The sequence below is a fragment of the Streptococcus oralis genome (assembly GCF_002386345.1).
GTDB classification, from domain to species: Bacteria; Bacillota; Bacilli; order Lactobacillales; family Streptococcaceae; genus Streptococcus; species Streptococcus oralis_S.
This window is the reverse complement of record NZ_CP023507.1, coordinates 1,267,861-1,325,531: the sequence shown is the minus strand read 5'-3', so window position 1 is coordinate 1,325,531 and position 57,671 is coordinate 1,267,861. Positions and strand designations below refer to the sequence as shown.

50 protein-coding genes, 1 tRNA gene, 1 pseudogene and 3 riboswitches (2 of these 55 only partly in view) are annotated in these 57,671 nt (G+C 39.1%); of the genes and pseudogenes, 43 read left to right on the top strand and 9 right to left on the bottom strand.

Annotation, left to right across the window (positions count from 1 at the left end):
* The 4 genes from CO686_RS06595 to CO686_RS06580 all read left to right on the top strand — a co-directional run.
* Positions 1–6,048: the 3' portion of a S8 family peptidase gene (locus CO686_RS06595; protein WP_096753636.1), read on the top strand. The gene continues 387 nt to the left of window position 1, outside the view; 6,048 of the gene's 6,435 nt are visible here — the last part of the coding sequence; its start codon lies beyond the left edge, outside the window; the stop codon is at positions 6,046–6,048.
* 223 nt (positions 6,049–6,271) lie between these two features.
* Positions 6,272–6,344 (top strand) — tRNA-Thr (locus CO686_RS06590).
* Between the two features lie 295 nt (positions 6,345–6,639).
* Positions 6,640–7,524, top strand: a complete 885-nt coding sequence (locus CO686_RS06585; RefSeq protein ID WP_096753635.1) for a DUF6287 domain-containing protein — start codon at positions 6,640–6,642, stop codon at positions 7,522–7,524.
* Between the two features lie 225 nt (positions 7,525–7,749).
* On the top strand, positions 7,750–8,067 hold the full coding sequence (locus CO686_RS06580; RefSeq protein ID WP_096753634.1) for a LiaF transmembrane domain-containing protein: 318 nt from the start codon (positions 7,750–7,752) through the stop codon (positions 8,065–8,067).
* Positions 8,068–8,094: 27 nt separating this feature from the next.
* On the opposite strand, the pseudogene CO686_RS06575 reads toward CO686_RS06580, so the two are convergent.
* Together CO686_RS06575 and CO686_RS06570 are read right to left on the bottom strand one after the other, a co-directional pair.
* A pseudogene (locus CO686_RS06575) lies at positions 8,095–9,894 on the bottom strand (N-acetylmuramoyl-L-alanine amidase).
* A 44-nt stretch (positions 9,895–9,938) separates the two neighbouring features.
* Entirely contained in the window at positions 9,939–10,847 is a 909-nt protein-coding gene (locus CO686_RS06570; protein WP_001222584.1) for a LysR family transcriptional regulator, read from the bottom strand.
* A 102-nt stretch (positions 10,848–10,949) separates the two neighbouring features.
* Between CO686_RS06570 and CO686_RS06565 the strand changes: the two genes are divergently transcribed.
* The 3 genes from CO686_RS06565 to CO686_RS06555 all read left to right on the top strand — a co-directional run bounded on the left by CO686_RS06565 (position 10,950) and on the right by CO686_RS06555 (position 11,879).
* On the top strand, positions 10,950–11,183 hold the full coding sequence (locus CO686_RS06565) for a YqgQ family protein (RefSeq protein ID WP_044135604.1): 234 nt from the start codon (positions 10,950–10,952) through the stop codon (positions 11,181–11,183).
* A complete protein-coding gene (locus tag CO686_RS06560) occupies positions 11,180–11,560 on the top strand; it encodes a rhodanese-like domain-containing protein (protein WP_000158124.1) in 381 nt (126 codons plus the stop codon). The genes CO686_RS06565 and CO686_RS06560 overlap by 4 nt, the downstream gene beginning before the upstream one ends.
* A gap of 85 nt (positions 11,561–11,645) precedes the next feature.
* A complete protein-coding gene (locus CO686_RS06555) occupies positions 11,646–11,879 on the top strand; it encodes a hypothetical protein (protein WP_001088138.1) in 234 nt (77 codons plus the stop codon).
* Between the two features lie 40 nt (positions 11,880–11,919).
* Here CO686_RS06555 and CO686_RS06550 read toward each other — a convergent pair whose 3' ends face one another.
* Complete coding sequence (locus CO686_RS06550) at positions 11,920–12,645, bottom strand: 16S rRNA pseudouridine(516) synthase (RefSeq protein ID WP_001235082.1); 726 nt, start codon at positions 12,643–12,645, stop codon at positions 11,920–11,922.
* 159 nt (positions 12,646–12,804) lie between these two features.
* Here CO686_RS06550 and typA point away from each other — a divergent pair, with 159 nt between their 5' ends.
* The 23 genes from typA to thiE all read left to right on the top strand — a co-directional run bounded on the left by typA (position 12,805) and on the right by thiE (position 38,550).
* Positions 12,805–14,646, top strand: a complete 1,842-nt coding sequence (gene typA, locus CO686_RS06545) for a translational GTPase TypA (protein ID WP_000164119.1) — start codon at positions 12,805–12,807, stop codon at positions 14,644–14,646.
* Between the two features lie 19 nt (positions 14,647–14,665).
* Positions 14,666–14,920, top strand: coding sequence for a DUF3165 family protein (locus CO686_RS06540; protein WP_000639708.1), 255 nt, complete (start codon positions 14,666–14,668; stop codon positions 14,918–14,920).
* Positions 14,921–15,037: 117 nt separating this feature from the next.
* Entirely contained in the window at positions 15,038–16,390 is a 1,353-nt protein-coding gene (gene murD / locus CO686_RS06535; RefSeq protein WP_096753633.1) for a UDP-N-acetylmuramoyl-L-alanine--D-glutamate ligase, read from the top strand.
* 1 nt (position 16,391) lies between these two features.
* Positions 16,392–17,450 carry a UDP-N-acetylglucosamine--N-acetylmuramyl-(pentapeptide) pyrophosphoryl-undecaprenol N-acetylglucosamine transferase gene (locus CO686_RS06530; RefSeq protein ID WP_000724804.1) on the top strand — a complete coding sequence of 353 codons (1,059 nt, stop codon included), beginning with the start codon at positions 16,392–16,394 and terminating at the stop codon, positions 17,448–17,450.
* Between the two features lie 9 nt (positions 17,451–17,459).
* Positions 17,460–18,611 carry a cell division protein FtsQ/DivIB gene (locus CO686_RS06525; protein WP_096753632.1) on the top strand — a complete coding sequence of 384 codons (1,152 nt, stop codon included), beginning with the start codon at positions 17,460–17,462 and terminating at the stop codon, positions 18,609–18,611.
* A 245-nt stretch (positions 18,612–18,856) separates the two neighbouring features.
* Positions 18,857–19,558, top strand: a complete 702-nt coding sequence (pyrF, locus tag CO686_RS06520) for an orotidine-5'-phosphate decarboxylase (RefSeq protein WP_084860157.1) — start codon at positions 18,857–18,859, stop codon at positions 19,556–19,558.
* A gap of 33 nt (positions 19,559–19,591) precedes the next feature.
* The gene (pyrE, locus tag CO686_RS06515) at positions 19,592–20,221 is read left to right on the top strand and encodes an orotate phosphoribosyltransferase (RefSeq protein ID WP_084860156.1); all 630 of its coding nucleotides are present in this window, start codon (positions 19,592–19,594) and stop codon (positions 20,219–20,221) included.
* Between the two features lie 109 nt (positions 20,222–20,330).
* Positions 20,331–23,597, top strand: a complete 3,267-nt coding sequence (locus CO686_RS06510; RefSeq protein ID WP_049489839.1) for a helicase-related protein — start codon at positions 20,331–20,333, stop codon at positions 23,595–23,597.
* Entirely contained in the window at positions 23,581–24,255 is a 675-nt protein-coding gene (locus CO686_RS06505) for a DUF4391 domain-containing protein (protein ID WP_049489840.1), read from the top strand. Before CO686_RS06510 ends, CO686_RS06505 begins: the two co-directional genes overlap by 17 nt.
* Before the next feature lie 56 nt (positions 24,256–24,311).
* The gene (locus tag CO686_RS10495; protein ID WP_253665842.1) at positions 24,312–24,545 is read left to right on the top strand and encodes a hypothetical protein; all 234 of its coding nucleotides are present in this window, start codon (positions 24,312–24,314) and stop codon (positions 24,543–24,545) included.
* Positions 24,546–24,557: 12 nt separating this feature from the next.
* A complete protein-coding gene (locus CO686_RS06500; RefSeq protein ID WP_253665854.1) occupies positions 24,558–26,216 on the top strand; it encodes a site-specific DNA-methyltransferase in 1,659 nt (552 codons plus the stop codon).
* A gap of 3 nt (positions 26,217–26,219) precedes the next feature.
* The gene (locus CO686_RS06495; protein ID WP_084860154.1) at positions 26,220–26,612 is read left to right on the top strand and encodes a hypothetical protein; all 393 of its coding nucleotides are present in this window, start codon (positions 26,220–26,222) and stop codon (positions 26,610–26,612) included.
* An 11-nt stretch (positions 26,613–26,623) separates the two neighbouring features.
* The gene (locus tag CO686_RS06490) at positions 26,624–27,124 is read left to right on the top strand and encodes a TIR domain-containing protein (protein ID WP_227945877.1); all 501 of its coding nucleotides are present in this window, start codon (positions 26,624–26,626) and stop codon (positions 27,122–27,124) included.
* 138 nt (positions 27,125–27,262) lie between these two features.
* Positions 27,263–30,337, top strand: coding sequence for a type III restriction-modification system endonuclease (locus tag CO686_RS06485; protein ID WP_096753631.1), 3,075 nt, complete (start codon positions 27,263–27,265; stop codon positions 30,335–30,337).
* 326 nt (positions 30,338–30,663) lie between these two features.
* Positions 30,664–31,800 (top strand): L-lactate oxidase, encoded by a 1,137-nt coding sequence (lctO, locus tag CO686_RS06480; RefSeq protein WP_000120742.1) that lies wholly within the window; start codon positions 30,664–30,666, stop codon positions 31,798–31,800.
* A gap of 148 nt (positions 31,801–31,948) precedes the next feature.
* A riboswitch (TPP riboswitch) is annotated at positions 31,949–32,037 on the top strand.
* 216 nt (positions 32,038–32,253) lie between these two features.
* A complete protein-coding gene (locus tag CO686_RS06475) occupies positions 32,254–32,922 on the top strand; it encodes a TenA family protein (protein ID WP_096753630.1) in 669 nt (222 codons plus the stop codon).
* A 123-nt stretch (positions 32,923–33,045) separates the two neighbouring features.
* Positions 33,046–33,134, top strand: a riboswitch (TPP riboswitch).
* Positions 33,135–33,292: 158 nt separating this feature from the next.
* On the top strand, positions 33,293–33,853 hold the full coding sequence (locus CO686_RS06470; protein WP_000915272.1) for an ECF transporter S component: 561 nt from the start codon (positions 33,293–33,295) through the stop codon (positions 33,851–33,853).
* The gene (locus CO686_RS06465) at positions 33,854–35,239 is read left to right on the top strand and encodes an ATP-binding cassette domain-containing protein (protein ID WP_000522143.1); all 1,386 of its coding nucleotides are present in this window, start codon (positions 33,854–33,856) and stop codon (positions 35,237–35,239) included.
* Between the two features lies 1 nt (position 35,240).
* A complete protein-coding gene (locus tag CO686_RS06460) occupies positions 35,241–35,891 on the top strand; it encodes an energy-coupling factor transporter transmembrane component T (RefSeq protein ID WP_049549807.1) in 651 nt (216 codons plus the stop codon).
* Between the two features lie 10 nt (positions 35,892–35,901).
* Positions 35,902–36,594 carry a thiaminase II gene (gene tenA / locus CO686_RS06455; RefSeq protein WP_000397196.1) on the top strand — a complete coding sequence of 231 codons (693 nt, stop codon included), beginning with the start codon at positions 35,902–35,904 and terminating at the stop codon, positions 36,592–36,594.
* Between the two features lie 3 nt (positions 36,595–36,597).
* A complete protein-coding gene (gene thiW, locus CO686_RS06450; protein ID WP_001244058.1) occupies positions 36,598–37,122 on the top strand; it encodes an energy coupling factor transporter S component ThiW in 525 nt (174 codons plus the stop codon).
* Positions 37,122–37,925 carry a hydroxyethylthiazole kinase gene (thiM, locus tag CO686_RS06445; RefSeq protein ID WP_001155204.1) on the top strand — a complete coding sequence of 268 codons (804 nt, stop codon included), beginning with the start codon at positions 37,122–37,124 and terminating at the stop codon, positions 37,923–37,925. The genes thiW and thiM overlap by 1 nt, the downstream gene beginning before the upstream one ends.
* Positions 37,918–38,550, top strand: coding sequence for a thiamine phosphate synthase (gene thiE, locus CO686_RS06440; RefSeq protein ID WP_001078196.1), 633 nt, complete (start codon positions 37,918–37,920; stop codon positions 38,548–38,550). Before thiM ends, thiE begins: the two co-directional genes overlap by 8 nt.
* Positions 38,551–38,596: 46 nt before the next feature.
* Here thiE and thiD read toward each other — a convergent pair whose 3' ends face one another.
* Complete coding sequence (gene thiD / locus CO686_RS06435; protein ID WP_000221725.1) at positions 38,597–39,388, bottom strand: bifunctional hydroxymethylpyrimidine kinase/phosphomethylpyrimidine kinase; 792 nt, start codon at positions 39,386–39,388, stop codon at positions 38,597–38,599.
* 84 nt (positions 39,389–39,472) lie between these two features.
* Positions 39,473–39,571: riboswitch (TPP riboswitch) on the bottom strand.
* Between the two features lie 183 nt (positions 39,572–39,754).
* Between thiD and CO686_RS06430 the strand changes: the two genes are divergently transcribed.
* The 5 genes from CO686_RS06430 (at position 39,755) to CO686_RS06410 (ending at position 45,179) form a co-directional block, all read left to right on the top strand.
* The gene (locus CO686_RS06430; protein WP_001167197.1) at positions 39,755–40,150 is read left to right on the top strand and encodes a CopY/TcrY family copper transport repressor; all 396 of its coding nucleotides are present in this window, start codon (positions 39,755–39,757) and stop codon (positions 40,148–40,150) included.
* 10 nt (positions 40,151–40,160) lie between these two features.
* Positions 40,161–40,532 (top strand): cupredoxin domain-containing protein, encoded by a 372-nt coding sequence (locus CO686_RS06425; protein WP_000935069.1) that lies wholly within the window; start codon positions 40,161–40,163, stop codon positions 40,530–40,532.
* A 9-nt stretch (positions 40,533–40,541) separates the two neighbouring features.
* On the top strand, positions 40,542–42,785 hold the full coding sequence (locus tag CO686_RS06420) for a heavy metal translocating P-type ATPase (RefSeq protein ID WP_049549808.1): 2,244 nt from the start codon (positions 40,542–40,544) through the stop codon (positions 42,783–42,785).
* A 212-nt stretch (positions 42,786–42,997) separates the two neighbouring features.
* Positions 42,998–44,773 (top strand): pyruvate oxidase, encoded by a 1,776-nt coding sequence (spxB, locus tag CO686_RS06415; protein WP_000191817.1) that lies wholly within the window; start codon positions 42,998–43,000, stop codon positions 44,771–44,773.
* 58 nt (positions 44,774–44,831) lie between these two features.
* Positions 44,832–45,179 (top strand): VOC family protein, encoded by a 348-nt coding sequence (locus CO686_RS06410; RefSeq protein ID WP_001052638.1) that lies wholly within the window; start codon positions 44,832–44,834, stop codon positions 45,177–45,179.
* A 165-nt stretch (positions 45,180–45,344) separates the two neighbouring features.
* On the opposite strand, the gene CO686_RS06405 is transcribed toward CO686_RS06410, so the two are convergent.
* A complete protein-coding gene (locus CO686_RS06405) occupies positions 45,345–45,689 on the bottom strand; it encodes a lipopolysaccharide assembly protein LapA domain-containing protein (RefSeq protein ID WP_000913393.1) in 345 nt (114 codons plus the stop codon).
* Between the two features lie 325 nt (positions 45,690–46,014).
* Here CO686_RS06405 and CO686_RS06400 point away from each other — a divergent pair, with 325 nt between their 5' ends.
* The 4 genes from CO686_RS06400 (at position 46,015) to manA (ending at position 50,675) form a co-directional block, all read left to right on the top strand.
* Positions 46,015–46,275, top strand: a complete 261-nt coding sequence (locus CO686_RS06400; protein WP_001291475.1) for a SemiSWEET family transporter — start codon at positions 46,015–46,017, stop codon at positions 46,273–46,275.
* A gap of 479 nt (positions 46,276–46,754) precedes the next feature.
* Positions 46,755–47,663, top strand: a complete 909-nt coding sequence (locus CO686_RS10490; protein WP_253665841.1) for a hypothetical protein — start codon at positions 46,755–46,757, stop codon at positions 47,661–47,663.
* 119 nt (positions 47,664–47,782) lie between these two features.
* Positions 47,783–49,375 carry an AAA family ATPase gene (locus tag CO686_RS10485; RefSeq protein ID WP_253665840.1) on the top strand — a complete coding sequence of 531 codons (1,593 nt, stop codon included), beginning with the start codon at positions 47,783–47,785 and terminating at the stop codon, positions 49,373–49,375.
* Between the two features lie 355 nt (positions 49,376–49,730).
* Complete coding sequence (gene manA, locus CO686_RS06385) at positions 49,731–50,675, top strand: mannose-6-phosphate isomerase, class I (protein WP_001294270.1); 945 nt, start codon at positions 49,731–49,733, stop codon at positions 50,673–50,675.
* A 39-nt stretch (positions 50,676–50,714) separates the two neighbouring features.
* Here the strand turns inward: manA and CO686_RS06380 are convergent, their stop codons facing one another.
* Positions 50,715–52,055, bottom strand: coding sequence for a sodium-dependent transporter (locus CO686_RS06380; RefSeq protein WP_002881319.1), 1,341 nt, complete (start codon positions 52,053–52,055; stop codon positions 50,715–50,717).
* A gap of 366 nt (positions 52,056–52,421) precedes the next feature.
* Here CO686_RS06380 and CO686_RS06375 point away from each other — a divergent pair, with 366 nt between their 5' ends.
* Positions 52,422–53,162, top strand: coding sequence for a MerR family transcriptional regulator (locus CO686_RS06375; protein WP_096753629.1), 741 nt, complete (start codon positions 52,422–52,424; stop codon positions 53,160–53,162).
* Positions 53,163–53,206: 44 nt separating this feature from the next.
* On the opposite strand, the gene CO686_RS06370 is transcribed toward CO686_RS06375, so the two are convergent.
* Genes CO686_RS06370 through CO686_RS06360 form a run of 3 tightly spaced genes read right to left on the bottom strand, consistent with a single transcriptional unit; the run spans position 53,207 to position 55,826 of the window.
* Complete coding sequence (locus CO686_RS06370; RefSeq protein ID WP_000400046.1) at positions 53,207–53,728, bottom strand: DUF1697 domain-containing protein; 522 nt, start codon at positions 53,726–53,728, stop codon at positions 53,207–53,209.
* 13 nt (positions 53,729–53,741) lie between these two features.
* Positions 53,742–54,923, bottom strand: a complete 1,182-nt coding sequence (gene aao, locus CO686_RS06365) for an aminoacetone oxidase (protein ID WP_000680070.1) — start codon at positions 54,921–54,923, stop codon at positions 53,742–53,744.
* Between the two features lie 57 nt (positions 54,924–54,980).
* Complete coding sequence (locus CO686_RS06360) at positions 54,981–55,826, bottom strand: DegV family protein (RefSeq protein ID WP_000219943.1); 846 nt, start codon at positions 55,824–55,826, stop codon at positions 54,981–54,983.
* Positions 55,827–55,950: 124 nt separating this feature from the next.
* Here CO686_RS06360 and CO686_RS06355 point away from each other — a divergent pair, with 124 nt between their 5' ends.
* The 3 genes from CO686_RS06355 to upp all read left to right on the top strand — a co-directional run.
* Complete coding sequence (locus CO686_RS06355; RefSeq protein WP_000003896.1) at positions 55,951–56,508, top strand: TetR/AcrR family transcriptional regulator; 558 nt, start codon at positions 55,951–55,953, stop codon at positions 56,506–56,508.
* 18 nt (positions 56,509–56,526) lie between these two features.
* Complete coding sequence (locus CO686_RS06350; protein WP_071851366.1) at positions 56,527–56,994, top strand: deoxycytidylate deaminase; 468 nt, start codon at positions 56,527–56,529, stop codon at positions 56,992–56,994.
* Positions 56,995–57,082: 88 nt separating this feature from the next.
* Positions 57,083–57,671, top strand: partial view of a uracil phosphoribosyltransferase gene (gene upp / locus CO686_RS06345; RefSeq protein WP_000515974.1) — the 5' portion only. 41 nt of this gene lie beyond the right edge of the window; the window shows 589 of its 630 coding nt (coding positions 1–589); its start codon is at positions 57,083–57,085; the stop codon falls past the right edge of the window.

The following is a 57,671-nucleotide window of genomic DNA, read 5'->3' as shown; positions in this document are numbered from 1 at the left end:
GTTGTCTATATTGCTGAATTTAAAGATAAAGAATCTGGAGAAAAAGTAATTAAGGAACTATCCAATCTGAAGGATACAAAAGTTTTATATACCTATAATACGATTTTTAATGGCACCGCCATTGAAACAACTCCAGATAATTTGGACAAAATTAAACAAATAGAAGGTGTTTCGTCGGTTGAAAGGTCACAAAAAGTCCAACCAATGATGAATCATGCCAGAAAGGAAATTGGAGTTGAGGAAGCTATTGATTACCTAAAGTCTATCAATGCTCCATTTGGGAAAAATTTTGATGGTAGAGGTATGGTCATTTCAAATATCGATACTGGAACAGATTATAGGCATAAGGCTATGAGGATCGATGATGATGCCAAAGACTCGATGAAATTTAAAAAAGATGACTTAAAAGGTACTGATAAAAATTATTGGTTGAGTGATAAAATCCCTCATGCGTTCAATTATTATAATGGTGGTAAAATCACTGTAGAAAAATATGATGATGGAAGGGATTATTTTGACCCACATGGGATGCATATTGCAGGGATTCTTGCTGGAAATGATACTGAAAAAGACATCAAGAACTTTAATGGCATAGATGGAATTGCGCCTAATGCACAAATTTTCTCTTATAAAATGTACTCTGACGCAGGATCTGGGTTTGCGGGTGATGAAACAATGTTTCATGCTATTGAAGATTCGATCAAACACAATGTCGATGTTGTTTCGGTATCATCTGGTTTTACAGGAACCGGTCTTGCAGGTGAAAAATATTGGGAGGCTATTAGAGCATTAAGAAAAGCTGGAATCCCAATGGTTGTTGCTACAGGTAATTTTGCGACTTCTGCTTCAAGTTCTTCTTGGGATTTAGTAGCCAATAATAATCTGAAAATGACAGATACTGGAAATGTAACACGAACTGCCGCACATGAAGATGCAATAGCGGTCGCTTCTGCTAAAAATCAAACCATTGAGTTTGATAAAGTTAACATAGGTGGACAAAGTTTTAAATACAGAAATATAGGGGCTTTTTTCGATAAAAATAAAATCCTAACAAATGAGGATGGCTCAAAAACTCCAAATAAATTAAAATTTGTATATATAGGCAAAGGTCAAGACCAAGATTTGATAGGCTTGGATCTTAAGGGCAAAATTGCAGTAATGGATAGAATTTATACCAAGGATTTAAAAGATGCTTTTAAAAGAGCAACGGATAAAGGTGCACGTGCTATTATGGTTGTAAATACTGTAAATTACTACAATAGAGATAATTGGACAGACCTTCCAGCTATGGGATATGAAGCGGATGAAGGGACTAAAAGTCAAGTATTTTCAATTTCAGGAGATGATGGTGTAAAATTATGGAACATGATTAACCCTGATAAAAAAACTGAAGTCAAAAGAAATAATAAGGAAGATTTTAAAGATAACTTAGAACAATACTATCCAATTGATATGGAAAGCTATAATTCTAATAAACCGAATGTAGGTGATGAAAAAGAAATTGACTTTAAATTTGCAGCTGACACAGACAAAGAACTTTATAAAGAAGATATTATAGTCCCAGCAGGGTCTACATCTTGGGGGCCAAGAACAGACTTGCTTTTAAAACCGGATGTTTCAGCACCTGGTAAAAATATTAAATCCACTCTAAATGTTATCAATGGTAAATCCACTTATGGTTATATGTCAGGAACTAGTATGGCAACTCCAATCGTAGCAGCTTCTACTGTTTTGATTCGACCAAAATTAAAGGAATTGCTTGAAAGACCTGTCTTGAAAAATCTTAAGGGAGATGACAAAATAGACCTTACAAGTCTTACAAAAATAGCTCTACAAAATACTGCAAGACCTATGATGGATGCAACCTCTTGGAAAGAAAAGAGTCAATACTATGCATCGCCTAGACAGCAGGGAGCGGGACTAATTAATGTTGCCAACGCTTTGAGAAATGAAGTTGTAGCAACTTTCAAAAATACTGATTCTAAAGGTTTGGTAAATTCATATGGTTCCATTTCTCTTAAAGAAATAAAAGGTGATAAAAAATACTTTACAATTAAGCTTCACAATACATCAAATAGACCTTTAACCTTTAAAGTTTCTGCATCAACTGTAACTACAGATGCTCTAACTGATAGGCTAAAACTCGATGAAACATATAAAGATGAAAAATCTCCGGACGGGAAGCAAATTGTTCCAGAAATTCACCCAGAAAAAGTCAAAGGAGCAAATATCACATTTGAGCATGATACTTTCACTATAGGCCCAAATTCTAGCTTTGATTTAAATGCGGTTATAAATGTTGGAGAGGCAAAAAATAAAAATAAATTTGTAGAATCATTTATTCATTTTGAGTCAGTGGAAGAAATGGAAGCTCTAAACTCCAACGGTAAGAAAAGAAACTTCCAACCTTCTTTATCGATGCCTCTAATGGGATTTGCTGGGAATTGGAACCACGAACCAATCCTTGATAAATGGGCTTGGGAAGAAGGGTCAAAATCAAAAGCAATGGAAGGTTATGATGATGATGGTAAACCAAAAATTCCAGGTACCTTAAATAAGGGGATTGGTGGAGAACATGGTATAGATAAATTTAATCCAGCAGGAGTTATACAAAACAGAAAAGATAAAAATACAACATCCCTAGATCAAAATCCAGAATTATTTGCTTTCAATAACGAAGGAATCAACGCACCATCAACGAGTGGTTCTAATATTGCTAAAATTTATCCTTTAGATTCAAATGGAAATCCTCAAGATGCTCAACTTGAGAGAGGATTAACGCCTTCTCCACTTGTATTAAGAAGTGCAGAAGAAGGAGTGATTTCAATAGTAAATACAAATAAAGAAGGAGAAAATCAAAGAGACTTAAAAGTCATTTCGAGAGAACACTTTATTAAAGGAATTTTAAACTCTAAAAGAAATGATGCAAAGGGCATTAAATCATCTAAACTAAAAGTTTGGGGTGACTTGAAATGGGATGGACTTATTTATAACCCTAGAGGTAGAGAAGAAAATGCCCCAGAAAGTAATGACAAAAAAGATCCTGCTACTAAGATACGAGGACAATTTGAACCGATTGCGGAAGGCCAATATTTCTATAAATTTAAATATAGGTTAACCAAGGATTACCCATGGCAGGTTTCCTATATTCCTGTAAAAATTGATAACACCCCTCCAAAGATTGTTTCAATTGATTTTTCAAACCCTGAAAAAATTAAGTTGATTACAAAGGATACTTATCACAAGGTCAAAGAGCAATACAAGAATGAAACGCTATTTGCGAGAGATCAAAAAGAACATCCTGAAAAATTTGACGAAATTGCCAACGAAGTTTGGTATGCTGGCGCCGCTCTTGTTAATGAAGATGGAGAGGTTGAGAAAAATCTTGAAGTCACTTATGCAGGTGAGGGTCAAGGAAGAAATAGAAAACTTGACAAAGACGGAAATACCATTTATGAAATCAAAGGTGCAGGAGATTTAAGAGGCAAAATCATTGAAGTGATTGCATTAGACGGTTCTAGCAATTTCACAAAGATTCATAGAATTAAATTTGCTGATCATGCTGATGAAAATGGGATGATTTCCTATTATCTAGTAGATCCTGATCAAGATTCATCTAAATACCAAAAGCTTGGCGAGATTTCCGAATCTAAATTTAAAAATTTAGAAAATAGAAAAGAGGATAGTCTTAAAAAAGATACAACTGAAGTAGAACATCATCAAGAAAATGAAGAGGCTACCGAAGAAAAATCTAGCTTGACTATTCATAAAACAATTTCAACAATTAGAGACTTTGAAAGCAAAGATTTAAAGAAACTCATTAAAAAGAAATTTAGAGAAGTTGATGACTTTACAAGTGAAACTGGTAAGAGAATAGAGGAATACGATTATAAATACGATGATAAGGGAAATATCATTGCTTATGACGATGGTAGTGCCTTACAATATGAAACTGAAAAACTTGATGAAATCAAATCAAAAATTTATGGTGTTTTAAGCCCGTCTAAAGATGGACACTTTGAAATTCTTGGAAAGATCAGTAATGTTTCTAAAAATGCCAAGGTGTATTATGGAAATAACTATAAATCTTTAGAAATCAAAACGACCAAGTATGATTCCCACTCAAAAACGATGACATTTGATTTATACGCTAATATTAATGATATTGTGGATGGATTAGCTTTTGCAGGCGATATGAGGTTTTTTGTCAAAGATGATGATCAGATAAAAGCTGAAACTAAAATTAGAATGCCTGAAAAAAATAAGGAAACTAAAGCAGAATATCCGTATGCATCAAGTTATGGGAATGTAATAGAATTAGGAGAAGGAGATCTTTCAAAAAATAAACCAAACAATTTAACGGACATGGAATCTGGTAAAATCTATTCTGATTCAGAAAAACAACAATATCTATTAAAGGATAACATCATTCTAAGAAAAGGCTATGCACTAAAAGTGACTACCTATAATCCTGGAAAAACGGATATGTTAGAAGGGAATGGAGTCTATAGCAAGGAAGATATAGCAAAAATCCAAAAGGCCAATCCTAATCTAAGAGTATTATCAGAAACAACAATTTATGCTGATAGTAGAAATGTTGAAGATGGAAGAAGTACTCAATCAGTATTAATGTCGGCTTTGGACGGCTTTAACATTGTAAGGTATCAAGTGTTTACCTTTAAAATGAATGATAAAGGGGAAGCTATCGATAAAGATGGAAATCTTGTGACAGATTCTTCTAAACTGGTATTATTTGGTAAGGATGGTAAAGAGTACACTGGAGAAGATAAGTCCAATGTAGAAGCTATAAAAGAAGATGGCTCTACGTTATTTATTGATGCAAAACCAGTAAATCTTTCAATGGACAAGAACTACTTTAATCCATCCAAATCTAATAAAATTTATGTACGAAATCCAGAATTTTATTTAAGAGGTAAGATTTCTGATAAGGGTGGTTTTAACTGGGAGTTGAGAGTTAATGAATCGGTTGTAGACAATTATTTAATCTACGGAGATTTACACATTGATAACACTAGAGATTTTAACATTAAGCTTAATGTTAAAGACGGTGACATCATGGACTGGGGGATGAAAGACTATAAAGCAAATGGATTCCCAGATAAGGTAACAGATATGGATGGAAATGTTTATCTTCAAACTGGCTATAGCGATTTGAATGCGAAAGCGGTTGGAGTACACTATCAATTTTTATATGATAATGTAAAACCTGAAGTAAGCATTGATCCTAAGGGAAATACTAGTATCGAATATGCTAACGGAAAATCTGTAGTCTTTAACATCAATGATAAAAGAAATAATGGATTCGATGGTGAGATTCAAGAACAACATATTTATGTAAATGGAAAAGAATACAAATCATTTGATGATATTAAACAACTAACAGATAAGACACTAAACATTAAGATTGTTGTAAAAGATTTTGCAAGAAATACAACTGTAAAAGAATTCATTTTAAATAAAGATACGGGAGAGGTAAGTGAATTAAAACCTCATAGGGTAACCGTGACCATTCAAAATGGAGAAGAAATGATTTCAATGATAGTGTCGGAAGAAGATTTTATGTTACCTGTCTATAAGGGTGAATTAGAAAAAGGATACCAATTTGATGGTTGGGAAATTTCTGGTTTCGAAGGGAAAAAAGACGCCGGCTATGTTCTTAATCTATCAAAAGATACCTTTATAAAACCTGTATTCAAGAAAATAGAGGAGAAAAAGGAGGAGGAAAATAAACCTACTTTTGATGTATCGAAAAAGAAAGAAAAAACACAATCTAATCCAACTAATGATGTCAACAGTATTGTTTCTGATGAGAATGATAAAAACTTTGAAATTAACAAGAACGTTTATCTAAATGAACAAGTGAACTTAACTAATAAAAATACCAACATCAATAGTAAATCAACTATTAACAATCCTAATCAGTTGCCAAAAACCGGAACAGCAAGCGGAGCCCAGACACTATTAGCTACCGGAATAATGTTTATAGTAGGAGCTTTTCTAGTATTGAAGAGAAAAAATAAAGATTAAGACAAAAGCTATAGAAAAAATGGTTTATGTACTGAGATTAGATTGTGAGGTGATGACATAGTTTTGTGAAAATTTTGATTTATAAATATATTATTTAGATTTCTATGAAAATAGGAGATTTTAAAGAGATATATGTAAAAGCCTCGTCTCAGGACAGGCTTTTTTAATCGTGATGAAAATTTCTTGACATCTATTCTCAGAGTGCTATACTAAAAGGGTAATCGCCGATTTAGCTCAGTTGGTAGAGCAACGCACTCGTAACGCGTAGGTCACAGGTTCAAGCCCTGCAATCGGCAGAATCAAGAAGTCCAAGCGGGCTTCTTTTTTTTGTAAATATAGGAAAGGTGGAACGTTTGAGATAGGATCTATTTAACGTCTGAAAATCCTGCTTATAAATAAAAACTAAAATTTATATTTTGTGGTATAATATATTTTAATAAGCACTTGTTTTCGTTCCGTTTTAGAGGACTATAGGCTGTTAATCATTCTAGAATTTTTTGCATAGGTTTTCTAAAAATTATAAAAATCCGTGGATAATAACGAATGAAGTCTCGCAAGCTTGGCTGAATATAAATCAAAAAGGAGAAAATTATGAATAAGAAAGAACGGGAAAAACAATTTGAAGAGGTCAATGGACGTAAGCGGTCTGAATCAAAGTCGGCTCCGAATAAAAATATAAAAATCTATATTGGCCTAGCACTCGCTGCTTCAGTCACTCTCATCTTGGTAAGTATTTTCTCGCATTCTTTGATTGGAAAGAAAGAGTCAAATCAAGCATCGTCTGCCGTTTCAACTACAGAGTCAACAAGTCAATCGTCTACAAGTCAAGCGTCTACAAGTCAAGGAAAAACGGATGAGACTGATAAGGATAAACAAGAGGAAATTCAAAAACTCAAGAATCAACTGACTGCTTTAGATACCAAAATTACGGAAGCAGAAGCACTTGTTAGCAAGCTAAAGAAAGAAACTGCTGTTCCAAAACTAGATATTGAAGCAATCAAGAACAATGATCTGTCTAGTTTAGAAGGTACTTGGCGTAGTCAATCTGGCAATGAATACATTATTAAGAATTCTGGAGAAGTAGATGCGACTTGGTTTACAAATGATCAAAAGTACGAATCTGTAGTTGGATTAAAGGTATCAAAAGGTCAAGATAGTCGTAACCCTGAGACAGCTTCTCTCAGTGCGTGGGTGAAAGATTCTGTTTCTGGAGGATTTGTAGTAGTTGCTGTTCCAAGTGGGGTTGTTATGCAACCTGGTGATGATGGAAAGATTACGGATAAAAGCAATCATGCTGAAGAAAGACTACTTTCGGGTCAAGATTACGGGTCTATGTTAATGAAACCAGAAGATGTTTATTACCGTGTGAAACCAGATACCAGTAAACTTGAAGAAGAAGAAAAGAATTTAGCTCAACTGCAAGCTGATCGAGAAACAATCAAATCTTCTCTAGAATCTAAGGAAAAGAAAAACTAGATGGTATTCGTTCAAAAATACTGTTACAATCGGCAGAATCAAGAAGCCCATTAGGGCTTCTTTTTCTTTTGTTACAAATACTCAACCACTTAGACAGAGATATTGACCAGATAGGCAAAAGGGCTTGTTCTTGAAAAATTCCTCTGCTATAATGGTTCATGTAAGGGACGTGAGGGGTCAGTATCAGACAACTCAAGTCAATAAAAAAGAAAATGGAGACAAAAAATGAAAAAATTATTGGGACTTGTATTTTTAGTAGCAGCAGCGCTAGTATTGTATTTCGGATCTGTTGGATGGCCAAGTTTGGATGTCAACCTCTGGTCACTCATTCCAGTAGGATTGTTCCTCTATTTCACACTAGAAAACTTTTTGAAAAAAGACTACAAGGCTAGTCTGATGTGCTTGATCATTGCCTTTATCATTGCAAATGCAATCTTTGATATTTTGCCAATTTCAAGTGGTTTGGTGATTGGTGCAGGAGTGCTAGCTTGTGTAGGACTTGGCTATCTCTTTCCTGATAAGGATAAAAAAGAAGGCAAATAAAAAGTCTCGAGATTTCTCGAGACTTTTTTACTGACCAGCGTAATATTTTTGGATCCCTTTCACGATGCCTGCGACCAGTTTATCTTGGTAGTGGCTATCTCTGATTTGTTGGTTTTCGGAGAAATTATCCATATAACCAAGCTCTAGGAGAACGGCTGGTTTGGCTGTTTCGCGTAGTACGGCATAGCTGCTTTCCAATAAGCCAGCATCCTTGGCCCCTGTTTCTGCTAAGAGAGAGGAGTGGATAGCAGCAGCGAGGCGCTTACTTTCACTAATGCGATCAGGATGGTTGTGCCAGTATTGATTAATCTTACTTGGATAATCAGGTTCATCGCTATAGGAGTATGTTTGAATACCGCTTGCTTTTGAGTAGGTATTACCAGTAGCATTGAAGTGGATACTGATAAAAATATCCGAGTTGGTTTTGTTGACCATACGGGAACGTTCTGTAATGAAATCTACATCAATATCACTATCACGTGAGGTGAGAACCTTGTAGCCTAGTTCTTCTAACTTAGTACGAAGCTTACGGTAAATCTGCATGTTGAGATCTTTTTCAGCGACATTGTAGTAAAAGGCGCCAGAATCTCGTCCGCCATGTCCGGGATCGAGGAAGATGGTCTTACTGTATTGGCCTTTTACAAATCCACCCTCAGTTGAAACTTCTGAAATCCATTGGCCGTATTTTTGGAACAGGTGTTCCTTACCGTCTATCTTGTAAGTTCCTGAAACATAATGTCCATTATCATCTAGGTAGTAGCGTGCTTTGTCAGAGTTATCGTAAATCCATTCGCTCTTTGCCATGTAACCGCCTGACTTGAGGTAGTATGCTCCAATCCACTCCTGATTTGCATAACGACCATCCGCTTTTAGTTAGAACCAGCTCTTGTAGGCTTTATCGAAGATCCACTCATTCTCCGCCATGGCTCCACTGGTTTTAAGGTAGTAGCTTTCTTTCCATTTGTCTGCTAGCATTCCACCATTCTGGTCAAATGAGTACCAGGAACCCTGAATCTTTTGCCAGTTTTGTTGGACATATCTACCTGACCCGTTCGCATAGAACCAAGTATCCTTGATTTTGACCCAGTTGTTTTCTGCCATAGCTCCGCTCTGGTTAAAGAGGTAGCCCTTGAAGGTTGTCGCACTCAGCATTCCACCGTCTTTGTCAAAGTAATACCAAGAACCGTTGATTTTCTCCCATTTGTCCTGCAAAATTTTTCCGGAAGGAGCGACATAGTACCAAATTTGGTCTAATTTAGTCCAACCCTTTTCTGCCATAGCTCCGCTTTTTGTGAGAAGATAGCCGTCAACGGAGGTGTTGCTGAGCATGCTTCCAGTTTGGTCAAAATAGTACCAGGAGCCGTTAATTTTTTTCCAGGTGTTCTGAGCTAGTCGTCCAGAAGAATCAGCATAATACCATTGGTTGTCCAATTTGGTCCAGCTATTTTCTATCATGACACCATCTTGGTCAAAGGCATAGCCTTTGTAGACAGTAGAATGAAGACGATTACCATCTTGATCGAAGTAGTACCATTTGCCTTGGATTTGTTTCCAGTTCAAAGCAGGTTTATCATCTTGGTAAAAACGCCAGTGGTGATTTTCTTGGTACCATCCTTCTTTTTTGGGCTTGTCTTCTTGCACATTTACTTTCGGAAGAACTTCTGATTTAGAGTTTTCCTCAACACTCGATTCCTTCTTTTCTTCTTTGGCAATTGCTTCCTTGACAGCAGGTGTGGATTGAGTAGTGTTTTCTTCTCCTAAGACGGATGCGGGTGCTAATCCTGCGATTGAAAGGATTAAAGCACTGGTCAGTAGTATCTTTTTCACTTTTTATTTCCTAACTTTTTCTTTTCTCTTTTTCATTTTTCCTATTAATTATCGAATTGAACTTCTTCTAGTAAGTATTCGATAAAGCGTTCGCCCATCTTAGACAGGCTGGTTTTTTCATGCTGGATATAGACTAGTTCAATCGGGTCGTCAATGTCCAGTGGAATGGAAACGATATTGTCTCCGTTGAGGTTGCTGTTCAATATCCCTGTTGCAATGGTGTAACCATCCAAACCAATCAAAAGATTAAAGAGGGTGGCACGGTCACTGACTACGATGGATTTCTTGTGGTGCTCTTGTGAAAGAATCTCCTCTGAAAAGTAGAAGGAGTTGTGCGTCCCCTGATCGTAACTGAGGTAAGGAAAATCTTCTAAATCAGCCAGTTTGACCTTGTCTTTTTTAGCTAGAGGATTGGTCTTGCTAACAAAGATATGGGGTTGAGCGGTAAAGAGGTGGTGGGCTAAGAGGTGATTGTCATCGAGCATTTTCGTTAAAACATCGCGGTTGTAGCTGTTTAAAAAGAGGACACCGACCTCGCTACGGAAGTTCTTGACGTCATCGATAATCTCCCAAGTCCGAGTTTCACGAAGGAAGAGCTCGTATTTCTCCATATCACTTTTTTTGAGCAGAGAGACAAAGGCATTGACTACAAAGGCATAGTGCTGAGAGGAAACGCTGAAAAGTTCGCGGTGGGCGACAGGATTTTTATAGCGTTCCTCCAGAAGCTGCGTTTGCTCGACAACTTGGCGAGCGTAGGAGAGAAACTCCATCCCATCACGGGTTAAGGTAATGCCCTTGGGATTGCGGATAAAGATTTCAATGCCCATTTCATTTTCCAAGTCTCGAACAGCATTAGAGAGACTGGGTTGGGTGATAAAGAGCTGCTTAGCTGCCTCATTCATAGAGCCAGTTTCGACGATTTTGATAATATAGTGTAGTTGTTGAATTCTCATGTTTTTATTGTACCATACTTGCGGAAGAATGGGCAATGAAGACGAAGAAAATAGGGGGAAAGAGCTGGTCCAGTATTGAAAAAAAGTCTAGAATCTGCTAAAATGGAAGCTATGAAAACATTCTATGATGTGCAGCAATTTCTCAAACAATTTGGCATTATTGTTTACATGGGGAAGCGTTTGTATGATATTGAACTGATGAAGCTCGAACTCTCTCGGATCTATGATGCAGGTCTGATGGACAAGCTAGACTATCTAGAGGCGGAAGCTGTTCTTCGTAGAGAGCACAAGATAGAATTAGACTACATAGAGAAAAATGGAGATAAGAACTTATGACAATTTGGATTGTTTGGGGAATCGTATTAGCGATGGTGGCATGGATGGGGTATAACTACCTTCGTATTCGTCGTGCGGCTAAGATTGTGGATAATGCGGAATTTGAAGACTTGATTCGGAAAGGGCAATTGATTGACGTCCGTGAACCAGCAGAATTTCACAGAAAACATATCCTCGGAGCTCGCAATATTCCTTCAAATCAGTTGAAGTCAAGCCTTGCAGCCCTTCGTAAGGATAAACCTGTCCTTCTCTACGAAAACCAACGCGGACAACGAGTGACCAATGCCGCACTTTATTTGAAAAAACAAGGTTTTTCTGAGATTTATATCCTTTCTTATGGATTGGATTCTTGGAAAGGGAAGATCAAGACAAGCTAACATTCTGTAAAAACTGTCGAATGAGTGATAAAGCTAGCATTTTATGGTATCATCATTTATATTAAATTTAAGGAGATTTTGTAATATGAATTCACAACAAAAGAAAAAACCTTCACTTATTTTAGGTATCTTATCTATCGTCCTTGGTTTGCTATCTCCAATAGTGGGTCTGATTTTGGGGATTATAGGATTGGTCTTGGCTTTTTCATACCAAAAAGAATCTGGACTGGACTATAAAACAGAAAAAATTCTCAATATCGTAGGACTTGTAGTTTCTGTTCTTAACTGGATTCTAGCAATCGCAATAGTTTTTAGATAAGCAAAAAAGAAAAAAGCTTTAAACATAAAGCTTTTTTCTTTTATCCACTTTTTTCTAAATAGTTTTTAATGATTTCCAATTCCTCTGGATTCAAGGGACGGTATTGCCCTTCTGCTAGTTCTGGGTTTAATGTAAAGTCACCGAATTGGACGCGTTTTAGGGCAGTCACCTTGACACCAACTGAGAGGAACATTTTTTTAACCTGATGAAATTTTCCTTCTGAGATGGTGATGGAGGCCCGGCTCTCTGTTGGGCTTGAGGACAGAATTTCGAGCTGAGCAGGTTTACAAGTGGTCCCGTCTAAAAAGACAATCCCATCTTTGAATTTTTGGATATGTTCTGGTGTGAGCAGTCCGTTGACCACCACTTGATAGGATTTATCGACATGGTACTGGGGATGAAGGAGCTGAAAACCAAGAGGTCCATTGTCTGTCAGAAGGAGCAGTCCCGTCGTGTCACGGTCTAATCTGCCGACAGCATAGAGCTGGTCAGACTGGATGTCAGGTGGAAGGAGGTCCATGACGGTTGGTAGGTCCTTATCCTGACTGGCTGTCACCACTCTACCTGGTTTATGAAGCATGAGGTAGGTGTGCTTGTATCCTTGGATTTGTCGTCCTTGAAAAACTAGTTTCTGCAATCCAGTATCGACATTTTGAGCGAGGGAGTTGGCTGGACAATCATCTACTAGGATTTCTTTTTTCAGGAGTGCCTGTTTCATAGCCTTGCGACTGATCATTTCTTGGGCTAATAATCTATCTAAACGCATACCAGCTTATCTTATCATAAGTCTCTGACTTTGAAAAGAGTTGCCTTGACTAGAAAAGTAGAGTGAAAACATTTACACTTAGCTGAACTGTGATTTTTGAATGAGACTGTGGTATAATTGTTCAGTTAGAAATAAAAATTTAAAATATTAGAGGAAATCATGACAAAATTAAGAGAAGATATCCGTAACATTGCGATTATCGCCCACGTTGACCACGGTAAAACAACCCTCGTTGACGAATTATTGAAACAATCTGAAACTCTTGATGCACGTACTGAATTGGCAGAGCGTGCTATGGACTCAAACGATATCGAAAAAGAGCGTGGAATTACCATCCTTGCTAAGAATACAGCCGTTGCTTACAATGGAACTCGTATCAATATCATGGACACACCAGGACACGCGGACTTCGGTGGAGAAGTTGAGCGTATCATGAAAATGGTTGACGGTGTTGTCTTGGTCGTAGATGCCTACGAAGGAACCATGCCACAGACTCGTTTCGTATTGAAAAAAGCCTTGGAACAAGACCTTGTTCCAATCGTGGTTGTCAACAAAATCGACAAACCTTCAGCTCGTCCAGCAGAAGTAGTGGACGAAGTCTTGGAACTCTTCATCGAGCTTGGTGCAGATGATGACCAGCTTGATTTCCCAGTTGTTTATGCTTCAGCGATTAACGGAACATCTTCCTTGTCAGATGATCCAGCTGATCAAGAAAAAACAATGGCGCCAATCTTTGACACCATTATCGATCATATCCCAGCTCCAGTAGACAACTCAGATGAGCCTTTGCAGTTCCAAGTGTCACTTTTGGACTACAATGACTTCGTAGGTCGTATCGGTATCGGTCGTGTCTTCCGTGGTAGTGTGAAAGTTGGGGACCAAGTTACCCTTTCTAAACTAGATGGTACAACGAAGAACTTCCGTGTTACAAAACTCTTTGGTTTCTTTGGTTTGGAACGTCGTGAAATCCAAGAAGCAAAAGCAGGTGACTTGATTGCCGTTTCAGGTATGGAAGATATCTTTGTTGGTGAGACGATTACACCGACAGATGCAGTTGAGCCTCTTCCAATCCTACACATCGATGAGCCAACTCTTCAAATGACCTTCTTGGTCAACAACTCACCATTTGCTGGTAAAGAAGGTAAATGGGTGACTTCTCGTAAGGTGGAAGAACGCTTGCAAGCAGAATTGCAAACAGACGTTTCCCTTCGTGTTGACCCAACGGACTCACCAGATAAATGGACTGTTTCAGGACGTGGAGAATTGCACTTGTCAATCCTGATCGAAACCATGCGTCGTGAGGGTTATGAGCTTCAAGTATCTCGTCCAGAAGTTATCGTAAAAGAAATCGACGGTGTTAAATGTGAGCCATTTGAACGTGTTCAAATCGATACTCCAGAAGAATACCAAGGTTCTGTTATCCAAAGCCTTTCTGAACGTAAGGGTGAAATGTTGGATATGATTTCAACCGGTAATGGTCAAACTCGTTTGGTCTTCCTTGTTCCAGCGCGTGGTTTGATTGGATACTCAACTGAGTTCTTGTCAATGACTCGTGGTTACGGTATCATGAACCATACCTTTGACCAATACTTGCCATTGATTCCAGGTGAAATTGGGGGACGTCATCGTGGTGCCCTTGTTTCCATCGATGCTGGTAAGGCAACAACCTATTCAATCATGTCTATCGAAGAACGTGGAACCATCTTTGTCAACCCAGGTACTGAGGTTTACGAAGGAATGATCATCGGTGAAAACTCTCGTGAGAACGACTTGACAGTTAACATCACTAAGGCCAAACAAATGACCAACGTTCGTTCTGCAACCAAGGACCAAACAGCTGTTATCAAGACACCACGTATCTTGACACTTGAAGAGTCTCTTGAGTTCTTGAATGACGATGAGTACATGGAAGTAACGCCTGAGTCTATCCGTTTGCGTAAACAAATCCTTAACAAGGCAGAGCGTGAGAAAGCCAACAAGAAGAAAAAATCAGCTGAATAAGAGCTAGAAAGAGATAAAGATGATCTATTTAATCATAGGGATACTCTTATTACTACTCTATGTATTTGCGACACCTCAAAGTATTAAAGGAACAGTCAACATCGTTATCTTGGTCTTTGTAGTTGTTGCACTCTTGATTTTGCTGATGTTGTCCATCTTGCAAATCTTCCAATTACCGACAGAATTCTTTGTCACAATCGCCATGCTGGCCCTAGCCTACTTTAGCTTGAGAGACATTACGCTCATGTCTGTAAAAAAGAGCAGAAGAAGATAAATAGAAAGAGAGCTATGGCTCTCTTTTTCTATGCTAGAATGAAGGCTAGAGCATTTTCGTTTAGTATTATTTCCATAAAAATGGTAAAATAGTAGGAGTAGAAATGGAGTTTGAGACATGAAAGTAATCGATCAATTTAAAAATAAGAAAGTTCTTGTTTTAGGTTTGGCTAAGTCTGGTGAGTCTGCGGCCCGTTTGTTGGACAAGCTAGGAGCTATTGTGACAGTAAATGACGGCAAGCCTTTTGAGGAAAATCCAGCTGCACAAAGCCTACTGGAAGATGGAATCAAGGTTGTCACTGGTGGGCATCCTTTGGAGCTCTTGGATGAAGATTTCGCTCTGATGGTGAAAAATCCAGGTATCCCGTATAGCAATCCCATGATTGAAAAGGCATTGGCAAAGGGGATTCCAGTCTTGACTGAGGTGGAATTGGCTTATTTGATTTCGGAAGCACCAATTATCGGTATCACTGGTTCAAATGGGAAAACCACTACAACGACGATGATTGGGGAAGTTTTGACTGCTGCTGGTCAACGCGGTCTCTTGTCAGGGAACATCGGCTATCCTGCTAGTCAAGTGGCTCAAACTGCAACAGCCAAGGACACGCTCGTCATGGAACTTTCTTCTTTCCAACTGATGGGTGTCCAAGAATTCCATCCTGAGATTGCGGTTATTACCAACCTCATGCCAACTCATATCGACTATCATGGTTCTTTTGAAGAGTATGTGGCAGCTAAGTGGAATATCCAGAACAAGATGACAGCGGATGATTTCCTTGTATTGAACTTTAACCAAGACTTGGCAAAAGAATTGGCTACTAAAACACAAGCCACTGTTGTTCCATTTTCAACACTTAAAAAGGTTGATGGAGCCTATCTTGCAGATGGTCAACTCTATTTCCGTGGCGAAGTGGTCATGGCAACTAGTGAAATCGGTGTTCCAGGTAGCCACAATGTAGAAAATGCCCTTGCGACTATTGCTGTAGCCAAGCTCCGTGGCGTGGACAATCAAACCATCAAGGAAACTCTATCAGCCTTTGGAGGTGTCAAACACCGTCTCCAATTTGTGGATGAAATTCAGGGTGTCAAATTCTATAACGATAGCAAGTCAACCAATATCTTGGCTACTCAAAAAGCCTTGTCAGGATTTGACAATAGTAAGGTTATCTTAATCGCAGGTGGTTTGGACCGCGGCAATGAGTTTGACGAATTGGTGCCAGATATTACTGGGCTCAAGAAGATGGTTATCCTCGGTCAATCTGCAGAACGTGTCAAACTGGCAGCGGATAAGGCTGGTGTGGCTTATGTAGATGCGACAGATATTGCTGATGCGACCCGCAAGGCTTATGAGCTCGCGACTCAAGGAGATGTGGTTCTCCTCAGTCCTGCCAATGCTAGCTGGGATATGTATGCTAACTTTGAAGTACGTGGCGACCTCTTTATCAACACAGTAGCGGAGTTAAAGGAATAATATGAAAAAAATTGTCTTTACAGGTGGGGGGACGGTTGGACACGTCACCCTCAACCTTTTGTTAATGCCTAAGTTCATCGAAGACGGCTGGGAAGTCCACTATATCGGGGATAAACACGGAATCGAACACCAAGAAATTCTCAAGTCAGGCTTGAATGTGACCTTTCACTCCATTGCGACTGGGAAGTTGCGTCGTTATTTCTCTTGGCAAAATATGCTGGACGTGTTTAAAGTTGGTTGGGGAATTGTCCAATCCCTCTTTATCATGTTACGACTGCGTCCACAGGCTCTTTTTTCAAAAGGAGGATTTGTCTCTGTACCGCCGGTTATCGCAGCGCGAGTGTCAGGAGTGCCTGTCTTTATTCACGAATCGGACCTGTCTATGGGCTTGGCCAATAAAATTGCCTATAAATTCGCAACTAAGATGTACTCAACCTTTGAGCAGCCTGTTAGTCTTGCAAAAGTTGAGCATGTGGGAGCAGTGACCAAGGTAACAGGCCAAGAGGCGCCAGAACCAGACGAATTGGTGAATATCCAAACCCACTTTAATCCTAAATTGCCAACGGTATTGTTTGTTGGTGGTTCTGCAGGAGCTCGTGTATTTAACCAATTGGTGACTGATCATAAGCAAGAACTGACAGAGCGCTACAATATTATCAATCTCACTGGAGATTCTAGCCTCAATGAGTTGAGTCAAAATCTCTTTCGTGTTGATTATGTGACGGATCTCTATCAACCCTTGATGGAGATGGCAGATGTGGTGGTGACGCGTGGCGGTGCCAATACGATTTTCGAACTCTTGGCCATGGCGAAACTCCATCTCATCGTACCATTGGGTCGTGAAGCAAGTCGAGGAGACCAGATTGAAAATGCAGCTTACTTTGTTAAGAAAGGCTATGCAGAAGAACTTCAAGAAAGTGACTTGACCTTGGAAAGCTTGGAGGAGAAACTCAGTCACTTGCTTAGTCATAAGGACCAATACCAAGCTAGCATGAAAGCTTCGACTGAGTTGAAATCTCTTGCAGATTTTTACGATCTACTAAGAAAAGACCTAGCATAAGGAATATCAATGTCAAAGGATAAGAAAAAAGAATCAAACCCCAAGCAAGAATTGTCTGAATGGCAGAAACGAAACCAGGAATACCTGAAGAAGAAGGCTGAGGAAGAAGCTGCCCTAGCTGAAGAGAAGGAAAAGGAAAAACAAGCTCGTAAGGAAGCCAACTCGAAACTATTGGAGGAATCCAAGAAATCATCGAGTGAATCAGATAAGGAAGCCTCAAGTCCAAGCAAGGAACCTTCCGAAAAAAAAGAGAAATCTAAAAAGGATGATCCTAAAGTCAAAGAAGAAAAGAAGAAGAAAAAAGAAAAACCAGAGAAACCAGCCAAACCTAAAATTGCACCTGTTCATATTTGGCGAGCTGTGAGTATCTTGGTACCCAGTGTCCTGGTCCTCCTTCTTTCAGTCTATCTATTGACTCCGCTTTCGACCATCAAAAATATCGAGGTTAAGGGAAATAGTAACACGCATGCGGATGACATCAAACAGGCTTCTGGAATTCAAGATAGCGACTATACTTTAGCCCTATTGTTGGATAAGGAAACATACGCTGAGCGAATCAAGTCCAATCATTGGATAGAATCAGCGAAGATTAACTATCAATTTCCGACTAACTTTACGATTGAGGTTAAGGAATTTGATATTGTTGGTTATTATGTGTCTGGTGAAGAACATTATCCTATTCTGTCTAGTGGTACAGTAGAGTCAACTCCTGTTGATCGCTTAAACTTGCCTGAGACTTATCTAACAGTTACCTTTAACGATGAGCAGCAGGTGAAAGAGCTGATAACGGGATTGTCTACTATCAGTGAGGATATCAAGAGTCAAATCCAGAAAATCGAATTAGCACCGAGCAAGGCAACAGCAGATCTTTTAAAAATTACCATGCTGGATACAGATGAGGTTTTGGTTCCCCTATCAGAATTGAGCAAGAAATTGCCTTATTACAGCAAAATCAAGCCACAATTGTCAGAACCGAGTGTAGTCGATATGGAAGCTGGAGTATACAGCTACACGATAGCGGATAAGCTGATAGAAGAAGCAGAAGAAAAAGCCAAACAAGAGGCCAAGGAAGCTGAGAAGAAAAAACAGGAAGAAGAAAAGAAAAAACAAGAAGAACAGGGAAATCAAAGCCAAACGAGCCAGCAATCACAGAGTCGTTAGACTAACTTTTCCTCTTGATTTTGAATGGTATAGAAGTCTAGTTTCGAGTTTTTGCTTGACAAGTCCTACTATAAATAATAGAATAGAAAAAAACCTTTAAAGCAGTCCAGAGAGGCGGCTAAGGTTAGACGGTGAAAGGGTGGAGACTACCCATTTTTCGTGGAACCTTGCTGTTGGCAGGTTCCTTTTTTCGTGGTTTATTTTTGACCATACTCTCTTGCTCGTAAAGGTAAAAGGAGAAAGGTATGCGTGAACATCGTCCAGTTATTGCTCTTGATTTTCCTAGTTTTGAGGCGGTCAAGGAATTTTTATCTCTTTTCCCAGCAGAAGAAAGTCTTTATCTAAAAGTAGGGATGGAGCTTTATTATGCGGAAGGTCCAGAAGTTGTCCGTTATTTGAAGTCACTGGGGCATAGTGTCTTTCTGGACCTCAAGCTACATGACATTCCCAATACAGTTAAATCGGCTATGAAGGTCTTATCTCAGCTTGGTGTAGACATGACCAATGTTCATGCTGCTGGTGGTGTGGAGATGATGAAGGCTGCGCGTGAAGGTCTAGGGACACAAGCCAAATTGATCGCTGTGACCCAGCTTACATCAACGTCGGAAAGCCAGATGCAGGATTTTCAAAATATCCAAACCAGCCTGCAAGAGTCTGTGATTCACTATGCCAAGAAGACAGCTGAAGCGGGCTTGGATGGTGTCGTTTGCTCAGCTCAGGAAGTCAAGCTTATCAAAGAAGCAACAAGCAAAGATTTTATCTGTTTGACACCGGGAATTCGTCCAGCGGGAGCTGCGGTAGGAGACCAAAAACGCGTCATGACACCAGCGGACGCCTATCAAATCGGTAGTGACTATATCGTAGTGGGACGTCCCATTACCCAAGCTGAAGATCCTGTTACAGCTTATCATGCTATCAAGGATGAATGGAACCAAGACAGAAATTAAAGAAATAGATTATAAAAACAAAAGGAGAATACTATGACACTTGCTAAAGATATCGCTAGCCACCTCTTGAAAATCCAAGCCGTTTACCTCAAACCAGAGGAGCCTTTCACTTGGGCATCTGGTATCAAATCGCCGATTTATACTGACAACCGTGTGACGCTTGCCTATCCAGAAACTCGTACCTTGATTGAAAATGGTTTTGTGGAAGCTATTAAAGCAGAATTTCCAGAAGTAGAAGTGATTGCAGGAACTGCGACAGCAGGAATTCCACACGGAGCTATCATCGCTGACAAGATGAACTTGCCTTTTGCCTACATCCGTAGCAAACCAAAAGACCACGGTGCAGGAAACCAAATCGAAGGCCGAGTAGCTCAGGGGCAAAAGATGGTTGTTGTTGAAGACCTCATTTCAACGGGTGGCTCTGTTCTTGAAGCCGTAGCAGCTGCTAAACGCGAAGGAGCCGATGTTCTTGGTGTCGTAGCAATCTTCAGTTATCAATTGCCAAAAGCAGATAAGAACTTTGCGGATGCTGATGTGAAATTGGTGACACTTTCTAACTACAGTGAACTGATCCACCTAGCCCAAGAAGAAGGTTACATCACGCCAGAAGGACTCGACCTCCTAAAACGCTTTAAAGAAGACCAAGAAAATTGGCAAGGATAATAAAATAACTAAGGCTTGTAAGAAATAGCAAGCCTCTTTTTCATTTTTATGATAGAATTATATTGATAGCGTTTTTACAAAAAAATAAGTGTGATTGAAGAAGGTTAGGATGGAAATTGATAATCGTAGTATTCGTTTAGGAGATGAATTAAAGAAAGAAATAAAACCTGGAAGCAAGGTCAAAATTGCAGCAGCGACTTTTTCGATGTTTGCCTTTCAACAGTTAAAGGAAGAACTTGAAACGATCGAGGAGTTGAAATTTATCTTTACAAATCCAACCTTTGTGACTGATGAGACGAGAGTTGGATATCGTGAATATACGATCCCCAAAAAAGAGCGAGAGCAGTCTATTTTTGGAGGACGTTATGAACTGAAGTTAATGAATGAATTAACTCAAAAAGCAATCGCTAGAGAATGTGCAGACTGGATCAGGAAAAAGGCACGTTTTAAATCTATAAACATTGAAACCGATGAGATGCCAAATGGTATGCGGATAGAAACGGATGATGATACTGTCGCTGTGGATCGACTCAAAAACTTTGATCGAAAAGAATTGGGCTATGATTCTTCTTTGTTCAAAACCACACGGCATATCTACCATGCTCCATTGAGTTTATCCTATCTAGATGAATTTGATAGTTTCTGGCAAGATGATGAGTATTTTCGTGATGTGACAGAAGAATTCTTAGAAACTCTCAATTTAGCTCACAAAGAGCATTCCCCTGAATTCCTCTACTATGTATTGCTCTTTAATCTCTTTAGTGAGTTTCTAGAGAATCTCAACGATGACTATACGCCAAATGAACAGGTTGGCTATAAAAATACCAAGTTGTGGAATCTTCTTTATGATTTCCAACAAGATGCGGTAAAATCAATCATTTCAAAACTTGAAAAGTATAACGGCTGTATTTTAGCAGATTCGGTGGGGTTAGGAAAGACCTTTACAGCTTTAGCGGTCATGACCTACTATGCCTATCGTGGGAAACGAATTTTAGTCTTGTGTCCGAAAAAGTTAGAAAACAACTGGAACATGTACCGACATGACTATGTCAACAACCCGATTTATGATCGTCATCTCATTTACGATGTTTTATATCATACTGATCTAAGTCGAGATAAAGGGACTTCTAATGGAATAGACCTTGCCCTTAATAAATGGGAAAATTATGACTTAGTGGTTATTGATGAGTCTCATAATTTCCGTAATGGTGGATCCAGTGAAAGTGATCAAGCGGAGGGACGTGAAAATCGTTACAGCCGATTAATGAATCGAATTATCAAATCAGGTGTTCCTACTAAGGTACTGATGTTATCAGCCACTCCAGTTAATAATCGCTTTAATGATCTAAAAAATCAAATCGCTTTAGCCTATGAAGGGGATGTAGAGCAAATAGATGGAAAATTAGATACACAGTCGTCCATTAATGATATTTTTCGGAATGCTCAGTTGGCCTATAACAAATGGGCAGATTTACCAGCTGAAGAGCGAACGACAGATAAACTATTATCGACTTTAGACTTTGATTTCTTTAAAGTTCTGGATAGTGTGACGATTGCTCGTAGTCGTAAACACATCCGAGAATTTTATGATCGAAAAGCAATTGGAGATTTTCCAGAACGTCTGAAACCAAGAAACTTTGAACCTGATTTGACAGTGTCTGATCTAGATGTGACCTATAAAAAGTTATACCAGTTGTTAGATCAGCTACAGTTAACTATTTACCAACCTTCACTTTATATCTATCCCTCAAAGCGTGATAAATACGAAATAACATTATCAGGGAATAAAGCCAATCTGACTCAACTGGGTCGTGAGTCGGGCATGAAAAAGCTGATGATGATCAATCTGCTTAAACGCTTGGAAAGTTCTGTGGCAGCTTTTCGTTATACCCTAATCGATGTCGTTAAATCATATGTAGATGAGACTTTAAAAGCTATTTCAACATATGAGCGAACAGGTTTAGATGATTTATCTGGAGTGCCCGTTTTAAATGAAGATGATTTTGATTTAGAAGATAGCAACTTAGATGTCTTTATCGGGAAGAAGAATAGAATAGCTTTGAAAGATATGGACTATCGCAGTTGGAAATTGGAGTTAGAGAAAGATCAAGCAATTTTGCTGGAATTAGAAGAACTGATCGATCAAATCACTCCTGCAGAAGATAAAAAATTGCAAACACTCTATCAGCTGATTGACGAAAAAATGACTCATCCAATCAATGAAGGCAACAAAAAACTCATTATCTTTTCTGCCTTTGCGACGACCACTAATTATCTCTATAAACATATTAGCCAATATGTACTAGATAAATACGGACTTCATACGGCACAGATTTCTGGTACAAAAGGATTTGAAACAACGCTAAAAACGAACCATCGAGACCTCAATTCCCTTTTGACTTATTTTTCACCACAATCAAAAGATAGGAATCTCCTATTTCCGGATGATCAAAGAGAGATTGATGTCTTGATTGCAACAGATGTTATTTCTGAAGGACAAAACCTGCAGGATGCAGACATGATGGTCAATTACGATATTCATTGGAATCCTGTTCGGATCATTCAACGTTTTGGACGTGTGGATCGGATAGGGAGTAAAAATAAGTTTATTCAGCTTGTAAACTTTTGGCCCAATATTGAGTTAGATGAATACATCGATCTTAAATCTCGTGTTGAATCACGTATGAAAATATCCGTCCTCACATCTACCGCAGATGATAACGTTCTTTCTAGTGAAGAGATAGAAGATAATAACTATCGTAAGAAACAACTAGAGCGTCTTAGAAATGAAGTTGTCGATTTAGAAGAGATGAGTGAAGGGATATCCATCATGGATCTAGGATTGGAAGACTACCGAATGGATCTTCTGAAGTATCTCGAAAGCCATCCTGAATTGGAAAAAGTACCAAAAGGTCTGCAAGCCATCTTGTCAGTTGAGAATAAGGAAGCAGAAGGAGCAATCTTTGTTTTAAAAAATAAAGACGAACTTAGAGGTAAGAATCAGAAGAATCAACTTCATCCATATTATATCCTCTATGTAAATAGTGCAGGAGATTTGGTGGTTTCTCCGGAAGAGAGCAAAAAGATTTTAGATCTATTGGGAAGTCTATGTCGTGGCAAGACGCAACCATTGCAATCTCTGGTGAATCAGTATAACCGTCAAACAAAAGACGGGAAAGAGATGTCTGGATATTCCAAGCTATTACAGCAGGCTATTGAACAACTGATGGAACAGGATCATCTGTCTACCATGGATGCACTTTTCAATTTTGGAACGGTTAATTTGATGAATACCGGCATTGAGGGGATGGATGACTTTGAACTTATTTGTTTCTTTGCCCTGCTAAAAGGAGAAAGTTATGATACAGTTTCCTGATTATACTTGTTTGCCAACTCCTCATGTGCTCTACAGACCCCATAAAAAGGGCAATCGTGATTTTTTTGATAACCTAGCTCTGAGCAAACAGGAAAAGCAAGAATTACGAGATCAGATTCAACTCATTCAGATTACCCACCAAATAGATTTGCAAACGACGAATATTCCTGTGGGAAACATCGTTAAGCAGATCTTAGTCTTAGAAATTCACCTTAATCATCAAGAGTTTACAACCAGTTTGCTAGAAAAACTAGATGAACGACTTGGTCTTTATACAGTCTTTATTCTTAAGTTTCCTTTGGGAAAGGAAGAGCTCTTGATTCATTACAAGGAAGCTCTGGCACAAGAAAAAGATGGAAGACATTTCAAAATTGTCCGTTGTTTCCGTACACAAGAGGATTGCCAGATCCAATTTGAAGGCAATGACTTAGATCAAGTTTATGAAATGCTGATTAAGGAAACAGGGAAAGACCAGCTTCAAAGTAAGTTGGGAGATAACTTGAAAGAATCGGTTGAACTGACTGAACAGCTAGAAAAGCTGGAAAAGCAAGCTCAACGTCTTAAGAAACAAATGTATACAGAAAAATCGATGAGAAAGCAGATGGAAGTAAAGAAAGACTACCAGGCAGTTCTTAAACAAATCCAAGAATTAGAATAAGGATTACTTGTATACTATAGACAAGTACACAGAAACCATTATAAGAAAGGTTACATATGACAGAACAATACAAAGGTGAACATACCGGCCTCTATCTTTTAAAAGTAGGCTCCAGAGATGTTTTCACAGATAATATTTCAAAAATTGGCCAACTCTTTCCAGAAGTTTTAACAGAAAAAAGAGATAAACACGGAAGACTTCGCCCTGCAATTGACTTTGAGAAACTGAAACAGTTTTTATCAGAGGAAATTGTTGATGGAAGGGAGTCCTATGACTTTACCTGGGTTTGAAAGCGTGAAGCCATCGCAGAAGCTGGACGACCTACTACCAAAACCTTACGACCAGACCTTGATGAGAGTGTTGACTTTGATAAGAGTGAAAATATCTTTATCACTGGGGATAACTTAGAAGTCTTGAAAATCTTACAAGAATCCTATCTCGGAAAAATCGATATGATTTATATCGATCCACCTTATAATACAGGGAAAGACTTTGTATATTCTGATAAGTTCCAAAAAACAGATGAAGAGTTGAAGGAAGATATGGAGCTTTTGGATGAAGAAGGACGCCAAGTTATTGGTTTACGACCAAATGAAAAGACTTCGGCTCGCTATCACTCAGACTGGCTAAATATGATGTATCCACGCCTTCGTCTAGCGCGTAACCTCCTCAAGGATTCAGGTGTCATCTTTATTTCCATAGATGATAATGAACAAGCGAACCTAAAAGTTATGTGTGATGAGATATTTGGGGAGGAGAATTTTGTTGCTAATGTAATTTGGCAGTCTAGGACATCGATCTCAAATGATGGTGAAATATCATGGAATCATAACCATAACTTAATTTATTCCAAAAATCGATCGAACCTAATTTTTGGTGGTGATGATATTGATAAAAATGGATATTCAAATCCGGACAATGATCCTAGAGGGCCATGGAAGTTAGTGCCGCTTGATGCTAATCATATTGGAGGAGACACAGTTTATCCGATATTGAATCCCTATACAGGTGAGGAGTACTATCCACCAAATGGAAGAATTTGGGCATATAATAGAGAGACAATGTCTAAATTGATGGAAGAGGGGAGAATCAAATTTGGTGTTAATGATACTTCTGCTCCAAAACGAAAATTATACTATGAAGAAAGAATTTCAAAGGGAGACAAAAAAACACCTAGCTCTTTATTTTTAGATGTTGGTACTACTAAAACCGGAACTTCAGAAATTATGAATTTATTTGATGGTCAAAAAGTATTTGATTATCCTAAACCAGTAGAATTGATAAAAAAATTCAGTAAATATGGGACTTTAGGTGGGGAATTAATCTTAGACTTTTTTGGTGGTTCTGCTACGACAGCTGATGCAGTCATGCAACTGAATGCGGAAGATGGAGGCAACCGTAAGTTTATCTTGTGTACTTTAGATGAGGAAGTAGCTGAAAAGTCTGCTGCGAAAGAAGCTGGATATGAAACTATCGATCAGATTTCGCGTGAGCGGATTCGTCGTGCTGCTGCAAAGATTCAGGAAGAACACCCAGAGTTGGTTGGCAAGCAAGACTTTGGTTTTAAAGCTTACAAACTAGACTCTTCAAATTTCAAGGATGTTTTAGCTCGACCAGATCAATTCATCCAAGGGGAACTTTTTGATAGTGTATCCAATATCAAGGAAGGACGTTCTGGACTTGATTTGCTCTTCCAAGTTATGTTGACATGGGGAATGGAATTATCCTTAGCGATTGATTTGAAGAATGTAGCAGGAGCAGAAGTCTATGATGTAGATCAGGGTTCCCTTATGGCCTGCTTTGAAGATGATATATCGGAAGAAGTCATCCGATACATTGCGCAAGAACAACCACTCCGTGCTGTTTTCCGTGATAGCTCATTTGCCAATTCAGCAGATAAAATTAACGTAAGTGAAATATTTAAGGAATTATCACCTAATACGAAAGTGAAGGTAGTGTAGACTATGAGTGAACACAAAGTAAAACATTTAGAGATGATACAAGCTATCATTGAACGGATGGGTAAGAATTCTTTTGTCGTTAAAGGATGGTCGTTCACTTCCATAGGTGCCTTATTTGCATTTTGGTTTAGTAATACTAGTATGTGGTATATACTTCTTTTAATTTTGTTTGTAACTATATTGTTTTGGTTTCATGATGCTTATTACTTGTTACTAGAACGACAGTATAGATGTTTATACGATGAAGTAAGATTAAGTGATAAAGAAACAGATTTTAGAATGACTCCAAAAAGAGAAGAGGGAGATCTTCTGATAACACTTTTTCGTCCAATTTTAAAGTATACCTATGGTTTAATAGTTATTTCTACATTGATTCTTATAGTTGTTGTTAGATAAGTGAGGGAATTATGAAAAGACAAGTATTTTTTAGCTTCCATTATGGCAATGATAACTGGCGAGCATCTCAAGTTAGAAATATGGGTATAGTATCAGGTGATTCTACTTTTTCTGATAATGATTGGGAAGAAGTAAAATTAAAATCTGATGCAATGATAAAATTTTGGATAGATAGTCAAATGGCAAAGCGTTCATGTGTGGTTGTTTTGATTGGTGAGAAGACTGCTGAACGTAAATGGATCAACTATGAAATTAAAAAAGCGATTGAGTTGAATAAAGGTATAGTAGGAATATATATTCATAATTTAAAGGATAGATTTGGAAACCAAAGTAATCAAGGAAGAAATCCATTTGATAATTTTGTATTATCTCGAACTGGCAAATCGTTATCAAGTTATGTCCGATGCTATAATTCTCCATTCTCTACTTCAAAGTTTGTTTATGAAGATATTCAAAGTAAAATGGAAGAATTAATAGAGTGCGCTATTGCACATAAACCATCTACATGGTAGCTAAGATTATTAGTAATAAACTAAATAGGAAATATCAAAGAGATATATTAATTAAGATTCACGATATTTGAAATAATTTAATTAAGTGATTGTGCTTTATAATTACTGGAAAAAGATAAGAATTGAAGAAAATAAATTATGAAACTACAATTTAAAGAACAACAATTTCAATTGGATGCGGTTAGTGCCATTGCAGACATATTTCAAGGGCAGAACAAGCAAACTGGAATCAGGTATATGGCTGATCCAGGTCGTCAAAAGTCAGATGAGGTGGATTTGGTATTGGATGCTTATCGAAATGCTCCGATTCAATTGGACCAGGAAGCTATTCGAAGCAATGTTCATGCCGTACAAACTCGTTTGGGATTACGACCTTCTGAAATCCTTTCGGTCGATATGGTAGCAGATCGTCCAGCCTACAATTTTTCTATAGAGATGGAGACAGGAACGGGGAAAACCTATACCTATATCCGTACCATTATGGAGCTAAATAAACGCTATGGCTGGCTCAAGTTTATTATTGTTGTTCCGAGTGTTGCTATACGTGAAGGGGTTCTCAAGTCTTTACAGATTATGACAAGTCACTTCCAGATGGAATATGGGAAGCAACCACGCTATTTTGTCTATGACTCCTCCCGTCTAGGAGATCTAGATAGTTTTGCTAACTCGTCGGACCTCCAAATCATGGTCATCAACTCCCAGGCTTTTAATGCCAAAGGGAAAGATGCCAGACGGATCCATGCAGAGCAGGAAAGTTTTCGCTGGCGTCGTCCAATTGACGTATTAGCAGCCATGAACCCAATCATGATTATCGACGAGCCCCAGTCTGTTGAAGGTAAGCAGACCAAAGAACGACTAAAAGACTTTAAGCCTCTCTTTACCCTTCGATATTCGGCTACTCATAAAGAAAAGTATGACATGGTTTATCGATTGGATGCCATGGATGCCTATAATCAAAAATTGGTTAAGAAAATTGCGGTGAAGGCTATCGAACAAGCTGGAACAACTGGGACACAAGGTTATCTGTATTTGCAAGAACTCCTTCCTCAGAAATCTGGTTCTCCAAAGGCTAAGATAGAGTTCGAGGTAAGAACTCAGTCGGGCGTAAAACGTAAAACAAGGATAATTGAAGAACCTTTTGACCTTTATGCTGAATCGGGTAATCTGTCTTCCTATCAAGGTATGACATTGAGTCAATTTAACGCAAGAGACAATAAAATCCAAGTCGGAGCGACGCAGGAATTATATGTTGGAGAGGTCATGGGTGAAGTGGATGAGTCGAGTATGCGGAGAATTCAAATTCGTGAGACCATTAAGAGTCACCTAGAGAAAGAAAGTAGACTTTATAATCGTGGAATTAAGGTTCTTTCTCTTTTCTTCATTGATGAGGTTGCAAAATATAAGCAATATGATGCACAAAATGATCCTCACAATGGGGAGTATGCTCAAATCTTTGAAAATGAGTATGAAAGTCAAGTTAGACAATTCTTACAGACTCAAGAACCCTCTTCTTATTATCGTTATTTGGAATCTCATCTTGATGGCAATGCAGTTCATGCGGGTTACTTTTCAGTTGATAAAGTGAAAAAGTCAGATAAGACGGTATTTGTGGATTACAAATCTGCTAGTGAAAAGAAAAGCAATTCATCAAATGATAAAGATGCCTATGATTTGATCATGAAAGATAAGGAACGTTTGTTGAGTTTCGAGGAACCAGTACGCTTTCTATTCTCGCATTCAGCCTTAAAAGAAGGTTGGGATAATCCCAATGTTTTTCAAATCTGTACTTTAAAGAAGTCATCAGCAGAGACACGGAAACGACAAGAGATTGGCCGTGGGATGCGTTTGGCCGTGGATCAAGATGGTGTACGTCAAGATTCGGAACTTTTAAAGAGTGAAGTCCATGAAATCAACAAATTGACTATCATTGCAAATGAAAGCTATGATCAATTTGCGCGTGGGCTACAAGCAGAGTTGAAAGAGTTGTTAGCTGATCGTCCTGTAAAAGTTGATGTTGCCTTATTTGAAAATAAAGTAATCGAAAACGAAGCAGGAGAAAAGGTTAGAATCACCAAAGAGCAGGCAGAGTCCATTCAGTTTGATTTGATTAGTCAGGGATATATTGATAAGAAAGGTCAACTGACTGCAAATTATTTTACTGCCAAGGAAAATAATCTGTTGAACTTATCAGATACACTTCCTGGCTTTGAGAAACAAGTTGTTGAAGTACTTGAAAGTATCTACCAGCCTGGAAAATATGAGATCGAAAATGCAAACAATACAACAGTGCAGTTCTCTGAGGAAGTAAATAAAGAAAATATCGCTCGAAAAGAATTCTTGTCACTTTGGAATCAGATTAATCGTAAAACAGCTTATCAAGTTACTTTTGATGATACTGAGCTAATAGAGCAGTCTGTTGCTTATATTAATGAGAAGCTAGTGGTCAGTCAACCAGTGTACAATATTACCCAAGCCAGTGCAGATCAAATGACAAAAGAAGGTTTGAAACTAGATGTTGGAGAAAATGCTCGTTCTCAGGAGTATATCGAAAATAGTCAAATTGCGACTCAGTATGATTTGTTAGGAGAAGTAGCAGATCATACAGGTCTAACTCGTAAAGTAGTAGCAGAAATTCTGAGTAAGATTAAAGTTGATAAGTTTGAAAAGTTCAAACAAAACCCAGAAGAATTTATTTTAAAAGTATCGAAGTTGATTAATGAGCAAAAAGCAGCTCAAATAATCAAGCATATTCAATACAATATTTTAGAAGATGAATACGATTTGGATTTATTCTACGATAATGCAGAAACAGCGAAACTTTCGGATGATCATTTGCTGGAATCTACGAAGGGAATCTATAACTTTGTAAAGGTGGATTCAGATATCGAGCGTAAGTTTAAAGAATCCTTAGAGCAGTATGAGGATGTTCGAGTATATGTAAAACTACCTGGGAAGTTTAAAATTTCTACACCTCTTGGAGATTACAATCCTGATTGGGCGATAGCATTTAGAGAAGGTAGTGTAAAGCATATCTATTTTGTAGCAGAAACCAAGGGTTCTATGTCTAGTCTTCAATTAAAACAATCTGAAAAAGGTAAAATCGATTGTGCTCGTGTTCATTTTAAAGCTTTAGTTAAGGCGGGACTAATTAGTGATCAATATATTTATGGCGTTGTTTCTAGTTATGAGGAGTTGCTGGGCTTAGTGAAATAGTATGATGATTTCTCGATAATAATTTACTATGTGAAAGTATTTTGTTCAATAATTCCAATAGTAGTTTTATTAGATAGATTATAAAACATAAAAAATCAGGTAGTCACTAGGATTATCTGATTTTTTATATGTGGGCAATAAAACAAAGGTTTCTAAAGGTAAGATGAATATAGGATAATGGTAGAATGAGAGTCCTCTCTTTTTTGGGGCATATTCAGATAATCAGTTTGAAATTTCCAGACAAAATTTTTGAAAAAATTCTGAAAAAGAAGTAAGATAGTTAATGTAAGATAAAGTAAACGCTTACTTAATAAGGAGGACACTTTATGTCATATAAAACAAGCAATGCAGAAGGACCTGTAGATTTTATTAACACCTATGATTTGGAGCCAATGGCGCAACAAGTCATTCCTAAAGCTGCCTTTGGTTATATCGCTAGTGGAGCAGAGGATACTTTCACTTTACGCGAGAACATCCGTGCCTTTAACCACAAACTCATCGTTCCTCATACGCTTTGTGATGTTGAAAATCCAAGTACAGAGATTGAATTTGCAGGTGAAAAATTATCTTCACCAATTATTATGGCACCTGTTGCGGCTCATAAATTGGCAAATGAGCAGGGGGAAGTAGCTACTGCGCGTGGTGTGCATGAATTTGGTTCTCTCTATACAACTAGTTCCTACTCTACCGTTGACCTTCCAGAAATTACGGAAGCTCTTCAAGGAACACCTCATTGGTTCCAATTTTACTTTAGTAAGGATGATGGAATTAACCGCCATATCATGGACCGTGTGAAGGCTGAAGGCTACAAAGCGATTGTCTTGACGGCAGATGCAACTGTAGGGGGGAATCGTGAGGTCGATAAGCGCAATGGTTTTGTCTTCCCAGTTGGCATGCCGATTGTTGAGGAATACCTGCCAGAAGGTGCTGGAAAATCCATGGACTTTGTTTACAAATCAGCTAAACAACGCTTGTCTCCACGTGATGTCGAATTTATCGCTACATACTCAGGACTTCCTGTCTATGTCAAGGGGCCTCAATGCCGTGAGGACGTTGAACGTTCGCTTGCCGCAGGTGCTTCTGGTATCTGGGTAACCAACCACGGTGGTCGCCAAATCGACGGTGGGCCAGCTGCCTTTGACTCACTTCAAGAAGTAGCAGAAGCAGTTGATAAACGTGTGCCAATTGTCTTTGACTCTGGTGTTCGTCGCGGTCAACACGTCTTTAAAGCCTTGGCTTCAGGAGCAGACTTGGTAGCTATTGGTCGCCCTGTGATCTATGGTTTGGCTCTCGGTGGTAGTGTTGGTGTGCGTCAAGTCTTTGAGCACTTGAATGCAGAATTGAAGACAGTCATGCAGTTATCTGGAACTCAGACTATTGAGGATGTCAAACATTTCAAACTCCGTCACAACCCATACAATCCAACCTTCCCAGTTGACCCACGTGACTTAAAATTGTATTGATAAAGAAGACGGCCTCCACCTGATGTGGAGGTTTTTCTTCGTGTATAGAAAGATTCAATCGTTATTAGAAACTATATAAATATATTTTTCGGTCAAATATCTTGCTAGGGCTTTCATTTTTTGCTATACTGGTCCAGTAATTAAATAATAAAGACATTTGGGGTGCTTTAGGCTGAGATGATACCCATTGAACCTGATACAGTTAAGACTGGCGAAGGGAAATGTGAAAAGGTTTTTTTCGTATGTCGAAAGAAACTGTTTAATCTTGTAAGCTAAACTCTAATTCTCGTTTGTAATTGGAGTTTTTTTGTTTATCAAAAGAGGATAGGCTTGACGGCAAGTCTTTCGGTAGCTCTCCTAGAATGCCCCACTTTTCTTTAAAAAGGTCAAGTAAAACTAGGATTTTCTTGGTATTTTGTTGATTACGAACGAGTAAAGAGAGGAAAAGTAAATATGGAAACACAAGACTATGCATTTGAGCCGGGTTTGACCGTTGGAGAATTATTAAAAAGCAATCAGAAGGATTGGCAGGCTGCAATCAATCATCGTTTTGTTAAGGAACTTTTTGCGGGGACAATTGAGAATAAGGTCTTTAAAGACTACCTGATTCAGGATTATCATTTCTTTGATGCCTTCTTATCCATGCTGGGTGCCTGTGTAGCTCACGCAGACCAGCTTGAATCCAAACTTCGTTTTGCCAAGCAATTAGGCTTTCTTGAAGCAGATGAAGATGGTTATTTCCAAAAGGCTTTCAAAGAGTTAAAAGTAGCAGAGAATGACTATCTAGAAGTGACCTTGCACCCTATAACAAAAGCGTTTCAGGAGCTAATGTATTCTGCTGTGACTTCATCAGACTATGCTCATCTTTTGGTCATGCTGGTCATTGCAGAAGGTCTCTATTTAGACTGGGGTTCTAAAGATTTGGCTCTACCTGAAGCCTATATTCATTTAGAATGGGTCAATCTCCACAGAGGTCCTTTCTTTACAGAGTGGGTTCAATTTCTGGTTGATGAACTTAATCGTGTCGGGAAAAATCGAGAAGATTTGACAGAACTTCAGCAACGCTGGAATCAAGCAGTTGCTTTGGAATTAGCCTTTTTTAATATCGGTTATGAATTATAGGACAGATTCAATACTTTTATGTAGATTAAAAGAATGAACAAACAAACTATATAAATATATTTTCCAGTCAAATATCTTGCTAGGGCTTTCAATTTCTGTTATACTGGTCCAGTAATAAAATAATAAAGACATTTGGGGTGCCTTAGGCTGAGATGATACCCATTGAACCTGATACAGTTAAGACTGGCGAAGGGAAATGTGAAAAGGTTTTTTTCGTATGTCGAAAAGAACTGTCTAATCTTGTAAGGTAAACTCTAATTCTTAATTGTAATTGGAGTTTTTTTGTTTATCAAAAGAGGATAGGCTTGACGGCAAGCCTTTCGGTAGCTCACCTTGAATGCCCCACTTTTCTTTAAAAAAGGAGTTTTTTATGTTGAAAAAATGGCAGTTAAAAGATGTTATCTTGCTTGCTTTCTTGTCTATCTTTTTTGGTGGCGTTTTTGTGGGTTCAGGCTATCTGTTTGATATTCTCACCCTGATCTTGGCCCCTCTTGGTTTGCAGGCCTTTGCCAATGAAATTCTCTTTGGTCTCTGGTGTATGGCTGCACCCATTGCAGCTATCTTTGTTCCAAGAGTCGGAAGTGCAACGATTGGAGAAGTGCTTGCTGCACTTGCTGAAGTCCTTTATGGTAGCCAATTCGGTCTAGGAGCTCTTTTGTCTGGCTTGGTTCAAGGTCTGGGAAGTGAATTTGGTTTTCTCGTAACCAAGAATCGCTATGAAAGTTGGCTCTCTCTAACTGCTAATAGTATTGGGATTACCCTTTTTAGCTTTGTCTATGAATACATTAAATTAGGTTACTATGCCTTCTCCCTTCCTTTTGTCCTTTCCTTGCTGGTGGTGCGTTTTATTTCCGTCTTTTTCTTCTGTACCATTTTGGTTCGTGCCATTGTCAAACTCTATCATCAGTTTGCAGCTGGAGGAAAGGCATAGATGGGCCTGGAATTAAGAGGGATTCAATCCCCAATCTTTTCGGAGCCGATTGATTTTACTTTTCATGAGCAAGCTTTTACCTTGTTAGTTGGGAGCAGTGGTTCAGGAAAATCCAGTCTCTTTCAAATCATTGCCCAGGTCACTTCCTTACCCTATAGTGGTCAAGTCCTGATAGATGGAAACCAGGTCAGTCAGCTTTCAATCGTTGAACGTGTTCAGACGGTCGGCATTCTCTTTCAAAATCCCAATCACCAATTTACCATGGAGAACTTGTTTGAGGAGCTGATTTTTACCTTGGAAAATATTGGGCATCTCGTTCAGGAAATTGATTCTAAAATAGCAGAGGTGGTCCAGCAATGTCGCTGCAAGGCGATTTTGCACCGTCCCATTCATCACTTATCAGGTGGGGAAAAGCAAAAGGCTGCACTGGCTGTTCTTTTTGCTATGAACCCTAGGGTCTATCTCTTGGATGAACCCTTTGCTTCCATTGATCGAAAAAGTAGGCTAGAGATCCTAGAGATTCTAAAAGAGTTGGTCTCTAATGGGAAGACAGTCATCCTGTGCGACCATGATTTATCAGACTATGAAGCCTATATCGACCATATGGTGGAGCTAAGAGACGGCCAGTTAAGGGAGGTGTTTCAAATCCCTTGCTCTGAGATGACACAGGTTGCTTCAAAGAAAGTTGCTCCTAGCCCAGAACTATTCCACATGGACAGAACGACTTGTGAGCTAGATTATCGCCCCCTCTTTTCCATTTCTGATTTTACATTCTACCAAGGAATTTCTTGTATCTTGGGTGATAATGGTGTCGGGAAATCAACCCTCTTTCGCTCAATTCTTCAATTTCAAAAGTATAAAGGGCGCATTACTTGGAAGGGTTCGGTCCTGAAAAAGAAAAAGAGTTTGTATCGTGACTTGACAGGTGTTGTTCAGGAAGCTGAGAAGCAGTTTATCCGAGTCAGTCTGCGAGAGGAACTGCAATTAGATAGTCCAGACTCTGAAAGAAATCAGCGGATTCTCCAAGCTTTACGATATTTTAATCTGGAGCAGGCGCTTGATAAGAGTCCCTATCAATTAAGTGGTGGTCAACAAAAGATTCTTCAGCTTTTGACCATCTTGACCAGCAAGGCTTCTGTGATCTTGCTAGATGAGCCATTTGCTGGTTTGGATGATAGAGCCTGCGACTACTTTTGTCAGTGGATTCTGGAGGACAGAAATCAAGGAAGAAGTTTTCTGATCATTAGCCATCGTTTAGATCCCTTGATTTCTGTGGTTGATTATTGGATTGAGATGACGAGTGAGGGGCTTAGTCATCTCAAAGACGTGACCATCAGCAAACCTCTCACATCTCGGAGTATCAATACTCAAGGGGAGGTGAAGTAGTATGGTCAAAGTAGCAACCCAGACACCGATAATCGGTCTCTTCTTTCTAATTTTATCCTTGGAAACATCTTTCATTCCTTCGATTGCTCTTAATCTTTCAGTAGTCGCATTTTGCATTCTCTTCATGCTCTACTACCGTCGATTTAAATTGTTGGCTTGGATGCTCTTGCTCGCCATTTTACCATCTTTTGCCAATTACTGGGCAGTACAGTTACATGGGGATGCTTCGCAGGCAGTGATACTTGGAACGAGGGCCTTTGTGACGGTTTGTATCTGTCTTGTCTTTGTTTCCAGTATTTCCTTAAAAGAGCTTCTCTTGTACTTGGCTCAAAAGGGGTTATCACGGTCTTGGGCCTATGCCTTAATTGTGGTATTCAATGCCTTTCCCCTCATTCAACAAGAAATCAAGTCCCTCAAGGAAGCTTGCTTATTGCGTGGTCAAAAATTGCATGTTTGGTCTCCCCTGATTTACAGTAAGGTTCTGATGACAGTCTTTAGGTGGCGCCATCTTTACCTGAGAGCTCTATCTGCGCATGGATATGACGAGCATGCACAGTTGGAGAATAGTTATCGGACTTTTTATATTTCTCAGAGGACAAAATTGATCTACCTACTTTTCTTTTTATTGCTTCAAACCAGCCTATTTCTATAAAGGAGTTATTATGGAATTTACAGATATTGCGATGGAATTATCCAAGGAAGCTTGGCAGGCTTCCTTTCATCACCCCTTTGTTTTACAGTTACAAGAGGGGAATTTAGAACCTTCTATTTTCCGCTATTACCTGATTCAGGATGCCTACTACCTGAAGTCTTTTTCAGAAGCCTATCACCTCTTGGCTGATAAGACTTCAAACCAAGAGATGAAAAGACTCTTGAAACAAAATGCCCAGAGTCTAGTGGAGGGTGAGTTGTTTATCCGCCAACAATTTTTCATGGAATTAGGAATCAGCTACCAGGAAATGGAGCAACATCCAATCGCTCCAACCTGTTATCATTACATTTCTCATATTTATCGCCAGTTTGCAGAGCCAAACTTGGGCATTGCTTTTGCTAGTTTGCTTCCATGTCCTTGGTTATACCATGATTTGGGCAAGGCACTTAATCGCAAACCATCCCCGAATCCTCTTTATCAACAGTGGATTGAGACCTATATCACCGATGAGTTAGAACAGCAGATTAAAGAGGAAGAAGCCCTGGTCAATCAGCTCTATCGCGAAAGCAACGAGACAGACAAACAAAAAATGCTAGAGGCCTTCCACCGAAGTGTCCACATGGAAGCTAAGTTTTGGGAGATGGCTTACCAACATCAAACCTGGACGAGTGATTTGCAATCCTTAGAAAAAGAGAAGAAATAGAAAATGAGAAACCACCAACTACAAGTTCACAAATTAACCATTTTATCCATGATGATTGCTCTTGACGTAGTACTTACACCCATCTTTCGAATTGAAGGAATGGCACCAATGTCCAGTGTAGTCAACATTCTTGCAGGGATTTTGATGGGACCTGTTTATGCCTTGGTCATGGCTACAGTCACAGCCTTTATCCGTATGACGACTCAAGGTATTCCCCCTTTGGCCCTAACAGGAGCTACTTTTGGAGCCCTCCTTGCAGGTCTCTTTTATAAGTATGGTCGGAAATTTCGCTATTCTGCTCTAGGAGAAATCTTGGGAACAGGGATTATCGGTTCCATTGTTTCCTATCCTGTCATGGTTCTCTTTACAGGATCTGCGGCCAAGCTTAGCTGGTTTATCTACACTCCTAGATTTTTTGGAGCAACCTTGATTGGTACAGCCATAGCTTTTCTTGCCTTTCGATTTTTAATCAAGCAGGAATTCTTTAAAAAAGTGCAGGGATATTTCTTTGGAGAAAGGATAGACTGATGCAGGAATTTACAAATCCCTTTCCTCTAACCTCCAGCTCCTTAATTCACTGCATCACCAATGAGATTTCCTGTGAGATGCTGGCCAATGGAATTTTGGCTCTGGGATCTAAACCTGTCATGGCAGATGATCCCCGTGAGGTTCTTGATTTTACCAAACAAAGCCAAGCTCTCTTTATCAATCTGGGGCATTTGTCAGCTGAGAAGGAGAAAGCAATCCGCATGGCAGCTACTTATGCAGCTCAAGCTGGCCTCCCAATGGTAGTAGATGCGGTTGGCGTAGCAGCTTCATCCATTCGTAAGGACCTAGTCACAGATCTTTTAGAATACAATCCCACGGTCCTTAAAGGAAATATGTCGGAAATCCGAAGTCTTGTTGGTTTAAAACACCACGGAGTTGGGGTCGATGCGAGTGCTAAAGATCAAGAAACTGAGGATTTGCTCCAAGTCTTGAAAGACTGGTGTCAGCTTTATCCTGGTATGTCATTTTTAGTCACTGGCCCCAAGGACCTCATCGTTTCAGAAAATCAAGTTGCTGTATTGAGGAATGGCTGTGCAGAATTGGACTGGATAACAGGGACAGGAGACCTGGTTGGAGCCTTGACAACCGTTTTTCTCAGCCAAGGAAAGACTGCCTTTGAAGCTTCCTGCCTAGCAGTTTCTTATCTCAATATCGCTGCTGAGAGAATTCTTGTTCAAGGAATGGGATTGGAAGGTTTTCGTTACCAAGTTCTCAATCAACTCTCTCTCCTAAAAAGAGATGAAAACTGGCTAAAAGCCATCAAAGGAGACTTTTATGAATAGAGAAGCATTTAGACTGTATCTAGTAACCAATCGCTACCAAGATTCCTTGGAAAGCTTTCTTGAAAAAGTTGAGACGGCCTGCCGTTCAGGTGTTACCATCATTCAATTACGAGAAAAAAATCTCACCACCAACCAATACTATCAGCTGGCAAAACAAGTCAAGGAAATAACAGACGCCTATCAGGTGCCCTTGATTATCGATGATCGGTTGGATATCTGTCTTGCAGTCGATGCTGCAGGTTTGCATATTGGCGACGATGAACTACCAGTTTCGGTTGCCCGCCAAGTATTGGGTCCTGAAAAAATCCTCGGTGTCACTGCTAAAACAGTAAAAAGAGCTCTTGAAGCAGAAACATCGGGTGCAGATTACTTGGGGACAGGAGCTATTTTCCCGACAACTACCAAAGAAAATGCACCTATCACCTTGATTTCAACCTTGAAAACCATTTGCCAAATGGTCGCCATTCCAGTAGTTGCTATTGGAGGCTTGACGTCAGAGAATATTGACCAACTTGCTGCAACTGGCATAGCTGGAGTAGCCGTTGTTCGTGATTTGATGCAGGCAGAAGATATAGAGGCAAAAACGCAAGCATTTTTAACAAAGCTGGATGACATGATTTCCTAATCAAAAACTCTCTAATTCCCTTAAAGTGGGAACTAGAGAGTTTTTCTTAATCTTTAAAACTTGTATGGTTGACTGGGCCAGAACCATGACCGAGTTGAGGGGCGTCTTGGATGGCTTTTGTGATAAAGGCCTTGGCCTTATCGACTGCCTGATAAAGGGTCTTCCCCTTGGCTAGTTCAGCCGTAATCACTGCAGCAAAAGTACATCCAGTACCATGGGTGTGACAGGTTTGAATTCGTGGACTTTCCCAGACAAATTGTTCCTCCTTGGTAAAGAGGAAATCCTTGGCACCACCTTCAAGATGACCACCTTTGATAACTACAGACTGAGGGCCAAATTCTTTTAAAATCAGGCGACCAGCACGTTGCATGTCTTCTGGATCATGGATTGAAAAACCAACAATCTCTTCTGCCTCAGGAAGATTGGGGGTGATGATGGTAGCAAGGGGAAGCAAGTTTGTTTTTAGGTAGCTTCTCGCACTAGTATCTATCAGGGTGTCCCCACTTGTAGCGACCATAACAGGGTCCAGCACATAGGGACAATCCAGCTTTTTAAGGTAGGGTTGGATGATCTCCATGATTTCAGTAGTTGCCAACATCCCAGTTTTTACAGCCTGAGGCTTGATATCCGAAAAGACACTTTCCAATTGAGCTTCCAGCATTTGGTTGGAGACGTGCTCGATTAATTGAACGCCTCTTGTATTTTGAGCGACAAGACTGGTCACAACTGCCATTCCATAGACATCTCTAGCTTGGAACGACTTTAAGTCAGCCATAATGCCAGCACCGCCACTGGGGTCTGTCCCAGCAATGGTCAGAGCAACGGGTAAATAAGTCATCTAAAACCTCCCAACCAACTGAAGTTTGTATTCTTAAGAACAAGCAAGTCTGTTTTAGGAAGGAAATAGAAGACCAGATAGTCCTCATCATCATTTCCACTTCCATCAGCTAGCATTACCTAGATTGAGTCAAAGGGATCTAACAGTCGTTAATCTCAGCTTTACGCACCCCTAGTGGTTGTTTTCTTTTTTCTTCAGTATAGCATATTTTTATAGTTTATATAGTAAAATTTGACTGCAAATCTCTCGTTACAGGATTAGAATTCTATATTTCGAAAAAATAATAAAAATTATAGTTGACAAATGTAGATTTCCGGAGTATACTAATAACTGTAATCGACAAATGTAGATTTAGGAGGTGTGATTATGCAGATTTCAGATGCAGAATGGCAGGTTATGAAGATTATTTGGATGCAAGGAGAGCAGACCAGTACGGATTTGATCAGGGTTCTGGCGGAGCGGTTCGACTGGTCCAAGTCGACCATTCAAACTCTTTTGGCTCGATTGGTAGAGAAAGAGTGTCTGACAAGGAAAAAAGAAGGCAAGTTCTTTGTCTATTCAGCCCTTTTAACTCTGGATCAAAGTCGAGACTTGCTTGTCCAAGATATCAAAGACAAGGTTTGTTCTCGTAGGATTAAGAACTTGTTGGCTGATTTGATTGCTGAATGTGATTTTACTCAGGCTGACTTGGAAGACTTAGAAGCTGTGATTTCTGAGAAGAAATCAAGCGCTGTAACAGAAGTAAAATGTAATTGTATGTAAAGGAGACGTCATGTTAAATAGTATTGTAACCATTATTTGTATTGCCCTTATCGCGTTTATCTTGATTTGGTTTTTCAAAAAGCCTGAAAAATCTGGACAAAAAGCCCAGCAAAAAAAGGGCTACCAAGAGATTCGAGTGGAAGTCAAAGGGGGATATACGCCTGAGTTGATTATTCTTAAGAAATCAGTGCCAGCCCGTATCGTCTTTGACCGTAAGGACCCTTCACCCTGCCTAGATCAGATTGTTTTCCCAGATTTTGGAGTGCATGCGGACTTGCCTATGGGCGAAGAGTATGTAGTGGAAATCACGCCTGAGCAGGCTGGAGAGTATGGTTTCTCTTGTGGCATGAATATGATGCACGGTAAGATGATTGTAGAATAGGAGAATGATATGACTGAAATTATAAAAGCAAATCTTGAAAATGGTGTTCAAAAAATCCGTATCACGGCAGACAAAGGCTACCATCCAGCCCACATTCAACTGCAAAAAGGAGTTCCTGCTGAGATCACCTTTCACCGTGTGACACCTTCAAACTGTTATAAGGAAATTCTGTTTGAAGAAGAAGGCATCTTAGAACCAATCGGCGTAGACGAAGAGAAAGTCATTCGTTTTACACCTCAAGAATTAGGTCAACATGAATTTTCTTGTGGTATGAAGATGCAAAAGGGAAGTTATACCGTAGTTGAGAAGACTCGAAAATCTCTATCACTTTTACAGCGTTTTTGGATTACTAGTATCTTTACTGTGCCTCTTGTAATCCTCATGATTGGAATGTCGACAGGAGGAATTAGTCACCAAGTCATGCGTTGGGGCACCTTTTTAGCCACAACACCGATTATGCTAGTAGCAGGTGGTCCTTATATCCAAAGTGCTTGGGCTAGTTTTAAAAAGCACAATGCCAACATGGATACCTTGGTTGCTCTGGGAACCCTAGTGGCCTATCTCTATAGCCTAGTTGCCCTCTTTACTGGACTTCCTGTTTACTTTGAAAGTGCTGGATTTATCCTCTTCTTCGTTCTTTTGGGAGCAGTTTTTGAAGAGAAAATGCGGAAAAATACTTCACAAGCTGTGGAGAAACTACTAGACTTGCAGGCTAAAACAGCAGAAGTCTTGCGTGATGATAGCTATGTTCAAGTTCCCTTGGACCAAGTCAAGGTAGGCGACCTGATTCGAGTGCGGCCCGGTGAAAAGATTGCAGTTGATGGTGTCGTAGTGGAAGGTGTGTCCAGCATAGATGAATCCATGGTGACAGGTGAGAGCTTGCCGGTAGACAAAACAGTTGGAGATACCGTCATTGGCTCAACCATCAATAATAGTGGAACCCTTGTTTTTAGGGCAGAAAAGGTTGGCTCAGAGACTGTTTTGGCTCAGATTGTGGACTTTGTGAAGAAAGCCCAGACCAGCCGAGCACCAATTCAGGATTTGACGGATAAGATTTCAGGGATTTTTGTACCAGCGGTTGTCATTTTAGGGATTGTGACCTTTTGGGTATGGTTTGTCTTGTTCAGGGATAGTGTAGTCGTGCTTGGAGCGAGCTTTGTCTCTTCTCTTCTCTATGGGGTGGCTGTTTTGATTATCGCTTGTCCTTGTGCACTAGGACTTGCAACACCAACGGCCCTTATGGTGGGGACAGGTCGCAGTGCCAAGATGGGGGTTCTCCTCAAAAATGGAACGGTTCTACAGGAAATCCAAAAAGTTCAAACTATTGTCTTTGATAAGACTGGGACTTTGACGGAAGGGAAACCTGTGGTAACAGATATCATCGGCGACGAAGTAGAAGTGCTTGGATTGGCAGCCTCCTTGGAAGAAGCTTCCCAACACCCACTGGCTGAGGCCATTGTCAAGCGAGCGAGTGAAGCTGGACTTGAGATTCAAACTGTGGAAAATTTCCAAGCCTTGCACGGAAAAGGTGTCTCAGGGCAAATCAATGGAAAACAAGTTCTGCTTGGAAATGCTAAAATGCTGGATGGCATGAACATTTCTAGCACTTATCAAGAAAAACTAGAAGAACTAGAAAAAGAAGCTAAGACAGTTGTCTACTTGGCTGTTGACAATGAAATCAAAGGCTTGCTTGCCCTGCAAGATATTCCCAAGGAAAATGCCAAGTTAGCCATCAGTCAGCTGAAAAAACGTGGACTTAAAACAGTCATGCTGACAGGGGATAATGCTGGCGTGGCGCGTGCTATTGCCGATCAGATCGGAATCGAAGAGGTCATTGCAGGTGTCTTGCCAGAAGAAAAAGCCCATGAAATCCATAAACTACAATCAGCTGGAAAAGTAGCCTTTGTTGGTGATGGTATCAATGACGCTCCTGCCCTCAGTGTAGCGGATGTCGGGATTGCTATGGGAGCTGGAACAGATATTGCCATCGAGTCAGCAGATTTGGTGTTGACAACTAATAACCTTCTAGGAGTGGTTCGTGCCTTTGACATGAGTAAGAAAACCTTTAATCGAATTCTGCTCAACCTCTTCTGGGCCTTTATCTACAATGTCGCCGGCATTCCGATTGCAGCAGGAGTCTTTTCAGGAATTGGTCTCGTTCTCAATCCAGAACTGGCTGGTCTAGCCATGGCCTTTAGTTCTGTATCTGTTCTGACTAGTTCACTCTTACTAAACTTTAGTAAAATAGACTAAAAGCGAGCTTGCTCGCTTTTTATTATAAAACAGTTCTGAAAAACGTTTTCAAACTGTACTGTAATAGAGAATCAAAACTTCTGAGCACATTCTTAGGAGACCCAAAACAAATGTGGTAAAGTAGTAGAGTAAAAATTTGCTGAAACGTTTCCAATTAGTATATGAAAACGGATGAATCAAATTTTAAAAATATTTGAAGGAGAGTTATCATTATGACTCAAGGGAAAATTACTGCATCTGCAGCAATGCTCAACGTATTGAAAACATGGGGTGTAGACACAATCTACGGTATCCCATCAGGAACACTCAGCTCATTGATGGACGCTTTGGCTGAAGACAAAGATATCCGCTTCTTGCAAGTTCGCCACGAAGAAACAGGTGCTCTTGCAGCGGTGATGCAAGCTAAATTCGGCGGCTCAATCGGGGTTGCAGTCGGTTCAGGTGGTCCAGGTGCGACTCACTTGATTAACGGTGTTTACGATGCAGCTATGGATAACACTCCATTCCTTGCTATCCTTGGATCACGTCCAGTTAACGAACTCAACATGGATGCCTTCCAAGAATTGAACCAAAACCCAATGTACAACGGTATCGCTGTTTACAACAAACGTGTCGCTTACGCTGAGCAATTGCCAAAAGTAATCGACGAAGCTTGCCGTGCTGCAGTTTCTAAAAAAGGTCCAGCTGTTGTTGAAATTCCAGTAAACTTCGGTTTCCAAGAAATCGACGAAAACTCATACTACGGTTCAGGTTCATACGAGCGTTCATTCATCGCTCCTGCATTGAACGAAGTTGAAATCGACAAAGCTGTTGAAATCTTGAACAATGCTGAACGTCCAGTTATCTACGCTGGTTACGGTGGTGTTAAAGCAGGTGAAGTGATTACTGAATTGTCACGTAAAATCAAAGCACCAATCATCACAACTGGTAAAAACTTTGAAGCCTTTGAATGGAACTACGAAGGTTTGACAGGTTCTGCTTACCGTGTTGGTTGGAAACCAGCCAACGAAGTGGTCTTTGAAGCAGACACAGTTCTTTTCCTTGGTTCAAACTTCCCATTTGCTGAAGTTTACGAAGCCTTCAAGAACACTGAAAAATTCATCCAAGTCGATATCGACCCTTACAAACTTGGTAAACGTCATGCCCTTGACGCTTCTATCCTTGGTGACGCAGGTCAAGCAGCGAAAGCTATCCTTGATAAAGTAAACCCAGTTGAGTCTACTCCATGGTGGCGTGCAAACGTGAAGAACAACCAAAACTGGCGTGATTACATGAACAAACTCGAAGGTAAAACCGAGGGTGAATTGCAATTGTATCAAGTTTACAATGCAATCAACAAACATGCTGACCAAGACGCTATCTACTCAATCGACGTAGGTGACACTACTCAAACATCTACTCGTCACCTTCACATGACACCTAAGAACATGTGGCGTACATCTCCACTCTTTGCGACAATGGGTATTTCCCTTCCTGGTGGTATCGCTGCTAAGAAAGACAATCCAGATCGCCAAGTATGGAACATCATGGGTGACGGTGCATTCAACATGTGCTACCCAGACGTTATCACAAACGTTCAATACGACCTTCCAGTTATCAATGTTGTCTTCTCAAATGGTAAATATGCCTTCATCAAGGACAAATACGAAGACACAAACAAACACTTGTTTGGTTGTGACTTCCCTAATGCTGACTATGCGAAAATCGCTGAAGCTCAAGGTGCTGTAGGATTTACAGTTGACCGTATCGAAGACATCGATGCAGTTGTTGCAGAAGCTGTTAAACTCAACAAAGAAGGTAAAACTGTTGTGATCGATGCTCGCATCACTCCACACCGTCCACTTCCAGTAGAAGTACTTGAATTGGATCCAAAACTTCACTCAGAAGAAGCAATCAAAGACTTCAAGGAAAAATACGAAGCAGAAGAACTCGTACCATTCCGCCTCTTCTTGGAAGAAGAAGGATTGCAATCACGCGCAATTAAATAATTCCTTCGTGGAACTTAAAAAGATCGGAGCAATCCGGTCTTTTTCTGGAGGATAGTAAATGAATTTAAATCAATTAGATATTATCGTTTCAGATGTTCCCCAAGTTTGTGCTGACTTGGAGCGTATTTTGGATAAAAAGCCCGATTATGTTGATGACAGTTTTGCTCAGTTTACGATTGGCAGTCACTGTCTGATGTTGTCCCAAAATCATTTGATTCCTTTGGAAGATTTTCAGTCAGGAATCATTCTTCATATCGAGGTTGAGGATGTAGACCAGAATTACCAACGGTTGAAAGAACTTGGTATCCAGGTTTTAAACGGACCAACTGTAACCGATTGGGGAACAGAGTCCTTATTAGTTAAAGGGCCTGCTGGTCTAGTGATTGATTTTTATCGTATGAAGTAGGTAATTCTATTATCAAATTTTTTATCTAAACATTCTTGGAGTGAAACTTAAAAAGATCGGAGCAATTCGATCTTTTTTGTATTTATGCGACTTTCAGTCCGTCTCGCTCCGTTAGGTGCGAGACAAAAAACCACCCGTTTTCACGGGTGGTTATGATTTCTACACTTATTGTTTGGCTTCCTGTTTTAATTGTTGCACCTGTTCCTCGTACTGGACAAGCTCCCTGTCTTTTATATTGATAGTCGCTTCTGCTTCAGCAATGCGGCTTCTCAGATCTTGAGTCTTGTTATGGTGATAGCTAATACCAATAGCACTACCAGCAATGATCCCGATTACTAGACAAGTAAAAATCACCAAAATCAAGGGAGCAGATAGTTGTGTAAAGACAAGACTGACAGTTACTGTTTGACGATTGAGTAGACCAAATGAGATCACAATGACTAATAAGCTCAAACCGCCAATTAGATAAGCCTTATCTTTCAGTGACAATTCATTAAATTTTTTTAGCATAAGTTCCTTTTCTCCTGACTATGTTGATAGAAAACTACACACCATTTAGGTATTAACAAAATTCATTTTACTAGAAAATTTCGATACTGTCAATAATTTCTAACGGCTTATTTACCATCAATCAATCGATTCATTGAAAAGGAGTATTCATTTTCTAATATTTGATTGAGTAAACAGAACGGAGCAATTCGGTCTTTTTTCTGTTCCCTCTTTCTTATAACAAGATTGTGATAGTTTATATCTTTATAACAAAAGTTTTAAAGACTTGATTGTTTTGAAAAAAGATTATAAAATATGATTCATAAAAATGAAAGAGGTTTTGAAAATGTCTGAAAAACAAATGAAAGTTTTGGGTTGGGTAGCGACCTTCATGTCTGTTATGATGTATGTGTCTTACTTCCCACAAATCATGAACAACCTGGCTGGTCAAAAAGGAAACTTCATCCAACCCTTAGTCGCAGCCATCAACTGTAGCCTATGGGTTTATTACGGTCTTTTCAAGAAAGAAAGAGATATTCCCCTCGCGGCTGCTAATGCGCCAGGTATTATTTTTGGTCTGGTAACGGCTATCACAGCTTTGATTTAAAAAGAAGACTGGTTTGAACTGCACCCCAAAAGTTAGATTTTTTCTGTCCAACTTTTTGGGGGCAGTACATATTGCATCCTTTTTAAATTTTTAGTGGATTAGATAAATACATAAAATTTTAGGTCATAAATTTTTCTACAATATAATTATATTTCTTAGTAAGAATTTCTTTTGTTTCAATGGCATTAAGTATTTTGTATAACAACATTCTCTTGCATTGAAGCATATTATGGTTATTGTGATATAAAAAATCCATTTCGCTTCTTTTACTTTTGTAAAACATTTTTCATTCTTCGTTCTAAATTTAAGTATTCCATAAAAGTTTAAAATTCTGTTAAAATTTCAAAAAAACTATGACGAATTAAGAGTAAGTTTTATTTTTATTATGTTATAATATAATAAAGGTAATGTTTTTTCAAAACAGTCTTAGTTACTTTATAATACAGTCAATAGCTTTAGCATATGAAAGGATAGTTTAAATGAATAGAGGTTCTGAATTTAGAAAATGGGATTTGCATATACATTCACCATATACAGTGTTAAATAATCAATTTAGTAAATTTGAAGATGGAAGTCCAGATATTGAAAGTTTTATTCAAAAAATTAAGGATGAGGATATTTCAGCAATTGGTTTAACTAATTACTTTAATTTTACCGATGACGATTTTAATTTAAAAACAAGACTTGAAGAGAACGGTATTGTAACTTTTCTTAATTTAGAAGTGAGATTATCTAATATAAATAAATCTGACCAGTTATTTGATTATCACATCATTTTTGATAATACATTAGATGATGGTATTATTAAGAATTTATTAGGGGAATTAAAGGCAAATATTGGTGCAACTGAGAAAGCATTCAATAGATTAAGTAATAAAGAGATTGAGTCTTCTGCTCATGTTGATTTCAAAAGTTTAAATCAAATATTAGAACGGAATACAGAATTAAATGGAAACTATTTAAAAGGATTTCTCTCGAGAGGGCATGGTAGTGCTACTAGTGATTCTGATTCCAAAAATAAGGCTGTTTATGAACAGATTTGTGTGAATTCAGATTTTATTATTCATTCTAGTTGTAATGATTCTTCGACTTGCCAAGACCCCAAATGCAAACATATGAATATAATATCTGACCGAGAATATTGGTTGCATAAATCTGATTATGTTAGACCTCTTTTACAATCTTCTGATTCGCACTCTTTAGAAGGGATTGGAACGAAGTATAGTTGGATTAAAGCAGATTTGACTTTTGAAGGTTTGAAGCAAATAATCTTTGAGCCAGAACATCGGATATGTGTAGGAATAGGAAAACCAGTTCGAACTGATAATGAGCTAATTATTGATAGAATTGAATATGATGGAGATACCATACTTTTATCAGATAATTAAATACGATTATTGGTGGTAGATCAACTGGAAAATCCACCTTATTAAATTCAATTGCCTATAAACTTAATGATAGTGAATCTAAAAATAAATATACGTATAAAGATATGGAAAACTTTCATGTGTTCTGGAAAGATAGGGAAGAGGATGATACTAGAAAAATACAATACCTACCTCAAGAACATATGATTCAACTAGCGAATAATACTGAAAAGTTAAATTTTCTTGTTAATGAAATTATTCAATCTAAAGGATTGGATGAAAATATTAAAAGTTATCAACAAAGTCATAATAAAATAGATATCGCAATTAAGGGACTTTTAAATGAATTTAAAGAAAATCTTCAACGTCAACAAAATCTCGTAAAACCAGAATTTGATAAAAAAGCTACTAACAAAAGGATTATTGAACTTCATAAAAAACGAGATGAATTGTTATCCGCAGTAGATATTGATGATGAAGAGAAGAAAAAATTTGAGATAGATAACTCTACTATTAAGAAGTTACAAGGTGAAATAAATCGGCTTGAAAAAGATTTTGTATTTATTGATAATTTATTTATTCCTAATATTGCAGCATATTCCAAATCTAATTCTGCACTTGAACATAGTGACGAAATAAGAGATATAATTAATAGTGCTGTTGAGGATATTAATCAAAAAGTACAACAAACATTTGAAGACAAAATTAATATTCTTAAGCAGAGATTAGATGATCAAATTTATGAAACTAAGAATAAAATTGGTTTAATTAGAGATACACCAGATTTTAAAAAGTTTTTATCTTACTTACAAGATAATAATGAGTTGTCATTTATAGAAGAGAACATAAAGCAAGAAACTACCATATTGAAAAAAATTGAAAGTTACGAACAAGAGATATCCAACCTTAAAACTGAAAACGATCAATTAAAACAAAATATTATTAATCAGTATAGAGAGTATTCAAAAATTCGAAAAGAATTACTTACTTCGTTCGATATATCTGAAAGTGATTTAAAAATTACTGTAGATTTTTACCTCAAGGATTTGGAGCTAGAGTTTGACTACATTAATGCTCAAGGACGTTCAAAAGCAGAATTTATTGAGAAATTAAATTTTGAGTTTGATTCAATGATTGATACTATATTTGAGGATAATTCTTTAAAATTTAATGGAAACAAAACCACATTAGACCATATCGAAAAGTTTTTCACTACTGATTTTTACTCTTATAAATTTGATATTGAATATCAGAATGATAAGTTTGAACAGATGTCACCAGGTAAAAAGGCTTTCGTTGTATTAAAACTGATTTTAGATTTTTCTAATAGTCGGGTTCCTGTATTGATTGACCAGCCAGAGGATAGTTTAGATAATAGAGCTATTTACCATGAGTTGACAGCATATATTAAGCAGAGAAAATTAAAAAGGCAAATTATTATTGTCACACATAATCCTAATATCGTCGTATCAGGTGATTGTGAAAATGTTATTGTAGCAAATCAACATTCAGAAAATAATCCTAATCCCCATAACAAAGTTTTTGCTTATAAAAATGGAGCTTTAGAGAATCAGATAAAAGAACCTGACAGTAATTTTATTTTAAACAAAAAATGTATAAAAGAACATGTTTGTGAAATTTTAGAAGGGGGGATTGAAGCATTTAAGAGACGAGAAGATAAATATGGTATTAAAATAGATAATCTAAATTCTCCAAAGGTAATTCAAGAATAGAAATAAGAAAGTTTGAGTTTTGATTAATGATATCTTAAAACTATTGATATATGACCCTAAAAAACCGAAACAATCTTTCGTCGAAAGACCATTAAAACCTGATCGTTATGTATGGCTGTCTATGTGTTTTGTCTACTTGCTTGTTTTCGTGATGATTATGTTAGCTTTTTTCATCATGTTCGTTCTTCCAAATCTTATGAAAGAATAGCTTCTTTTAGATTTATCAAAAGTATGAAAACCATATCGTTACTATTTTTATAAAATCTTCTCCCTACTTTATTAGATAGTAAAAAGAGTTCAATTCGAACTCTTTTTTTGCTATAATGAGGGGAGAAAAATCAGACAGGAGATCAAGATGTCAGAACCGTTATTTTTAAATTCTGTAATGCAAGAAAAAATCTGGGGTGGGACTAAACTACGTGATGAGTTTGGTTACGACATTCCTAGTGAAAAAATCGGAGAATACTGGGCTATTTCAGCCCACCCAAATGGAGTTTCAAAGGTCGCTAATGGGCACTACGAGGGAACAGACCTAGCTACTTTGTATGCAGAACACCGTGAATTGTTTGGCAACCGTCCAGAACCTGTATTTCCACTCTTGACCAAGATTCTGGATGCCAACGACTGGCTCAGTGTCCAAGTTCACCCAGACGATGCCTATGGACTAGAACATGAAGGCGAGCTCGGAAAAACAGAGTGCTGGTACATCATCGCAGCAGACGAAGGTTCAGAGATTATCTACGGTCACAATGCCAAATCAAAAGAAGAACTCCGCCAGCAAATTGAGGACAAGAACTGGGATGCCTTGCTGACAAAAGTACCAGTTAAAGCTGGAGATTTCTTCTATGTACCAAGTGGTACCATGCACGCTATTGGGGCGGGTATCTTGATTCTTGAAACCCAGCAGTCTAGCGATACCACCTACCGTGTCTATGACTTTGACCGTAAGGATGACAAGGGCAACTTGCGTGAACTTCACCTTGAAAAATCCATCGATGTTTTGAACATTGGTGAGCCTGCTAATAGCCGTCCAGTAACTGTCAAAGCTGATGATTTGCGTTCCACTCTCCTTGTATCCAATGATTTCTTTGCGGTTTACAAATGGGAAATCACTGGAAAAGTTGACTTTAAAAAGACAGCAGACTACAGTTTGTTTAGTGTCTTAGCTGGTCAGGGTCACCTGACTGTTGACGGGAAAAACTATCCAATCCAAAAAGGCAGCCACTTTATCCTACCAAGTGATGTTGAAGCTTGGACCTTGGAAGGGCAAGGTTTGGAATTGATTGTTAGCCATCCATAAAAAGAAAGGGCCTGAGTTTACTACTCAAGTCCTTTTTGATTACATAAATTGGGCGATAAAGACCACGATGATGATGATTGGAATGATAAAACGAAGAAGGAAAAGCCAAACTTGGAAAAGTCCTTGTTCCCATGTTCTTTCATCGAGATGGAGTTCCTCCTTAGCAAGAGCCTTTTTAAAGATATAGCCTGTAAAAAGTGAAAGGCAGAGGGCTCCAAATGGCATGAGGAGATTGGAAACCAAGAAGTCCATAGCGTCAAAGAAGGTCTTCCCAAAAATGTGAACATTCGCCATGACCCCATGGGATAGAGCTGAAGGAATTCCAAAGATAAAGGTCAAGATCCCTAAAATAGTGCTCCACTTGGCACGCTTGCGGTTGTCCTGGTTGGTGATATTGCCCACATTGATTTCCAGCATCACGACAGAGGAAGTAACCGTCGCAAAGAGGAAGAGCAAGAGGAAAAGAATGTAGAAAATGGTTCCAAAAGGCATCTTGTCAAAGAGTTGAGGCAAGACGATAAAGAGCAGGCTTGGTCCCCCTTCTGACTGAATATTGAAGGCTGACATGGCTGGAAAAATGGCTAGACCAGCCATGATGGATACTGAGATATTCATGGCTACGATGGAAATCCCTGACTGGACCAGATTGGTTTTCTTGTCCAAGTAGGATGCATAGGTCAGCATGGCTGTAACCCCTAGTGAGAGGGCAAAGAAAGATTGTCCCAGAGCATAAAGGAGACCAGCGCTAGTTAGTTTTGAGAAGTCTGGTTTGAGGAAGTAGAGAACGCCTTCCATGGCATTTGGTAAGCTGAGAGAGCGTCCAATAATCACAACAAAGATGATAAAGAGCAGGGGCATCATGACTTTCGAAGCTCTTTCAATCCCTTTTTGAACCCCACGTGATACAATAAAGATATTCAATAAGATAAAGGCTGCTTGAGCTCCTAGGGCAATGGCTGGATTTGAAATGATTGAAGTAAATAACTGAGCATAATCACCCGTACCGCCAAGCTGGAACAATTTTCCAAACTCAATACCTAGATAGACTAAAATCCATCCTCCGATAACACTGTAAAAGGAGAGGAGGATAAAGAGGGCAAAGGCACCAATCCAACCGATAAAGTTGTACTTGTTATTGTTACCAAGTTTTCCAAAGGTTTTGATAGCGGAAACGCCAGCGCTACGGCCAAGGGCAAACTCAGCCAGCAGGAGCGGGAAACCGATTAAAATAGTGGAAATGAGAAAGACCAGTAAAAAGCCTCCCCCGCCATTAGCGGCAGTCATGTAGGGAAATTTCCAAACGGCTCCAAGTCCGATGGCTGAACCAGCAGATGCTAGGATAAAGCCTAGTTTCGAGCCCCATTGCGATTTTTCTGACATAGTTGAAACTCCAATCTTGTTTTTTAAAATAAGAAAAGGCTACTTGAGTTGTCAAATAGCCTTCTCTCAATGGCTTTTTATGAGCTTTCTGTTTGATTGATAGACTTGACTATCCTATCATGTTTTCTAAGGTCTGTCAAGAAAACCATTTTCAAGTTTTCACACCTTTCTCAAAAAGTTAAAAATTTTTCGCAAAAACGCTTGACTCTGACCTAAGGGGAGGGGTTATACTATCAATGTAATACTCTTCGAAAATCTCTTCAAACCACGTCAGCTTTATCTGCAACCTCAAAGCTGTACTTTGAGCAACCTGCGGCTAGCTTCCTAGTTTGCTCTTTGATTTTCATTGAGTATAAGGAGGAAATCATGTACCATATAAAAGAAGCTGCGCAGCTTTCAGGTGTCTCTGTCAAGACTCTGCACCACTACGATAAGATAGGGCTCTTGGTTACCTTAAAGTCGGAAAACGGCTATCGAACCTATAGTCAAGAGGATTTGGAACGACTTCAGGTCATTCTGTATTACAAATATCTAGGCTTTTCTTTAGAAAAAATAGCAGAGCTGTTAAAGGAAGAAAGGAAAGATTTATTGCCTCATTTGACTAGGCAGTTGGACTATCTAACTCGAGAAAGGCAACATCTGGATACCTTGATTTCCACCTTGCAAAAAACCATTCAAGAACAAAAAGGAGAAAGAAAAATGACCATTGAGGAAAAATTCACTGGATTTAGCTATCAAGACAATCAAAAATACCACCAAGAAGCGGTAGAGAAATATGGTCAAGAAGTTATGGACCAAGCGCTTGAACGCCAGAAAGGTCACGAAGATGAGGCTACGGCTGCCTTTAACCAAGTTTTTCAAGTTTTGGCTCAAAACCTTCAAGCTGGTCTGCTTGCAACAGCGGCCGAAAACCAAGAGCAAGCAGCCAAACTATTGCAAGCTATTCGTACTTATGGATTTGACTGCTCTATTGAAGTATTCGGCCATATCGGTAAAGGCTACGTTTACAACCCAGAGTTTAAGGAAAACATTGACAAGTTTGGACCTGGTACAGCTCAATACACATCAGATGTTATTGCTGCTTACGTTCGGACACAGACAAAATAAAAATCAGCGGAGTTACCTCTGCTGATTTTTTCTGGTTTCAAGTACTATTTGGTTAATAGTTTTTCAACTACGTTTAACTTTCGCATGGTCAGAACCACGCCAAACAATTTTTCAAGATAGTTGGTATTGAGCTTTTTTTGTTTTGCAGTTCTAGGAAGATAGAGGTAGAGACAGTAATCGCCTACACAGATTTCTTCCTCGCCGTAGTCAGTTTTCAATTTTTCTAGTGGCAGACTTTGGATAAGTCCTTGATAAAGAACTACATGCACACGATCATGAAGATAGTCTTCTTTAAATGGATTCTCATGAACAATCTTTTCAAAATCGTTCTTATTCTTGATAACCATTTTTAAGTTGGCCCCAATTTTTTCCTTTATCAAAGTATGAACGCGTTCTCGTATTTCTGCTAAATCTGAGTCACTCTCAAGAATGATATTCCCACTTTGAATATAGGTTCGAACGTGTTGAAAACCAGCTTCTGTCAAAATATCTACCAAATAAGACATTTTCGGGATAGCATTTTTTCCATTAGGAGTAACGCCTCTTAGTAAAATAATATGTTCCAAAGGATTTCCTTTCTTACTTGGTATTTATTGGATTGGAGCCTGCCACCCAGCCGGTGCAGAGGGCAGAAGTGATGTTGAAGCCACCCGTGTGGGCATTGATATCTATGACTTCGCCAGCAAAGTGGAGACCAGGAACGAGCTTACTTTCCAGAGTTTTGGGATTGATTTCCTTGAGACTGACACCGCCTTTGGTGACAAATGACTTGGCAAGAGACATTTTGCCAGTCACAGGAATTTTGAGAGCCTTGATAGACTGGAGTAGTTGCTCGCGTTCCTTTTCAGTCAGTTGTTTGACTTTTTCAGGATAGCCTTGCACCAAAAATTCTGCCAAGCGTTCTGGAAGCAAAGTTTTTAAAGCATTTTTCAAGGATTTTCCCCGATTTTCTTCTAGAAATGCAGCCAAGTCCTTTTCAGAAAGTTGTGGCAAGACATCCAATGAGAGAACCTCTCCACCCTTGACAAAACTAGACATACGAAGAGCAGCAGGACCAGATAAACCAAAGTGGGTAAAGAGCAGATCATGAGTAATGACATGCTTGCCATAGTTTAGAGTCACATCATCCAGTGAAATCCCCTGAAGCGCTTTGTGTGGAAAATCAGTCAACAAAGGACTCTCAGCAGCCTCAAGCTCAGTAATGGTATGTTTAAAATGACGGGCGATCTCATGTCCAAAACCAGTCGAACCTGTAGAAGGATAGGATTTTCCGCCAGTTGTGACAATGAGTTTATCACAAGTGAAGGTTTGGTCTGAGGACTTAAGGACAAACTGGTCGTCTATCTTTTTAACCGAAACAATTTCTGTTTGAGTGAGAACTTGTCCGCCTAGTTCAGTGATTTTCTTTTCCAAGGCCTCGATAATAGTCCGAGACTTGTCACTAGCAGGAAAGACGCGTCCATGGTCTTCGACCTTGAGTTTAACACCATTTTCCGTAAAAAAGTTGATGATATCATGGTTATCAAACTGGGAGAAGACACTGTAAAGAAAACGCCCATTTCCCGGGATGCCAGCCATTAGGTCATCTAAAGTTCCATTGTTGGTTACATTACAACGACCACCGCCTGTTCCTGCTAATTTTTTGCCAAGTTTGCGATTTTTTTCGATGAGAAGAGTTTTCTGACCATAAAAGCTACTGGAAATCGTAGCCATCATGCCAGCAGGTCCCCCACCAATGACAATAGTATCAAAATGTTTCATAGCTCTATTGTACCACAAAAAACAAGAGATGCTTGGCATCTCTTGTTGCTCATAATCTTAGTTAATTTCATATCCCATCAACAAACCGCCATCTTCTGCATAGAAACTGCAGAGACCAGACGTCGGGATGATTTTAATATCCGCTTGTGGGAAGGTTTCCAGCAAGCGTTCTGACAATTGCTGACAGAATTTTTCATTGCTACGATGAGCCATGACGATACGGCCACCAGCGTAGCCAGCCTTGATGAGTTCTTCATAGGCTGCTTGAAGGGATTTTTTTGGTCCACGCGCTTTTTGGAGTAGTTCTAGGGTTCCAGTTTCACTTGCTTCCCCAACCATACGGATGTTGAGAAGGCCAACGACAGTACCGATAAGCTTACTCAAACGACCATTTTTGACCAAGTTATCGACCTTAGCAAGGACAAAGAGCAACTTCGTTTTTTCTTGGTAGGCTGTAATAGATTCAACAATTTCCTCATAAGAGAATCCTTGATCAATCAAGCTATTGATTTTTTCGACAATCAAGTCAACCTCACCACCTGCAGACAATGTATCAATCACATGAATCTGAGTGTCAGGATGTTCTTCCAGATAGATATTCTTAGCGAGCTGTGCACTATTATGGCTACCTGAAAGAGTACCAGTGATAGTAACGACAAAGATATGCTTAGCACCTTCAAATGCACGCAGGTAATCATCAGGGCTAGGACAGGCTGATTTTGAAGCCTCAGAAGTCGCATACATGGTTTCCATCATGTGGTTAATGTCGAGATTGGCATCATCAATAAAGATCTGATCAGCTACTTGAATGGTTAAAGGAACACTAATAAATTCCGTATCAATAGCAGGAGTTGCCAGTTGACGATAATCACAACCAGAGTCAGCTACAATCTTCCAAGTCATAGAAATTCTCCATCTTTGTCACTTATACATTGACAAAGGTTCTGTCTTTTTTTACAATTATATCATGAAAGCCCTTGAAACAAAAGTACCACCTCTCTGTTGTCACAAGTAGAAAGAAATTGTTATGTCTGAACGTAAAATATCTGAAAAATCTCTTGAAAATCTCAGAAAATCAAATCAAGAATCCAATTTTTTAACCAGAGAAGCAATCGAGACGGCTCTTTTGCAACTTCTAGAGAAAAAAGACTTGGCCAAGATCAGTATTTCGGAGCTGGTCAAACGGGCGGGCGTCTCTCGCGCTGCCTTCTATCGAAATTATGATTCTAAAGAAGAGATTTTGGAAAGCGTCTTTAAACGCAGTGTTCATAATATCATGGAACAGCTCAGCCACTACGATGTCAAAACCGATATTTATCTAGTCTGGGTACACCTTTTCCGCGCAGCCAAGAAAGAAGCCAAGGTTATCCAACTTGCTCTGGACTACCACTTGGAAAAGATTTTCGTCCAAGCCATGCAGGAATTTCTGGAAAAATACCACGGAAAGTCAAAAGGTGTCAGCAGCTACCTTCATTCCTTTTGGAGTTCTGCAATCGTATCGGTTCTGCTCAAATGGATCAAGGATGGAATGAAGGTTCCAGCTGAAAAAATTGCGGATTTACGCTTGCCATTTTTCAAAAAATAGGGGAAAAGGAGAAGACTTATGACAGAAAAAAGACTGGCTTGGGATGAGTACTTTGCGGCTCAAGCCTTACTGATTGCCAATCGTTCGACCTGCAAACGTGCCAAGGTGGGAGCTGTCCTCGTTAAGGACAATAAAGTCATTTCAACAGGCTACAATGGTTCTGTATCGGGAACTGAGCACTGTATCGACCACGAATGTCTGGTCATTGAAGGACACTGTGTCCGAACCCTTCACGCCGAGGTCAATGCTATCTTGCAAGGAGCCGAACGAGGGGTTCCCAGAGGATTTACAGCCTATGTGACCCATTTCCCTTGTCTGAACTGCACCAAACAACTGCTTCAGGTTGGTTGCAAGCGCGTGGTTTATATCAACCAGTACCGAATGGATGACTATGCCCAGTACCTTTATCAAGAAAAAGGCACAGAGCTGACCCATTTACCATTAGAGACTGTTCAGACAGCTCTTCAAGAGGCAGATTTGCTTTAAAAATTAATTAAAATAAATGGTTTAGAAAGCTTTTTAAACCGTTTTTTGATATAATAAGAAGAATAAATTGAAAGAAGGAATTCAGAAAATGGGAAAAATTGAAGTCATTAATCATCCACTTATTCAACACAAATTGTCAATCTTGCGTCGTACAGACACTTCTACAAAAGCTTTTCGTGAGCTAGTAGATGAGATTGCAATGTTGATGGGATATGAAGTACTTCGTGATCTTCCACTTGAAGACGTGGAAATCGAAACACCTATCACAAAGACCGTTCAAAAACAATTGGCTGGTAAAAAATTGGCGATTGTCCCAATCTTGCGTGCAGGTATCGGGATGGTGGATGGACTCTTGAGCTTGGTTCCAGCGGCCAAAGTTGGACACATTGGTATGTACCGTGATGAAGAAACCCTTCAACCAGTTGAATACTTGGTGAAATTACCTGAGGATATTGACCAACGTCAAATCTTTGTCGTTGATCCAATGTTGGCAACAGGTGGCTCAGCAATCTTGGCAGTAGATTCCCTTAAAAAACGTGGCGCTTCAAATATCAAGTTTGTCTGCCTAGTATCTGCTCCTGAAGGAGTAAAAGCTCTTCAAGAAGCACACCCAGATGTAGAAATTTTTACAGCAGCCTTGGATGAACGCTTGAACGAACACGGTTATATCGTTCCAG

Coding starts and splice junctions, on each gene's coding strand:
- CO686_RS06585 (WP_096753635.1), top strand. CDS start 6,640: ATGAATAAGAAAGAACGGGAAAAACAATTTGAAGAGGTCAATGGACGT.
- CO686_RS06580 (WP_096753634.1), top strand. CDS start 7,750: ATGAAAAAATTATTGGGACTTGTATTTTTAGTAGCAGCAGCGCTAGTA.
- CO686_RS06570 (WP_001222584.1), bottom strand. CDS start 10,847: ATGAGAATTCAACAACTACACTATATTATCAAAATCGTCGAAACTGGC.
- CO686_RS06565 (WP_044135604.1), top strand. CDS start 10,950: ATGGAAGCTATGAAAACATTCTATGATGTGCAGCAATTTCTCAAACAA.
- CO686_RS06560 (WP_000158124.1), top strand. CDS start 11,180: ATGACAATTTGGATTGTTTGGGGAATCGTATTAGCGATGGTGGCATGG.
- CO686_RS06555 (WP_001088138.1), top strand. CDS start 11,646: ATGAATTCACAACAAAAGAAAAAACCTTCACTTATTTTAGGTATCTTA.
- CO686_RS06550 (WP_001235082.1), bottom strand. CDS start 12,645: ATGCGTTTAGATAGATTATTAGCCCAAGAAATGATCAGTCGCAAGGCT.
- typA (WP_000164119.1), top strand. CDS start 12,805: ATGACAAAATTAAGAGAAGATATCCGTAACATTGCGATTATCGCCCAC.
- CO686_RS06540 (WP_000639708.1), top strand. CDS start 14,666: ATGATCTATTTAATCATAGGGATACTCTTATTACTACTCTATGTATTT.
- murD (WP_096753633.1), top strand. CDS start 15,038: ATGAAAGTAATCGATCAATTTAAAAATAAGAAAGTTCTTGTTTTAGGT.
- CO686_RS06530 (WP_000724804.1), top strand. CDS start 16,392: ATGAAAAAAATTGTCTTTACAGGTGGGGGGACGGTTGGACACGTCACC.
- CO686_RS06525 (WP_096753632.1), top strand. CDS start 17,460: ATGTCAAAGGATAAGAAAAAAGAATCAAACCCCAAGCAAGAATTGTCT.
- pyrF (WP_084860157.1), top strand. CDS start 18,857: ATGCGTGAACATCGTCCAGTTATTGCTCTTGATTTTCCTAGTTTTGAG.
- pyrE (WP_084860156.1), top strand. CDS start 19,592: ATGACACTTGCTAAAGATATCGCTAGCCACCTCTTGAAAATCCAAGCC.
- CO686_RS06510 (WP_049489839.1), top strand. CDS start 20,331: ATGGAAATTGATAATCGTAGTATTCGTTTAGGAGATGAATTAAAGAAA.
- CO686_RS06505 (WP_049489840.1), top strand. CDS start 23,581: ATGATACAGTTTCCTGATTATACTTGTTTGCCAACTCCTCATGTGCTC.
- CO686_RS10495 (WP_253665842.1), top strand. CDS start 24,312: ATGACAGAACAATACAAAGGTGAACATACCGGCCTCTATCTTTTAAAA.
- CO686_RS06495 (WP_084860154.1), top strand. CDS start 26,220: ATGAGTGAACACAAAGTAAAACATTTAGAGATGATACAAGCTATCATT.
- CO686_RS06490 (WP_227945877.1), top strand. CDS start 26,624: ATGAAAAGACAAGTATTTTTTAGCTTCCATTATGGCAATGATAACTGG.
- CO686_RS06485 (WP_096753631.1), top strand. CDS start 27,263: ATGAAACTACAATTTAAAGAACAACAATTTCAATTGGATGCGGTTAGT.
- lctO (WP_000120742.1), top strand. CDS start 30,664: ATGTCATATAAAACAAGCAATGCAGAAGGACCTGTAGATTTTATTAAC.
- CO686_RS06475 (WP_096753630.1), top strand. CDS start 32,254: ATGGAAACACAAGACTATGCATTTGAGCCGGGTTTGACCGTTGGAGAA.
- CO686_RS06470 (WP_000915272.1), top strand. CDS start 33,293: ATGTTGAAAAAATGGCAGTTAAAAGATGTTATCTTGCTTGCTTTCTTG.
- CO686_RS06465 (WP_000522143.1), top strand. CDS start 33,854: ATGGGCCTGGAATTAAGAGGGATTCAATCCCCAATCTTTTCGGAGCCG.
- CO686_RS06460 (WP_049549807.1), top strand. CDS start 35,241: ATGGTCAAAGTAGCAACCCAGACACCGATAATCGGTCTCTTCTTTCTA.
- tenA (WP_000397196.1), top strand. CDS start 35,902: ATGGAATTTACAGATATTGCGATGGAATTATCCAAGGAAGCTTGGCAG.
- thiW (WP_001244058.1), top strand. CDS start 36,598: ATGAGAAACCACCAACTACAAGTTCACAAATTAACCATTTTATCCATG.
- thiM (WP_001155204.1), top strand. CDS start 37,122: ATGCAGGAATTTACAAATCCCTTTCCTCTAACCTCCAGCTCCTTAATT.
- thiE (WP_001078196.1), top strand. CDS start 37,918: ATGAATAGAGAAGCATTTAGACTGTATCTAGTAACCAATCGCTACCAA.
- thiD (WP_000221725.1), bottom strand. CDS start 39,388: ATGACTTATTTACCCGTTGCTCTGACCATTGCTGGGACAGACCCCAGT.
- CO686_RS06430 (WP_001167197.1), top strand. CDS start 39,755: ATGCAGATTTCAGATGCAGAATGGCAGGTTATGAAGATTATTTGGATG.
- CO686_RS06425 (WP_000935069.1), top strand. CDS start 40,161: ATGTTAAATAGTATTGTAACCATTATTTGTATTGCCCTTATCGCGTTT.
- CO686_RS06420 (WP_049549808.1), top strand. CDS start 40,542: ATGACTGAAATTATAAAAGCAAATCTTGAAAATGGTGTTCAAAAAATC.
- spxB (WP_000191817.1), top strand. CDS start 42,998: ATGACTCAAGGGAAAATTACTGCATCTGCAGCAATGCTCAACGTATTG.
- CO686_RS06410 (WP_001052638.1), top strand. CDS start 44,832: ATGAATTTAAATCAATTAGATATTATCGTTTCAGATGTTCCCCAAGTT.
- CO686_RS06405 (WP_000913393.1), bottom strand. CDS start 45,689: ATGCTAAAAAAATTTAATGAATTGTCACTGAAAGATAAGGCTTATCTA.
- CO686_RS06400 (WP_001291475.1), top strand. CDS start 46,015: ATGTCTGAAAAACAAATGAAAGTTTTGGGTTGGGTAGCGACCTTCATG.
- CO686_RS10490 (WP_253665841.1), top strand. CDS start 46,755: ATGAATAGAGGTTCTGAATTTAGAAAATGGGATTTGCATATACATTCA.
- manA (WP_001294270.1), top strand. CDS start 49,731: ATGTCAGAACCGTTATTTTTAAATTCTGTAATGCAAGAAAAAATCTGG.
- CO686_RS06380 (WP_002881319.1), bottom strand. CDS start 52,055: ATGTCAGAAAAATCGCAATGGGGCTCGAAACTAGGCTTTATCCTAGCA.
- CO686_RS06375 (WP_096753629.1), top strand. CDS start 52,422: ATGTACCATATAAAAGAAGCTGCGCAGCTTTCAGGTGTCTCTGTCAAG.
- aao (WP_000680070.1), bottom strand. CDS start 54,923: ATGAAACATTTTGATACTATTGTCATTGGTGGGGGACCTGCTGGCATG.
- CO686_RS06360 (WP_000219943.1), bottom strand. CDS start 55,826: ATGACTTGGAAGATTGTAGCTGACTCTGGTTGTGATTATCGTCAACTG.
- CO686_RS06355 (WP_000003896.1), top strand. CDS start 55,951: ATGTCTGAACGTAAAATATCTGAAAAATCTCTTGAAAATCTCAGAAAA.
- CO686_RS06350 (WP_071851366.1), top strand. CDS start 56,527: ATGACAGAAAAAAGACTGGCTTGGGATGAGTACTTTGCGGCTCAAGCC.